The organism is Acidovorax sp. GW821-FHT11A03 (assembly GCF_058809075.1).
The window spans coordinates 224,078-279,991 of record NZ_JBXASG010000008.1 but is presented as its reverse complement, the minus strand read 5'-3'; the positions used below and the strand labels follow the sequence as shown (position 1 = coordinate 279,991).

Genomic DNA, 55,914 nt, shown 5'->3' with positions numbered 1-55,914 from the left:
CAGGGGTTTCGCGCGGAGCTTTCCACCTTCCGCTCGGTGCCGCTGCAGGGCGACGGCTCCAAGACCCGCGTGTTCGCGCTCGAAGCCACCTCCGGCCATGTGAACACGCCCGGTCCCGTGCAGCGCACCGGCCGCAATCTCGATGCCATGGCCGCAGGCAACGCCTGGTTTGCCGTGCAGGGCCTGGACGGCACCGAGGCCTACACCCGCGCGGGCACCTTCGAGCTGTCGGCTACGGGCCAGCTGCTCACGCCCACCGGGCTGCCGGTGCTCTCCGATGGCGGAGCGCCCATTGACGTCCCGCCGGGCGCCGAGGTCACGCTGGGCTCGGACGGCACGGTCACCGCCAAGGCCGCGGGCCAGCCCGCGCAGGCCATCGGCCGGCTCAAGCTCGCCACGCCCACGCTGGAAGACCCGCTCAAGCGCGGCGATGACGGCCTGTTTCGCACCACGTCCGGCGATCCCATCGCGAACGATGCCAACGCCCGCATGCTCGCGGGGGCCGTCGAAGGCTCCAACGTGAACCCGGTCGAGAGCATGGTCGGGATGATCGCCGCATCGCGCCAGTTCGAGCAGCAGATGCGCCTGCTGCAGACCGCCGAGACCAATGACAAGACCGCCAGCCAGCTGCTGGGCATGAACGGTTGACGCGGCACCACCCACGCCCGCATCGCCCAAGGAAGGAAGCACACCATGATCAACTCCCTCTGGATCGCCAAGACCGGCATGTCTGCCCAGCAGACCCAGCTTGACGTCATCTCGCACAACCTGGCCAACGTCTCCACCACCGGCTACAAGCGCAACAACGCGGTGTTCGAGGATCTGATCTACCAGAACCTGCGCCAGGTGGGCGCCAACACCACCGAACAGAACCAGCTGCCCACCGGCCTGCACCTGGGCCTGGGCGTGCGCACGGTGGCCACCAGCCGCAACTTCGTGCAGGGCAGCCTGCAGGAGTCCAAGAACAACCTGGACGTGGCCATCAACGGCAACGGCTTCTTTGAAGTGACCATGCCGGACGGCACCCTGGGCTACACGCGCGATGGCTCGTTCCAGGTGGATGCGCAGGGCCGCCTCGTCACCTCCAGCGGCCTGCCCGTGGCCAACGGCATCACCGTGCCCCCCAACGCCACGAGCGTGAGCATCAGCGCCGACGGCGTGGTGTCCGCCACGGTGCAGGGCAACACCCAACCCCAGCCGCTGGGGAACCTGGCCATGTCGGCCTTCGTGAACCCGGCCGGCCTGGAGCCCATCGGGCAGAACCTGTTCAAGGAATCGGCCGCCTCCGGCCAGCCGCAGCAGGGCACGCCGGGCACCAACGGGCTGGGCATTCTCAAGCAGGGCTTCCTGGAAGCCTCGAACGTCAACGTGGTGGAAGAGCTGGTCACCATGATCCAGACCCAGCGCGCCTACGAAATGAATTCCAAGGCCATCCAGACCTCGGACCAGATGCTGGCCAAGCTCAGCCAGCTGTGACGACGACAGGACCTTTCGCCATGCTGCACTCCACACGCCTCCCAGCCCTGGCCGCCGCCGCGGGCGCCCTGCTGCTCACGGGCTGCGCCACCATGTCGCCGCCCCCGCCGGTGGACATCCTTCCCACCACGCCCCCTCCGCTGGCCGCCGCCCCGCGCACGCCGCCACCGGTCACGGGCGGCCTGTTCCACCAGGCCAGCTACCGCCCCGCCTTCGAAGACCGCCGCGCGCGCATGGTGGGCGACAACGTGACGGTCATGATCGTCGAGAACGTGACGGCCAGCCAGAAATCCTCCTCCACGGTGGACCGCACCTCCGAGGCCTCGGCCGGCATCACCAACCTGCCCTTCGTGAAGAAATCGCTGGCCGACCGCACCACGCTGGGCGCGGCCTCGGAAAACACCTTCTCCGGCAAGGGCGGCACCGAAAGCGCCAATACCTTCACGGGGTCGATCACCACCACGGTGGTGGACGTGCTGCCCAACGGCCACCTGGTCGTGACGGGCGAGAAGCAGATCGGCGTCAACCAGAACGTGGACGTGCTGCGCTTCTCGGGCACCATCGATCCGCGCGCGCTGCAGCCGGGCAGCATCGTCAACTCGACCCAGGTGGCCAATGTGCGGGTGGAATCCCGTGGCCGTGGCGCGCAGGGCGAGGCCCAGGCCATGGGCTGGATGGGGCGGTTCTTCAATACCATCACGCCGTTCTAGAGGTTCTGGAGTTTCACCCCCTGAGGCGCTGCGCGCCTTCCCCCTCTCTCTACGCGCTGCGCGCTACGGGAGGGGGACGCCGCCAGCGCGGCGGGGCGGCCCTTGCGCGGCGGCCCTCGCCTGGGGCGCGCCAGTTTTTACGTGGAGCGGGTTCGGGATACGCCCGGGCTCCAATACCGGGAGGCATGGAGACTTTGTACGTTTGGGCACTGTAGTGTTCCCACACCATAATTGCTACACAATTTATAGCTACCAGCACTGTCTCATCAAGCGGTAGAGGCTGTTTTTAATCATATTTCCTCCTATAGCGCGGCACCAGCGCCTGCCTGGTTTTCCACGCACCACTGGCCGCTCCCCACCCGCCCGGGAACCCATGCAATAAGCCGGTGAACCCGTTTCTTTTTGGGTTTTAGTTCCTGGCGGGGCCGCCCACAATGGATGCCATGAAAGCCTTGTCCCATTCCCTCCTGCCACGCTCCGCGCGCGCGCTGTGGCTGCTGCTGGCCCTCGTGGCCGCCTGCCTGGCCATGCCCGTGCACGCGTTGCGCATCAAGGAAGTGGCGGCGGTGCAGGGCGTGCGCACCAACCAGCTCACGGGCTACGGCCTGGTGGTGGGCCTGGACGGGACGGGCGACCAGACCACGCAGATGCCCTACACCACGCAGGCCATGTCCAACTACCTGCAGCAGATGGGCATCAGCCTGCCACCCGGCTCGGCCAATCAGCTGCAGCTCAAGAACGTGGCGGCGGTGATCGTCACGGCGCAGTTGCCCGCGTTCGCCCAGCCCGGCCAGATGATCGACATCAACGTCTCTTCCATGGGCAACGCCAAGTCGCTCAAGGGCGGCACGCTGATCGTCACGCCGCTGCGCGGCGCCGATGGCGAGATCTATGCACTCGCCCAGGGCAACGTGGTGGTCGGCGGCGCGGGTGCCTCGGCCGGCGGCAGCAAGGTCCAGATCAACCACCTGAGCGCGGGCCGCATTCCCCAGGGCGCGCAGGTCGAGCGCGCCGTGCCCACGCCGCTCAACGAGGGCGACACCATCAACCTCGGGCTCAACGCCTCCGACTTCCAGACCGCGCGGCGCGTGGCGCAGGCCATCAACACCAAGCTGGGCAGCGGCCTGGCCACGGCGCTGGACGGCCGCACGGTACAGGTGCGCGCGCCGCTCGACCCCGGCGCCCGCGTGGGCTTCATCGCCGACCTGGAAGAGCTGGCGCTGGAGTCGTCCACGCCCTCGGCCAAGGTCGTCATCAATGCGCGCACCGGCTCGGTGGTGCTCAACCAGGCGGTCACGCTGGGCCCCTGCGCCATCGCGCACGGCAACCTCTCGATCACCATCAGCTCCACGCCCATCATCAGCCAGCCCGCCCCGCTCTCGCAAGGGCAGACCGTGGTGGCGCAGCAAAGCGACATCCGCATCAACCAGGAGCCGGGCAACATCATCCAGATGCCGCCCTCGCCCCAGCTCGCGGACGTGGTGAAGGCGCTCAACATGCTGGGCGCCACGCCGCAGGACCTGCTGGCCATCCTGCAGGCCATCAAGGCTGCCGGCGCGCTCAACGCCGAGCTGGAAGTGATCTAAATGCTCCCCCTGAGTCGCTTCGCGCCTTCCCCCAAAGGGGGACGCACCTGGTGGCCTGGCGAAGCCAGTTCCACGGGTGCACTGGCCTGGGCAGCGCCCAATTCACTGTCTGTGGGTAGCCCAGCGCAGGAGTCTTGACCATGGCCCTCACACTCCCTTCGTCCAGCACCACCAGCACATCCAATGCGCTGGCGGTGGACATCCGCTCGCTCAATTCCCTCAAGTACGACGCGGGCACGGCCAGTAGCGCCCAGACCACGCGCGAGGTGGCCAAGCAGTTCGAGTCGCTGTTCATGCGCGAGCTGATCAAGAGCATGCGCGACGCCACGATGAAATCCGGCCTCATGGAGGGAGAGCAGGCCAACCTGGGGCAGGACATGCTCGACCAGCAACTGTCCGTGAGCATGTCCGGCATGCAGGGCGGGCTGTCCGAGGCGATCGCCCGCCAGCTGTCGCGCCAGATGGGGGGCGCCGACGCCAACTTCTCCGTGCCCTCCACCCTGAGCCTGCAGCAGCAGGCGCTGCCCCGCGCCGCCGCGCCGGCCACGGCAGCCCCCGCGGAGGCCACCCTGCAGGCCCCCAAGGGCCGCGAGGGTTTCGTGCAGCACCTCTCGGGCACCGCCGAGCGCGTGGCCCAGGACAGCGGCATTCCCGCCAGCTTCATGCTGGGCCAGGCCGGCCATGAAACCGGCTGGGGCAAGAGCGAGATCCGGAACAAGGACGGCTCCAACTCGTTCAACCTGTTCGGCATCAAGGCCGGCAAGGGCTGGACCGGCAAGGTGGCCGAGATCACCACCACCGAGTACATCAACGGCAAGCCCCAGAAGGTGACGGCCAAATTCCGCGCCTACGACTCGTACGAGGATTCGTTCCGGGACTACGCCCGCCTGATCACGGACAACCCCCGCTACGAAAAGGCGCAGGCCACCGCCAAGAGCGGCTCCGCCGTGGCCTATGCGGCCGAACTGCAAAAGGCGGGCTACGCCACCGACCCCGAATACGCCCGAAAGCTCAGCGGCGCCATCAACAGCGCATTGCGCGTACAGCGCGCCCAGGCGTGATGAGAAAGCCGAGGTAAGCCATGAGTCTTCTCAACGTCGGCGCCCGCGCCCTGCTGGCCAACCAGGTGGCCCTGCAGACGGCGGGCCACAACATCGCCAACGTCAATACGCCTGGCTATTCGCGCCAGACGGTGGTGCTGCAGACCGTGCAGGGCCAGTTCACCGGCGGCGGCTACATCGGCCAGGGCGTGGACGTGCAGACCATCCTGCGCAACCAGAGCGAGCTGCTCACGCGCCAGTCGGCCACGGCGGGCTCGGTGCAGTCTTCCGACATCGTGCGGGCCGAGCGCCTGCGCCAGTTGCAGGAGGTCTTCAGCGGCGGCACGGCGGGGCTGGGCGCGGCCATCAACGACATGATGAATGCGTTCTCGGACGTGGTGAGCGCCCCCACCGACATCACGGCGCGCACCGTGGTGCTCACGCGCATGGACGAAACGGCCTCGCGCATGCGCTCGGCCGCCGACCGCATCAACGAGATCCAGTACACCGTCACCGAACAGCTGCAGAGCAGCGTGACGGCCGTCAACAGCCTGGCCCAGCAGATGGCCAGCGTGAACGAGCAGATCGCGCGCGCCAAGGGCAACGGCCAGACGCCCAACGACCTGCTGGACCAGCGCGACCAGATCATCCGCGACATCAACCAGTACGTGCAGACCACGCAGATCCCGGCCGACGACGGCACCGTGGGCCTGTTCGTGGCGGGCAGCCAGCCCCTGGTGCTGGGCACCACGGCGACCAGCCTGTCGGTCGGGGATGCGACGGCCTTTCCCGGCAGCGGTCAGCTCAAGCTGTTCTTCAACCGGCCCGGCGCACCGGCCGTGGAAATGGACGAGAACGTGCTGGGCGGCGGGTCGATGTCCGGCCTGCTGCGCTTCAACAACAACGACCTGAGCGAAGGCCGCAACCTGCTGGGCCGCATGGCGATGGCCATCGGCATGACCATGAACGACCAGCACAACCTGGGCCTCACGCTCGACGGCGCGCTGGGCAAGGACCTGTTCGCGGTACCCACCAGCATGCCGGGCCACACCAACGGCGCGGGCGTCGGCACGGTGTCGTTCACCGGCCCCACGCAGTTCGCGGCGTCGGACTACGAGATCCGCTTCACCACCGGCACGGCCGGGCAGGTGGTGCGGCTGTCGGACGGCAAGTCCACCCCCTTCACCGACGCGGCCAACCTCGCCACGCTGCAGATCGACGGCCTGAACTTCAACCTGACCACGCCCGGCAACCCCGGCGAGCGCATGCTGTTCAAACCGTTCAGCACGGCGGCGGCCAACATCCAGTCCCTGGTGTACTCGCCACGCGACCTGGCGGTGGCCAATCCGGTCAACGCGGCCATGGGCACGTCCAACGGCGGAACGCTGCAGCTGTCGGGGCTCAAGGCCACGGGCCTGCCCAACCCGCCGGGGCTGGTGCTGCCGGCCAATGCGAACCCGGCCGCGGTGCCGCCGATCCTGGGCGGGGTGCAGCTGCGCTTCACCGCCGGCCCGCCGACCACCTACGACGTGCTGGACCGCGGCACGGCGCCCCCCACGACGATCGCCGCCGCACAGCCCTACACGCCCGGCGCGGCCATCTCCATCAACGGCTGGGAGATCAAGCTGCAGGGCTCGCCGAACACCGGCGACACGGTCGTCATCGGCAATGCCGCCGACCCCCAGTACGGCGACACGTTCACCCGCAACTCGGGCAACGCCAGCGCCCTCATGGGCCTGCGCGACGTGAAGATGTTCGACGACTCCACGCTCAGCGACGGCTACGCGGGCGCCATCGCCCAGGTGGGCACCCGCACGCAGAGCGCGCTGTTCGCCGCCGAGCTGTCCACCACCATCGCGTCCAACCTGGAGCGGGACCGCACCGCGATCTCGGGGGTGAATCTGGACGAAGAGGCCGCAAGGCTGATCCAATACCAGCAGGCCTACCAGGCATCTTCCAAGATGATCCAGATCGCGCAAAACATCTTTGACTCGCTGCTGCAGGGCCTGGGCCGCTGAATGCGGACAGGAGTTAGGAGTTCGACATGAGCAATAGCATCTACCGCCTTGGCACCGCCAACATGTATGACAACGCCCTGCGCAATCTGGGCACGCGGCAGACCAGCCTGTCGAACCTGCAGGAAAACCTGACCTCGGGCAAGCGCGTGGTGCGGGCGAGCGACGACCCGGTGTCGGCCGCGCAGGCCGAGCGCGCCATCAACCGCCTGGCCCGCATCCAGACCGAGCAGCGCGCGCTGGAAACCCAGCGCAACGCCATCGCGCAGGCCGAATCGGCCCTGGGCGATGCCGTGAATCTGGTACAGAACTTCCGCGAACTGGTGGTGAGCGCCGGCAATGCCGCCCTCACCCCCAACGAGCGCACCACCATCGCCAACCAGCTGCAGGGCCTGCGCGAACAGCTGGTGGAAGTGGCCAACCGCAAGGACACCAACGGCATTCCGCTGCTGGGCGCGCTGGGCAGCGCGCTCGCGCCGTTCCTCGGCCCGCTGAGCAGCTCGCCGGACTACAGCTTCGACGGGCTGCCCGGGCAGGCGGCCAGCTCCGGCGTGACCATTCCCGGCGCGCTGGACGGCGAAGCCGCCTTCATGTTCGACCCGCAGCGCGACGGCGTCTACACCGCCGGCATCAGCGCCATTCCCACCGGGCGCATCCTCAACACCACGGCCATCACGCCCGTGGACCCGAGCCTGGTGACCGGCGACAACTACACCATCACGTTCAGCGCCGTCGGCCCCGGAGCCACGCCCGGCACCACGACCGCCACCTACACCCTCACCAACACCACCACCGGCGCCGTCTCCCCTGCCGTGGTGGTGCCCGACTTTCCATCGGACAAGCCGGTGACCATTGCCGTCACCGGCATTCCGGGGCTGACCTTCGACATCAAGGGCAATCCGGCCAACGGGGACACCATCACCCTGCAGCCCAGCCCCAGCATGTTCAGCACCATGGACAGCGCGATCAACGGCATCCGCAACGCACCCAACAGCAATGCGGCGGCGCAGGCCGTGGGGCAGGCGCTGGGCAACATGGACATCGGCCTGGAGCGCATGCACAACATGCGCGGCTATGCGGGTGAATTGCTCAACCGCGCGGACCGCATCACGGGCGACCAGGAAAAGCGCTCCATCCAGCTCGAAAGCGACCGCTCACGCGCCGAGGATCTCGATATGATCCAGGGAATTTCGGACTTCCAGAACCAGCAGGTGGGCTATGAGGCTGCGCTCAAGTCCTATGCCCAGGTCCAGAAGCTGTCTCTGTTCAACTTCATTAGCTAGGACCTGCTCACGCGGTGGAGGGGATGCCCCCACCCGGGAACAGGCCCCCGTACATTTGCCTGAGAGCACATGGTCCAATCTGTCCTTGGCAGCCTGATTCTGGGCTATCGCCCCTTGTGGAGCCGCGCCCGCAAACTCGCCGGCATCCAGCTCTACGTGCACAGCGAGGCAACGGCCCTGGTCGATGCCGCCCATCTGCTGCGCACGCTGCAGGAGCTCTGGTCGGCCAGTTCCCCGCCGATCCTGCTGTCGCCCCAGAGCCGCCAGCTGCTGTGCGACATGCTCGAGCACGCGCCGCGCGGCACCCCGTGGATCGAGGTGCGGGGCGGCTGGCTGGCCGATTCCGCCATCTACACGCGCGTCAGGTCCGCGCACCAGCGGGGCCTCAAGCTGGTGTGGCGGGGTGAACTGGGCAAGCTGCCAGAACCCGACATAGCCCAGTGCTTCGACAACAGCCTGCTCACCCTGCGCCCCGAAGACGCCGTGGCGGCGCTGCAGGCCGCGCCCGCCCGTCCCGGCGCGCCCCCGCAGCCGCTGCGCGCCGCCAGCCCGGTGCTGGCCGGGCAGATGTACGAAAACGTCGCCAGCCGCGCGCTCATGGAGCATTGCCTGGACCAGAACAACGCGCTGGCGCTGGCCGGCTGGCCGTCGGAGGACGTGCTCTACAGCCTGCGCCACCACCCCCAGCAGCCCTCGCACGCGGTGATCTTCAAGCTCATGAAGGCCATCGACGACGAGCAATCGCTCGAGACCTTCGAGGCCATCATGGGCGAGGACCCGCTGCTGGCCTACCGCTTCATGGTGTACACCAACTCGGCCGCGCTCGGCCTGCGCACCGGAATCGACTCGCTGCGCCGGGGCCTGGTGATGATGGGCTACGGCTCCATCAAGCGCTGGCTGTCCGACCAGCTGCCCCACGCGAGCACGGACCCCAACATGCACCCGGTGCGCGAGGCCATGGTGATGCGCGCCCGCCTGACCGCGCAGTTGCTGGACGCGGGCGTGGAAAACGATTTGCGCCGCGAGATCTACCTGTGCGGCCTGCTCTCGCAGATCGACGAGCTGCTGGGTGAATCCCTGGGCACGATCTTGCGGCGCCTGCCCCTGTCCGAGCGCATCTACGATGCCACGGTGCTGCGCACCGGCCCCTACACCGAAGGCCTGCAGATGGCCTGCGCGCTGGAGACGGACGACGCCAGCGCCATCCGCCAGCTGTGCGAGACCTATGAGCTCGACCTGGAAGAGGTCAACCGCGCCCTGCTGCGCGTGCTGTCAGACCTGGTGGTCGACAGGAAGTAAGCCTCCCACGGAAGCTCCCTGAGCCGCTGCGCGTCTTCCCTCCCAGGGGGACGCCACCCGCGGCCCGGCAAAGCCGGCTCCACGGTGGCGCTGGCGGGGCCGCGCACTGCGCAACGGCCAGCTGGGGTGAGGTGCGCGGGGGCCGCTGATGGCGCGATGAAGACGCGTCCAGTGGGAGCACCCCCGGTTTGGAGCCAACGGTAACTGCCTACCGCCCTTGCTCATCGCGCACGCGCGCGAAAGTCTTCCAGAACGCCGCCTCCTGCGTGGTGGCGAAGTTGATGCGCATGAGGGTGCTGGGCTTGCGCTCGGCGTGGAACAGCGCCCCGGGCGCCAGCAGATAGCCCTCGTCCAGCATGCGCTGCGCCAGCGCGTCGGTGTCCACGCCCGTCTCCACCCAGCCGAACAGTCCCACGGGCTCGGCCGCGAAGGTGCAGCCGGCCCCGAGCGCCAGCTTCACGCTGCGCGCGCGTGCCGCGTCGAGCCGCGTGCGGATGCGCTCGGCGTGGCGGCGCAGCTGGCCCTGCTCGATGCACAGCGCCAGCGCCTTCTCCAGCAGCGCGGGCGTGGTGAGGGTCGCGAGCAGCTTGGTGTCCAGCAGCTGCTCGATCAGCGAGGGGTGCGCTGCGAGGAAGCCGATGCGCCAGTTGGGAGCGAGGATCTTGGCGAAGCCGCTCACGTAGATGGTGCGCTGCAGCCCGTCCAGCGCCGTGAGCCGCGTGGCATGCTCGGGCGCGATGTGGCTGTAGGTGTCATCCTCCACCACGTGGAAGTTGTACTGGTTGGCCAGCTGCAGGATGCGGTGGGCGCTGCCGGGCGACAGGCAGTAGCCCGTGGGGTTGTGGAACACGCTCACGCTCACGTAGAGCTTGGGCTGGTGCACCTCGCAGTACTTCGCCATGACCTCCAGGTCGGGCCCGTCGGCGCGGCGCGGCACCGGCAGGATGTGCATGCCCAGGGCGGCCAGGCGCGCGAACTCCACGGCCCAGCCCGGCTCCTCCACCATCACCGGGTCCCCCGGGCGCAGCAGCGTGCGGCTCACGATGTCGAGCGCGTGCGTGGCGCCCACGGTGGTGATGATGTTCTCGGGCGCCGCGTGCACGCTGAGCGTGGCCAGCTTCTTGGACAGCACCCGGCGCAGCCCCGTGTCGCCCAGCGGCTCGCCGTATTGCAGCGAGAAGTCCTGCAGCGCGCGCGTGTTGGTCACCTTGCGCACGGCGGCGGGCATGAAGGTGGACTCCAGCCAGTCGGGCGGAAACACGCCCATGCCGGGCTGCGGCTTGTCGCTCACCTTGTGGAACATGCCGCGGATGAGCGCCGTGGCATTGATGGGCGGCGCCCCGCGCGGCGCCCCGCGCGCCGCGCCGCGCCCAGCGCCCCGGGCCGCGAACCAGTGCGCCGTGCTCCAGTTGCCCATGCCGCGCTCGACCTCTTGCGCGGCCGCGTCGTCCTCCGGCGCCCGCTCCAGCAGCGCGGTGGCCATCTCCCGCACGAAGAAACCCCGGTTCTTGCGCGCCTCCACCAGGCCCTGCGCCAGCAGCTGGTCATAGGCGGCCACCACGGTGGAGGGGCTCACGCCGTGCTGCTGCGCGCACTGCCGCACCGACGGCAGGCGCGCGCCCGGCGCCAGCAGCCGGTTGCGGATGCGCTCGCCAAAACGCGCCGACAGCTGCTCGGTCAGCGACTGGGTGGAGGTTTTCATCAGCATGGCGGTGTCCTTGTGTACTGTTATCGCGGCCAATACAGATCACGAACTGCGCTGCTGAACTGTATTGGTTGTGTACTGGGCTGGAAGATTACATTGAAGCCTCAGCGTTGACAAGTTCCCCCCACTGAGCCCCGCCTATCCCCGCACTATGAGCGCCCCCGAACTGACTGCCCTGCTGCTGTTCTGCACCGCGATGAGTTTCTCGCCGGGGCCCAACACCACCTTGTCCACTGCGCTGGCCGCCAACCTGGGCCTGCGGCGCGCCCTGCGCTTTTGCCTGGCGGTTCCGGCGGGCTGGACGCTGCTGATGCTCGGCAGCGGCCTGGGCCTGGGCGCGCTGATCACGGGCGTGCCGGCCCTGCGCTGGGCGGTGACCCTGCTGGGCGTGGCCTACATGCTCTGGCTGGCCTGGAAGCTCAGCCGCGCAGGCCAGCTGGCCGAATTGGACAGCACCCGCCTCTCCGTGACCTTCTGGCAGGGCGTGGGCCTGCAGTTCGTGAACATCAAGGCCTGGATGCTGGCGCTCACGCTCAGCGCGGGCTGGGTGGTGAATGCGGCCGGGCAGCCGGCGGCCAACCCCGGCGAGCGCCTGGCGATCATCTGCGCCGTGATGATGGTGTTCGCGTTCACGAGCAATTTCGTCTATGCGCTGGTCGGCTCGCTGCTGCGCCAGTGGCTGGCGCAGGGCAGCCGCCTGCTCTGGTTCAACCGCGCGCTGGCCCTGGTGCTGGTGGCCACGGCCGTGTGGATGCTCACCCTATGAACCGCGCACAGGAACGCGAAGCGCTGGTCTGGGGCCTGGTGGGCGTCACCTTGTTTGCCGCCACCCTGCCGATGACCCGCCTGGCGGTGGGCCCCGTGGACGCCCCCCAGCTTTCGCCCTGGTTCGTCACCTTCGGCCGCGCGGCGGTCGCCGGGCTCCTGTCCGTGGCCTACCTGGCGTGGCAGCACGGCCGCGGGCGGCTCAACGTGCCGCGCCGCGCGGAGTGGCCGCTGCTCGCCATCACGGCCTTTGGCGTGATCGTGGGGTTTCCGCTCTTCCTCGCGCTGGCGCTGCGCCATGTGCCCAGCACCCACGGCGCGGTGGTCACGGCGCTGCTGCCCCTGTCCACCGCCGTGCTCGGCGCGCTGTGGTTCCGCCAGCGGCCCTCCGCGGGGTTCTGGGCGTGCGCGGTACTGGGCAGCGGCCTGGTGCTGGGCTTCATGGTGTGGCGTGCAGGGGGGCTGTACCTGGGCGCGGCCAACATCTATCTCCTCATTGCAATGACCACGGGCGCTTTCGGCTACATCGGCGGGGCACGGCTCACGCCGCGCCTGGGCGCCGAGCAGGTGATCTGCTGGGTGCTCGTGTGCAGCCTTCCGCTGACCATCCCGGTGGCCTGGTGGTTCGCGCCCGCCGTGCCCTCTTCCATCGGCGGCATGAGCTGGCTGGGCTTCGTCTACGTGGCCCTGTTCTCGATGTGGATCGGCTTTTTTGCCTGGTACCGGGCCCTCGCGCTGGGTGCCGTGCGCGTGAGCCAGCTGCAGCTCATCCAGCCCTTCCTGAGCCTGCTCTTCGCCGTGCCGCTGCTGGGCGAGCGCCTGGACGCGACCACCCTGGGCTTCGGCCTGGCGGTGATCGCCACGGTGTTCATGGGCAAGAGGATGCCCGTCCGGCAAGGAGCCCCCGCATGAAGGCGGGCCCTGCGCAGCGCCTGCACCCCCGGGGCGCGGCCGAGATCAACGCCATGGCTTCCCTGAAGGACTGAGGAGAAAATGCAGCTACACGACATCCCGTTTGCCACCACCGACTGGTCTGGCATTCCCCGCGAGGAAAAAAGCGCGCAGGCCGGCCAGGCCTTCTGGCGCACGCAGCAGTTTGGCGATGTGCGCGTGCGCATGGTGGAGTACACGCCAGGGTATGTGTCGGACCACTGGTGTGTCAAAGGCCACGTGCTGCTGTGCCTGAGCGGAGAATTGCACACCGAGCTGGCCGACGGCCGCCAGTTCACCCTGGCGCCGGGCATGAGCTACCAGGTGGCCGACAATGCGGAACCCCATCGATCCACGTCGCCACAGGGCGCCACCCTGTTCATCGTGGACTGACGCAGTGCCCGGCCCGGCGCGCCGCATCCGATTTTTTGACGACTTTGCAACAGGGGCGGTCCTTGGGGACTGCCCGCAGGAGACGAGAGTGAAACTGAACGACCTTCCACAGACCAGCACCTGGACCCTGGCGCGCCGCGCCGAGCGCATGAACCCTTCGGTCATCCGCGAAATCCTCAAGGTCACCGAAAAGCCCGGCATCATCAGCCTGGCCGGCGGACTGCCCTCGCCCAGGACCTTCCCGGTCTCGGCCTTTGCCGAAGCCTCCGCCGCCGTGCTGGCCAACGACGGTCCGGCCGCGCTGCAGTACGCCGCCAGCGAAGGCTTCGCCCCGCTGCGCCAGGCCATCGCCGACTTCCTGCCCTGGGACGTGGACGCCGACCAGGTGCTGATCACCACCGGCTCGCAGCAGGCGCTGGACCTGATCGCCAAGGTGCTGATCGACACGGACAGCCGCGTGCTGGTGGAAACACCCACCTACCTGGGCGCGCTGCAGGCCTTCACGCCCATGGAGCCCGCCGTGGTGTCCGTGGCCAGCGACGATGAAGGCGTTCTGATTGACGACCTGAAGGCCAAGGTGGGCACGGGCGCCGGCAAGGCGCGCTTCCTGTACGTGCTGCCCAACTTCCAGAACCCCACGGGCCGCACCATGAGCGAAGCCCGCCGCGCCGCCCTGGTGCAGGCCGCCGCCGAACTGAACCTGCCGCTGGTGGAGGACAACCCCTACGGCGACCTGTGGTTCGACACGCCGCCACCCGCACCGCTCACGGCGCGCAACCCCGAGGGCTGCATCTACATGGGCTCGTTCTCCAAGGTGCTGGCCCCCGGCCTGCGCCTGGGTTTCGTCGTGGCGCCCAAGGCCGTGTACCCCAAGCTGCTGCAGGCCAAGCAGGCGGCCGACCTGCACACGCCCGGCTACAACCAGCGCCTGGTGGCCGAGGTGATGAAGGGCAACTTCCTGGACCGCCACGTGCCCACCATCCGCGCGCTGTACAAGCAGCAGTGCGAGGCCATGCTGGCCGCGCTCGACAAGGAGATGCAGGGCCTGTCCGTGCAATGGAACCGCCCCGACGGCGGCATGTTCCTGTGGGTGCGCCTGCCCGAGGGCATGAGCGCCATCGAGCTGCTGCCCAAGGCGGTGGAGCGCAATGTGGCCTTCGTGCCCGGCGCGGCCTTCTATGCCGACAACGCCGACCCGCGCACGCTGCGCCTGTCATTCGTCACGTCCACGGTGGAGCAGATCGCCACGGGCATCGCCGCGCTGGCCGCCGCGATCCGCGATAGCAAGTGAACACCCCCTGTGGCGCAGCGCGGCCACCTCGCCTGGGCCGCGCCCGCTTCCTGCGTCACGGGCCGCGCAACGCACCATGAAAGTTGATTCAACATGCTGAGGCTCTGGGGACGGCTCTCGTCCATCAACGTGCGTAAGGTGGTGTGGGCGGCGCAGGAGCTGGGCATCACGCTGCAGCGCACCGATGCGGGGGGGCAGTTCGGCATCGTGCGCGAGGCCCGCTACCTCGGGCTCAACCCCAACGGCCTCGTCCCATTGATCGAGGATGACGACACGGGCGCCGTGCTGTGGGAGTCCAACCCCATCGTGCGCTACCTGTGTGCCCGGCATTCCATGGGCGAGCTGTACCCCGATGCGTTGCGCGAGCGCTTCGTGGCCGAGCAGTGGATGGACTGGCAGCAGACCACGCTGAACCCGGCCGGGCGCGATGCCTTCATCCAGTGGATACGCACGCCGGCCGCGCAGCGCAGCGATGCGCTGATTGCCGCGTCGGTGGCGGCCACCGAGCCCCTGCTGGCGATGCTGGATGCGCACCTGGCACGCCAGCCCTTCATGGCGGGAGACCGGTTCACCATGGCCGACATTCCCGTGGGCTGCGAGATCCACCGCTGGTGGGGCCTGCCGCAGGACCGCATCGCGCGGCCGCACCTGGAGCGGTGGTACAACACGGTCAGCACCCGCCCCGGCGCTCGGGGCGTGTTGGACCAGCCTCTCTCCTGAACCTCACCATGCACCAGCGCCCCTTCAAGCAGATCGACGTCTTCAGCGACCGGCCCGGCTACGGCAACCCGGTCGCGGTGGTGCTGGATGCCGACGGCCTGGACGACAGCGACATGCGCCGCTTCGCGGCCTGGACCAACCTGTCGGAAACCACCTTCCTGCTGCCCCCCACCGAGGCCGGGCGCGCTGCGGGCGCCGACTACCGCCTGCGCATCTTCAGCCCCAATGGCGAGCTGCCCTTTGCCGGACACCCCACGCTGGGCACCTGCCACGCCTGGCTGCAGGCGGGCAACACGCCGCGCCAGAGCGGCCTGGCGATCCAGGAGTGCGCGCTGGGCCTGGTGCGCATCGCGCAGGCAAAGGACACCCTGGCCTTTGCCGCACCGCCCCTCCAGCGCAGCGCGCCCAGCCCCGCGCTGGTGCCGCTGATCGCCAGCGCGCTCGGCGTGCGCCCCCAGCAGATCCAGGGCGCGCAGCTGCTGGACAACGGCCCCGTGTGGCTGGGCCTGCTGCTCGACAGCGCGGACACCGTGCTGGGCCTCAAGCCCGACCATGCGCGCCTGAAGGACCTGGGCCAGGACGTGGGCGTGATCCATGTGGGCCCCGCCGCCAGCGACACCAGCCGGCCCGGCGTGGTGGTGCGCGCGTTTGCCGCGCCCATGGGCAACCCGGAAGACCCGGTCACCGGCACCCTCAACGCCAGCCTCGCCGAATGGCTGATCGCCGACGGCCTGGCCCCGCGCAGCTACCTGGTGGCCCAGGGCGAGTGCCTGGGCCGTGCGGGCCGCGTGCACATCCGCCAGGACGACGACCACCAGCTCTGGGTGGGCGGGCGCGCCGTCACCTGCATTGAAGGCACGGTGCTGCTATGACCTCGCCCAAGACCCCACGCCCCAGCGGCTGAACCCCGACCCCGTGGGCTCCCCCCGGCGCCCACCGAACACAGCTGAAAAACACCGAGCCACGTCCCCGGTCAGCCCCCGGCGTGCCCTCCCCCGATCGATCCGCCGCCCGTTTCACCACTTTTTTGTTCCAAGGACCACGACCACCATGCAACAGCGCCCCTTCAAGCAAGTCGACGTCTTCACTGACCAGCCCTACCGCGGCAACCCGCTGGCGGTGGTGCTCGATGGCACCGGCCTCAGCACCGAGGCCATGCAGGAGTTCACCAACTGGACCAACCTGTCCGAAGCCACCTTCCTGCTGCCCCCCACGCCCGAAGGCCGCGCCGCCGGTGCCGACTATCGCGTGCGCATCTTCTGCCCCGGGCGCGAACTGCCCTTTGCCGGCCACCCCACGCTGGGCAGCTGCCACGCCTGGCTGCAGGCCGGGGGCCAGCCCCGGGTGGCCGGCACCGTGGTGCAGGAGTGCGGCGTGGGCCTGGTCACGCTGCGCCAGGACGGCGAGCGCCTCGCGTTCGCGGCGCCCGCGCTCATCAAGAGCGGCCCGCTGCCCGAAGCCGATGTCGCCCTGATCGCGCGCGGCCTGGGCGTGGCGCGCGGCGACATCCTGCACCACGCCTGGTGCGACAACGGTCCCAACTGGCGCGGCGTGATGCTGCGCTCGGCCGAGCAGGTGCTGGCGCTCAGGCCGGACGCCAGCATCCTCGGCCATCTGGACGTGGGCGTGGTGGGCCCGCGTGGAAAAGTGGGCGTCATCGGCAGCACCGACGCCGAGGGCATTGCCTTCGAGGTGCGCGCCTTCTTCCCCGGCAACAACGGCCTGGCCGAAGACCCGGTGACCGGCAGCCTCAACGCCGCGCTGGCCCAGTGGCTCATCGGCGCCGGCCTGGCCCCCACCCGGTACGTGGCCAGCCAGGGCACCTGCCTGGCCCGCGCGGGCCGCGTGTTCGTGGAGCAGGACGGCGACACCATCTGGGTGGGTGGCAGCTCCGTCACCTGCGTGTCGGGCGAGGTGCTGCTGTGACGGCCGCCGCGCCCAGGCCGCCCTGCGTGGATCATCTGGTCGTGCTCGCGGCCGACCTGGCCTCGGGCGTGTCGTGGTGCGAACGCACGCTGGGCATCACGCCCACGGCAGGCGGCGAACACCCGCTGATGGGCACGCACAACCGCATCCTGAATGTGGGGAGCACCGCGCATCCACGCACCTACCTGGAGATCATTGCTATCAACCCAGGAGCTGCTCGCGCAATACCAGAAAGCGCCAGACGCTGGTTTGACATGGATGATGCCGCCTTGCAGCACCAGGTGGCGCAACACGGCCCACGGCTCATCCACTGGGTGGCTTCCGTGCCCGACGTGGCCGAAGGGTGCGCCGCGCTGTCGGCGCTCGGCATGGAGCGCGGCGCCATCGTCACCGCCAGCCGTCCCACGCCGCAAGGGCTGCTGCAGTGGCAGATCACCGTGCGCGGCGATGGGCTGCGCCTGATGGACGGCTGCCTGCCCACGCTCATCCAGTGGAGCGATGCGCACCCTTGCGACAGCCTGCCGGCATCTGGCGTGCAACTGCAGTCCCTGGCGCTGCAGCACCCGCAATCGGCCACGCTGCAGGCCGCCTGCGCAGCAGTCGGCGTGGCGGCCCACGTGGCCGTGGGCGCGGGGGATGTGCCCCGCCTCACCGCCCAGCTCTCCACGCCGCGCGGCCCGGTCACCCTTTCATCCTTCATTCCGGAGTAACCACCATGCTCTTTTCCGCACAGGAACTGCTGCTCTTCGCGCTCGCCGCCCTCGTGCTGGTGCTCACGCCCGGCCCCAACATGGTCTATTGCGTCTCGCGCAGCCTCACCCAGGGACCGCGCGCGGGGCTGATCTCGCTGGCGGGCGTGGTGCTGGGCTTTCTGGTGCACCTGCTGGCGGCGGCACTGGGCCTCACCGCGCTGCTGGCCGCCGTGCCCGTGGCGTTCGATGCCATCCGCTACGCCGGGGCCGCCTACCTGCTGTGGATGGCCTGGCAGGCCGTCAAGCCCGGCGGCGCGGCGCCCTTCGAGGCCCGCAACCTGCCGCACGACGGCCCGCGCACGCTGTTCCTCATGGGCTTCATGACCAACCTCCTGAACCCCAAGGTCGCCATGTTCTACCTGTCGTTCTTCCCGCAGTTCCTGCACCCCGAGCGCGGCCACCTGCTGCTGCAGAGCCTGACGCTGGGCGCGGTGCAGATCACCACCAGCGCGGCCGTCAACGCACTGCTGATCCTGTGCGCCGCCCGCGTGGCGCTGTTCCTCAACCGCAACGCCGCATGGATGCGGGCCCAGCGCTACTTCATGGGCACGGTGCTCGGCCTGCTCGCCCTCAGACTGCTCACCGAAAAGAAAGCCGCCGCATGAACGCCCGCCTCGACACCGCCCCCCTCCTGCCCACTCTGGCCGACATCGAGGCCGCCGCGCAGGTGGTGTACCGCGACTTTCCGCCCACGCCCCAGTACCGCTGGGGCCTGCTGAGCGAACGCCTGGGCACCGACTGCTGGCTCAAGCACGAGAACCACACGCCCGTGGGCGCCTTCAAGATCCGCGGCGGCCTGACCTACTTCGACCAGCTTGCCCGGCGCGGCGCCATGCCCCGGGAGGTGATCAGCGCCACGCGCGGCAACCACGGACAGAGCATGGGCTGGGCCGCGCGCAGCCACGGCGTGGCCTGCACCATCGTCGTGCCGGAGGGCAACTCGGTCGAGAAGAACGCCGCCATGCGCGCGCTGGGCGTCACGCTCATCGAGCACGGCAGCGACTTCCAGGAGGCGCGCGAGTTCGCCATGGGCCTCGCGGCCGAGCGCGGCGCCCACATGGTGCCCAGCTTCCACCCCGACCTGCTGCGCGGCGTGAGCACCTACTGGTGGGAGTTCCTGCGCGCCGTGCCCCAGCTCGACGTGGTGTACGTGCCCATCGGCCAGGGTTCGGGCGCGTGCTCGGCCATCGCGGCCAAGCTGGCGCTGGGCCACGGCGTGCGCGTGGTGGGCGTGGTCAGCAGCCATGCCACCACCTACGCCGACTCGCTGGCCGCAGGCCGCGTGGTCGAGGCGCCGGTCACCACGCGCCTGGCCGACGGCATGGCCTGCCGCGTGGCCGACCGGGAGGCGCTGGCCATCATCGCCCCGCACATCGACCACATCGTGCAGGTGAGCGACGACGAGGTGGCCGCCGCCATGCGTGCCCTTTTCACCGACACGCACAACGTGGCCGAGGGTGCGGGCGCGGCCGCGCTGGCGGCGGCGCTGCAGGAGCGCGCGCAGCTCCAGGGGCAGGCAGTGGGCCTGGCGTTGACGGGAGGCAACGTCGACGCGCCGGTGTTCGGCAGCGTCCTGGCGACCTGACCGCCTTGTCCATACAGGCTCAATTGCTACATCTTCAGTAGCATTGGTCGCTTGTGCGACAAGCGCCAGGGCCCGGATCTGGCCACAATCCGCCGCATGGGAACCCTCTACCTCGTGCGCCACGGCCAGGCCTCGTTTGGCGCGGATGACTACGACCAGCTGAGCGCGCGGGGCCGTGAGCAGGCCGTGCGCCTGGGCGAATACTGGCGCGCGCGCGGCCTGGCGTTCGACGCCGTGATCACCGGCACGCTGCGCCGCCACACACAAACGCTGGAAGGCATCGCCGAGGGCCTGCGGACCGCGCCCGAGGTACTGCGGCTGCCGGGGCTCAACGAGTACGACAGCCATGCGCTGATCGCCGCCATCCACCCCCAGCCCCTGGGCCCGGCCGACACGCCAGAGCGCTACCGCGCGCACTTTCGCATCCTGTGCGACGCGCTCGCGCAGTGGATGGCCGGCGTCATCAGCCCGCAGGGCATGCCCAGCTGGAACGAATTCTCCGCCGGCGTGCGCGCGGCACTGGACCATGTGCGCCATCACCACGTGGGCCACAACGTGCTGCTGGTGAGCAGCGGCGGCCCCATCTCGACCGCCGTGGGCGAGGTGCTGGGCACGGCGCCCGAGGTGACGATCGCCCTGAACATGCGCCTGCGCAACAGCGCGGTGACGGAGTTCTCCATCGCGCCCAAGCGGCTGATGATGCAGACCTTCAACACCCTGCCGCACCTGAACGAGGGGCCGCACCTGGACTGGATCACGCACGCATAGCCGCCAGCGGGCCCGCCTGTTCCCCTGCCTGACCATCCAGCGCGCCCGGAACCGGGTTCAGAGCACGGGGTTCGAGCTCACGGGCGCAGCCGTGGCAAAGCCCGGCGAAGCATGGCGCCGCCGGGCCACGACGGGCTCGGCCAGCACATCCGGGCCTATTCCCATTCCGTATCGGGGCGCACCGTCTGCGGCGCCAGGTCCGCAAGCTCCTGCAGCAACGCCACCAGTTGGCCCGCCGCGGCCTCCACCACCGCGCGCCCCTTGCCCGCCGTGGCGCCAGCGGCATTGCCCACGGCACCCGCGGGGTGGTAGTCCTGCATCTGCCAGCCCAGCTTGGCGCTCTTGCCGTTGCCCAGAATGGCGTAACGCTCCGCCCGGTCCTGCGACGTGGAGCGGAAATCCCGCGCGTGCTCCATGTGCACCGCGCCAGGCGCCAGGTGCAGCATCATCGAGGTCTCGATCTCGCCCGCGTGGATGCCAAAGCGGTGCTCCTCGCCGCTGAACTGGCCCGCCACCGCATCGGGCAGCGGCAGGCTGAACCAGCTGGCGCTGTAGACGATGAGGTCGCAGCGCGTGCGCAGTTCGCGCGCCACGATGTCCATCACGCTCACCTGGCCGCCGTGGCCGTTGAACAGCAGCAGCTTCTTGATGCCCGCACGGGCCACACATTCGCCGATCTCGGTCCACAGCGCGATCACCGTGGCTGGAGACAGCGTGAGCGTGCCCGGAAAGCGGATGTGCTCCGGGCTCAGGCCCACGTTCTGCGGCGGCAGGAAGAGCACGGGCAGGTCGGCGGGCAGCTGCGGCAGCGCCGCGTCGATCACGCCCTGCAGCAGGGTGGCATCCACCGACAGCGGCAGGTGCGGGCCATGCTGCTCGACGGCGGCCACGGGCAGCACGGCCACCACCTGGCCGGCCTGGCCCGTGCCCTGCAGCGCGGCAAAGTCGCGGGTGGACAGATCGGCCCAGAAGCGGGAGGGCAAGGCGGGGCGGGCGGAGGAGGTCGCGGCGGCAGCGGTCATGCCGCGATGTTAGGGCCTGTCCGGGGCCGCGTCACTTCGGCGCCGCCTTGCCCAGCCCATGGCAGCCGGCGGCCCGCGCCCGTGGTATCCCTGCAGCCACGGAGCGCCGCCCATGCCGCTACCATCACCGCATGACCCAAGACATCTTCCGACAAGACGCCTACCTGCGCGAATGCGATGCGCACGTCACCGCCATCACCGACACCGGCGCCATCGTGCTGGACCGCACGGTGTTCTATCCGCTGGGCGGGGGCCAGGCCGGCGACAGCGGCGTGCTCGTGCTCGCCGACGGCAGCAGCATCGCCATCGCCGACACCCGCAAGGGCAAGGACGCCGAAGGCCATGCCACCAGCGACATCGTGCATGTCCCCGCCCCGGGGCAGGAAGACCGCGTGGCCCAGCTCGCGGCAGGCACCGCCGTGACCGCCCGCATCGACTGGGAACGCCGCCACCGCATGATGCGCCTGCACACCACCTCGCACCTGCTGTGCCATGTGGTGCCGCAGCTGGTCAACGGCTGCTCCATCACCCCCGACTACGCGCGGCTGGACTTTGCGATGACCGACCCGCTGGACAAGGAAGCCCTCACCGCCGCCATCGCCGCCCTGGTGGCCGCCGCGCACCCGCTCACGGTGGCCTCGATCAGCGACGAAGAACTGGACGCCAACCCCGCCCTGGTCAAGAGCATGAGCGTGCAGCCCCCGCGCGGCACGGGGCGCATCCGCACCATCCGCATCGGGGGTGACAGCGGTGCACCGCTGATCGACCTGCAGCCCTGTGGCGGCACCCATGTGGCCAACACGTCCGAGATCGGCGCCATCGTGGTGACGAAGATTGAAAAGAAAAGCGCCACCACCCGCAGGGTGGTGCTGGGCTTTGCCCAGTGAGCGCAGCGAAGAGCGCTTTTCTTTGGGGAGCACTCATGGGTGCGCAGCGCAAATGAGTGCCCCCAAAAAGACGTGGCACTGCCCCACCACCCGCAGGGTGGTGCTGGGCTTTGCCCAGTGAGCGCAGCGAAGAGCGCTTTTCCTTGGGGTGCGCTCATGGGTGCGCAGCGCAAATGAGTGCGCACCAAAAGACGTGGCACGTGGCCACCACCCGCAGGGTGGCACCGGGCTTTGCCCAGTGAGCGCACGCCCTGGCCACCCCCTCAAATGTCAACAATCTTGAGCCAGGGCGGTACCCCCGTTGCATTGGTTTACGCGGCCTGACGTACAACAGGGACAATAGCGGCCCGCGCACGCGGTCTTGCACCAGGCCTCCTGGGACGGCGGCGCTCACTTCTGCCTGCCGCCATGCCGTTTTCCCTGCGCTCCGTCACCCCTGCCTCCGTCCGCCAGCACCGCTGGTTCCGCCCCATCGTGCGCGCCGCCCTGGCCCTGGCCGGGCTGTGGCTGTTGACCTGGCTGGCCGTGCCGCCGCTGCTCAAGGGCCCGCTGGAGCGCGCGGCCACCGCGCAGCTGGGCCGTGCCGTGACGGTGGGCGCGATCGATTTCAAGCCCTGGACGCTGGAGCTGGCCCTGCGCGACGTGGCGGTGGCCGGCGCCGACGAGGGCGCGCCACCCCAGCTCACCATCGGCCGCATCTACGCCGACGGCGAACTGCAGTCACTGCTGCGCCTGGCGCCCGTGGTGGATGCCTTCACCGTGGAAAACCCCGTGCTGCGCCTCACGCACCGCGGCGATGGCCATTACGACGTGGACGACATCATCGCCAAGGTCACCGCGCCCACGAACGAGCCCGACACGGGGCCGGCGCGCCTGGCGCTCTACAACCTGGCGCTGACCGGCGGCAGCATCGACTTCACCGACAGCAGCGTGGGCAAGACCCACGAGGTGCGCGAGCTGGCGCTGCAGGTGCCGTTCGTGAGCACCCTTTCCAGCCAGCGCGACGTGAAGGTCGAGCCCCACCTGGCGTTCGTGCTGGGCGGCAGCCGCTTCGACTCCTCCGCCCAGGGCACCCCCTTCGCCCAGACCACCCATGCCGACGCGAACATCCGCTGGCAGGGACTGAATCTCGCGCCCTATCTGGGGTACCTGCCCGCGAGCCTGCCGGTCAAGGTGCAGGGCGCCACGCTGGATGTGGATGTGAAAGTGGCGTTCGAGCAGGCGCCCCGCATGGCCGTGAAGCTCAGCGGGACCGTCCAGGCACGCGATGTGCGCATGACCGACCGGGGCGGCCAGGACCTGCTGGCCTACGACGGGCTGAAGATCGACATGGCCGATGTGCGGCCGCTGGAACAGATCGTGCGCCTGAGCCATGTGGAGCTGACCGCGCCCGTGGTGACCGCCACGCGCAACGCGTCGGGCGACATCAACTGGGCCCAGCTGGCCCAGGCGCCGTCGGCCCCCGCGCAGGTCGCACAGGCCGCGCCGGCCAGCGCCGCGCGCGGGCCCGCCAGCTCCGAGGCAGCGCCCCCAACACCCGCCAGCGGCGCTGCATCGGGCCCCGCGCGCGCCAGGGCCGCAGCCCCCCGCGCGCCCGCGCCGTGGGAGGTGTCCGTCGCCAGCGCCGCGGTGCGGGGCGGCACCGTGCGCTGGGCCGACCAGGGCACGCGCCCGGCCGCCGCGCTGCAGGCCACCGACTTCACGCTGGACGCCGCCGGCATCGCCCTGCCCTTCACTGAATCGTCGAAGCCCTTCACCTTCAAGGGGGGCCTCAACGTGCAAGGCAGCGCCCTGGCCTTCGTGGGCGAAGCCACCGACCGGCGGGCGCAGACCACTGTCTCGGTCAACGCGCTGGCCCTGCAGCTGGCGGCCCCCTATCTGGCGCAGGCGCTGGAGCCGCAGGTGTCCGGACAGCTGACGGGCGACGTGGCCGTGCTGTGGGAGGCGCCCAGCCCCAAGGCCGCGCAGGCCGGCGCCACCGGCGTCACCCTGACGGCCGGCCCCCTGGCCCTGGAGCAACTGTCGGTGAAGCAGGGCAAGACCACGCTGGCCAGCCTGGGCAGGCTGGAGGTGCAGGGCGCCCAGGTGCCGCTGGATGCCCGCACGGTCACGCTGGAGAAGCTGACCCTCAGCCAGCCGCAGGCCACGGTGGACCGGGGCGCGGACGGGCGCTGGATGTTCGAGCGCTGGGCCAAGGGCGCCAGCCCGTCGCCCGCCCCCGCCAGCCCGCCCCCGGGCACCGCCGCGGCCGCCCCCTGGAAGCTGCGCGTGGCCGATTTCGCCGTGCAGGGGGGCGTGGTCTCCTTCGCCGACAACGCCCAGGCACGGCCCGTGGCCCTGGAAGTTTCCGCCCTGAACCTGAGCGCCAGGAACCTTGCCAGCGACGGCGCCAGGCCCGAGGCCTTCCAGCTCTCGGCGCGCGTGGCCGCGCCCGGCAAGGGTGGCGCCAGGGGCGCGGGCAAGCCCGAGGCAGGCCGGATCGACTACCAGGGCACCCTGGCCCTGCAGCCCCTGGCCGCGCAGGGCAAGCTCGACATCGCGCGGCTGCCGCTGCATGCGCTGGACGGCTACCTGGCCAGCCAGCTGTCGGTGGAGCTGCTGCGCGCGGACGTGGGTTTCCGGGGCCAGGTCGCGCTGGCGCAGAACGACAAGGGCACCAGCCTGCGCCTGGCGGGCGACGCCGCCGTCGACGAACTCAAGGCCAACAGCACGGCCGCCTCCACGCCCAAGACCGAGGCGCAGGTGGGCGAGGAACTGCTGGCCTGGAAAAGCCTGAGCCTGCGCGGCCTGTCCGTGGCCACGGCGCCGGGCACGGCGCCGCGCGTGGAGGTCAAGGAGACCAGCCTGGTGGACTTCTTCGCGCGCATCACCGTGAACGAGGCCGGCCGCATCAACCTGAGCGACATCGCCAAGACCCCCGCCGAGGCGCAGGCCGCGAACGCCGCCAGCGCCGCAGCGAGCGGCCCCGCGGCCTCTGCCTCCGCCGCGGCCCCCGCCAGCGCCGCGGTGGCCCAGGCCGACCCGCTGGCCCCGGTGGTGCAGTTCGGGCCGGTGAGCCTGGTCAATGGCCGGGTGGCGTTCTCGGACTTCTTCATCCGGCCCAACTACTCGGCCGACCTCTCGGAGCTGACCGGCCGGCTCAGCGCGTTCTCTTCCGAGGCCCCGGGCGGCGAACCCATGCTGGCCGACCTGGAGCTGCGCGGCCGTGCCGAGGGCTCGGCGTCGCTGGAAGTCACGGGCAAGCTCAACCCGCTGGCCAAGCCCCTGGCGCTCGACATCGTGGGCAAGGTGCGCGACCTGGAGCTGCCGCCGCTCACGCCGTATGCCGTGAAGTACGCCGGACACGGCATCGAGCGCGGCAAGCTCAGCATGGATGTGAACTACAAGGTGCTGCCGAGCGGCCAGCTCACGGCCAGCAACCGGCTGGTGCTCAACCAGCTGACCTTTGGCGAGCCGGTGGAGGGTGCGCCCAACAGCCTGCCGGTGAAGCTGGCGGTGGCGCTGCTGGCCGACCGCGACGGCGTGATCGACCTGGACCTGCCCATCAGCGGCTCGCTGAACGACCCGCAGTTCCGCCTGGGCCCGGTGATCGGCCGGATCATCGTCAACCTCATCGGCAAGGCCCTCACCGCCCCCTTCAGCCTGCTGGCCAGCGCCTTTGGCGGCGGCAACGAGCTGAGCCATGTGGCCTTCGCGCCGGGCAGCGCCGCGCTCACGGCCGAGGCGAAACAGAATCTGGACAAGGTGGTGAAGGCGCTGACCGACCGGCCGGCCCTCAAGATCACCGTGACCGGCATGGCGAGCCTCAAGGACGAGCGCGAAGGCCTGCAGCGCGAACGCCTGCAGCAGCTGGTGGCCGCCGAAAAGCGCCGTGCGGGCGGGGGCGACACGGCAGCGCCCGTGTCGGCGGCCGAGTACCCCGCCCTGCTCAAGGAGGTGTATCGCCGCGCCGACATCCCCAAGCCGCGCAACCTGGTGGGCCTGGCCAAGGACCTCACGGTGCCCGAGATGGAAACCCTGCTGATCACCAGCCAGAGCGCCACCGACGCGATGGCCGCCGAACTCGCGCAGGAACGCGGCCAGGCGATCCGGGCCTATCTGGTGGCGCAGAAGCTGCCCGCCGAACGGCTGTTCGTGGCCGCGCCCAAGTCGGGCAGCCAGCCCGACAAATGGACACCGCGTGCGGAACTGAGCCTGAACACCCAGTAGCCCCCGTGCCGCCACGAGACGCGGCGGCTCTTCGGAGCGGTCCCCGGCGCCTCGTGCCGGAGCTGCTGCGCCCGTTTCCCCAGGGGGCCCGCGGGGGGCGCCCCGTTCCAGAGGGAGGGCGGTCCCGCGCACAATGGCGGATTCACTGAATGGACGGCCGGGCGCCGGAACCAACGGCGCCGCGCCTGCTCCCACACTGCAACCATGCCCCAACGCCTGCTCCACCGCCTTGCAGTCACTCTGCTTTTCATAGCTGCCAGCGCTGTATGGACAAGCGCCAGCGCCCAATTCAGCTCCAAAACCAGCGGCCAGGGCACGAGCGTGGTCACCACGCCGTATGTGCGGGCCGAGCTGATGGCCCATGCCCCCCAGGGCGTAGCGCCCGGCCAGCCGCTGTGGCTGGGCCTCTCGATCACCCACCAGCCCGAGTGGCATACCTACTGGAAGAACCCCGGCGACTCCGGCCTGCCCACAGACCTGGCCTGGACGCTGCCCGCCGGCCTGGACGCGGGCGAGATCGCCTGGCCCCTGCCCCGCAAGATCCCCATCGGCACCCTGGCCAACTACGGCTATGAAGGCACGGTGCTGCTGCCCGTGCCCGTCACGGTGGCCGGCAGCTTTGCCGCCGGGCCGCTCGCCAGGGACGCCACGATCAAGCTGCGCGCCTCCTGGCTGGTCTGTCGCAAGGAGTGCATCCCCGAAGAGGGCGAATTCACGCTGCAGCTGCCCCTGCGCAGCACCACGGCCCTGAACGGCGCCGCGTTCGAGGCGGCCGCCCAGGCGCAGCCCCGGCCCGTGCTGGCGGGCACCGGCGGCATCGTGCCGGACAGCCAGGCGCAGATTTCCGACGGCAATGCGCTGCAGGTCAGCGTGCAGGGCCTGCCCGTGGCGCTGCGGGGCAAGACGCTGGACCTGTTCCCCGAAACCGCCGAGGTCATCGACAACGCCGCCAGTTGGAAGCAGGCCTGGAACGGCACCGTCTGGACCGCGCAGATTCCCCTGTCTGCCCAGCGCAGCAACAGCCCCACGCTGATGCCAGTGGTGCTGGCCGAGCAGGTGGCCGCGCACGCCACCGGCCCCGACACCCGCACCGGCTACCGGGCCGAGCTGAAGGTGCTGGGCACCTGGCCTCCTGCTGCCTCGGTGGCCAGCGTGTCGCCTGCCTTGGAGGCCGCGCTCAAGGCCAATGCAGCGCAAGCGGGAGGAGCAGCGGCGTCGGCCGCAGGCTCCGGCGCATCGCCACTCACCCTCGCGGCGGCGCTGCTGGGTGCCTTGCTCGGCGGCCTCATCCTCAACCTCATGCCCTGCGTGTTCCCAGTACTGGCGATCAAGGTGGTGGGCTTCACCCGGCACGCGCAGGACCGCCGCGCGCACCGGCTCAGCGGCATGGCCTACGCGGCGGGCGTGGTGCTGTCGTTCATGCTGCTCGGCGCGCTCATGCTGGGCCTGCGCGCGGCGGGCGAGGCCATTGGCTGGGGCTTTCAGCTGCAGTCGCCGGCCGTGGTGGCCTCGCTGGCGGCGCTGTTCACGCTGATCGCGCTCAACCTGGCGGGGGTGTTCGAGTTCGGGCAGTTCCTGCCGTCCTCGGTGGCCAGCCTGCAGGCGCGCCACCCGGTGGCCGACAGCTTCCTGACCGGCGTGCTGGCCGTGGCCGTGGCATCACCCTGCACCGCACCATTCATGGGCGCATCGCTGGGCCTCACGGCCACCCTGCCCGCGCCGCAGGCGCTGGCCGTGTTCGCAGCGCTGGGCCTGGGCCTGGCGCTGCCGTTTCTGGCCGCGAGTTTCATCCCCGCCGTGGCCCGCGCGCTGCCGCGCCCCGGCGCGTGGATGGACACCTTCCGCAAGCTCATGGCCTTCCCCATGCTGGCCACCGTGGTCTGGCTGGTGTGGGTGCTGGGCCAGCAAAGCGGCATCGACGGCGCCGGTGCGCTGCTGATCCTGCTGGTGGGGCTGTCGCTGGTGGTGTGGGCGCTGTCGCTGGCGGGCCGCGCGCGCGTGTGGATGGCCAGTGTGTCCATCGCGGCGATGGCCTTGCTGGTCTGGGCCTTTGCGCCGCATATCACCACCATGCCCGCCACGCAGGCCGCCCCGCAGGTTTCCGCCAACGGCTGGCAGCCCTGGGCACCCGGCGCGGCCGAGCAGATCGTGGCCACGGGCCGCCCCGTGTTTGTGGACTTCACCGCCGCCTGGTGCGTGACCTGCCAGTACAACAAGAAGACCACGCTGGCCAACACCGACGTGATCGCCGACCTGCAGACCAAAAACGTGGCCCTGCTGCGCGCCGACTGGACGCGCCGCGACCCCGCCATCACCGCCGCGCTGGCGGCGCTGGGCCGCAGCGGCGTGCCCGTGTATGTGTTCCACCGGCCCGGCAAGCCGCCCGTGGTGCTGACCGAGGTGCTCAGCGTGGACGAGGTGCGCGCCACCATTGCCCAGTTGTAGAGGTTTTCACCCCGTTTCTTTTCCATCGACCGCCAACCCTTCAGGAGAGCCCGCCATGAAGATGCTTCGCCGTACATTGATTGCCACCGCTGCGCTGGTCGCGCTGGGTGCCCAGGCCGCCGCCACCGTGGGCCAGCCCGCCCCCGACTTCACGCTCAAGGACGCCACCGGCAAGACGGTGCGCCTGTCGGATTTCAAGGGCAAACACGTGGTGCTGGAATGGACCAACCCCGGTTGCCCCTTTGTGCGCAAGCACTACGACAGCGGCAACATGCCCGCCACGCAGAAGCACGCCACCGGCCAGGACGTGGTGTGGCTGGCGGTCAATTCCACCGAGAAGGCCAGCAGCGACTACCTGGAGCCCGCCAAACTCAAGGCCTGGCTCGCCGAGCGCAAGGCCGTGCCCACCGCCGTGCTCATGGACGAGGAGGGCACCGTGGGCAAAAGCTATGGTGCGCGCACCACGCCGCACCTGTACATCGTCAACCCGCAGGGCGTGCTGGTCTATGCGGGCGGCATCGACAGCATCCCCTCGGCCCGCCCGGCCGACATCGAGAAGGCCACCAACTATGTGAAGGTGGGGCTGGCCGAGGCGCTGGCGGGCAAGCCCATCACGGCCGCGACGACCGCGCCGTATGGCTGCAGCATCAAGTACAAGTAGGAAGCCCCCCTGAGGCGCTGCGCGCCTTCCCCCGGCGGGGGACGCCACCGGTGGCCTGGCGGAGCCAGTTCCACGGTGGCACTGGTGTGGGGAGCGCGCCAGTTTTTACGAGTGTGGCGGGCTCGGCTCAGCGCGCCACGCAGTTCACGCGCAGCACACGGGGCGCCTGGAAGAACATCGTGTTGCCCTGGCCACGGATGTAGGTGCCACCGTCGCCGTACCCAAAGCCGGTGACCACACGCTCAGGCTGCAGCGGCACGGTGCGGCCGTTGATCTCCAGCAGCGCCGGGCCATCGGGCTGGGCGGGCCAGTGCACCACCAGCATGGGGCCACGGTCACAGGCGTAGGTCGTGACACGCTGGACCTTGGGGACATCGGGCGCGCGGGGCGGCGTGCAGGCGCTCAGGGCAACGGTGGACAGGACAACGGCGGCGGCCACAAGGCCAGTGGCGCGGCGAGCGCGTGGGGGGTTCTGCACGGGATCTCCTCGGAATCTGGGGCGGGGCCACAGTGTGGATGGACAACGGTGCTCTGGCGCCGCAGCAGTCCGTCCCCATACACTGCCATGTATGACACGCACGCCCGACACCATCAGCACCCTGCGCGATATTCTGACGCACTGCCGCACCCTTGCGGTGGTGGGACTGTCGCCCCAATGGCACAGGCCCAGCTATTTCGCGGCCAAGTACATGCAGGCGCATGGCTACCGCATCGTGCCGGTGAATCCGCTCGTCGCGCGCGAGGGCGGGCAGATTCTGGGGGAGACGGCCTACGCCAGCGTGGCCGATGCCGCCCGGGCGCTCGCGGCCCGGGGCGAACGCATCGACATGGTGGACTGCTTTCGCAAGAGCGAGGACATCCCCCCGCTGGCCGAGGAGGCGATCGCCATCGGTGCGCGCTGCCTGTGGCTGCAGCTGGGCGTGTTCAACGAGGCCGCCCGCCTGCAGGCAGAGGCCGCCGGGCTGCAGGTGGTCGAAAACCGCTGCGTGAAGATCGAGCACGCGCGGCTGTTTGGCGGCCTGGGCTGGATGGGCGTGAACACGCGCGTCATCAGCGCCAAGCGCCTGCGGCAACTGCCTTACTAGCAAATTCATAGCATTCAGCGCTTGCCCATCAAGCGCTTGCGGCCAATTTCATTCAAGACCATGTCCTCATCAGACCACCCCTCCGGCGCCGACCGCGACTTCGGCTTCGGCACCCGCGCCATCCACGCCGGCGCCCAGCCCGACCCCGTGACCGGCGCACGCGCCACGCCGATCCACCAGACGACCAGCTTCGTGTTCGACAACGCCGAACACGCGAGCAGCCTGTTCAACCTGCAGACCTTCGGCAACGTCTACAGCCGCATCAGCAACCCTACGGTGGCCGTGTTCGAGGAGCGCATCGCCAGCCTGGAGAACGGCCGCGCGGCGCTGGCCTGCGCCAGCGGCATGGCCGCGCAGATGGCGGCGCTGCTGGCCATCCTGAAGACCGGCGACCACATCGTGGCGGCCAGCACGCTCTATGGCGGCACGGTGGGCCAGCTCGGCGTGGGCTTTGGCCGCCTCGGCATCGAGACCACGTTCGTGGACCCGGCCGACCCCGAGAACTTTGCCCGCGCCATGCGCCCCCACACCCGCGCCGTGTACGGCGAGACCATCGGCAACCCGCTGGTCAACGTGCTCGACATCGCGGCCGTGGCCGAGGTGGCGCATGCGCACGGCGTGCCGCTCATCATCGACAACACGGTGGCCAGCCCCTACCTGTGCAACCCGCTGGCCCTGGGCGCCGACATCGTGGTGCACAGCGCCACCAAGTACATCGGCGGCCACGGCACGACCATGGGCGGCGTGGTGGTGGAGGGCGGCAAGTTCCCGTGGGACAACGGCAAGTTCCCCGAGATGGTGGAGCCCAGCCGCGCCTACCACGGCGTGAAGTTCTACGAGACCTTCGGCGACTTCGGCTACACCATGAAGGCGCGCATGGAGGTCAACCGCACCTTCGGTGGCGTGCTCTCGCCCATGAACGCCTGGCAGCTGCTGCAGGGCGCCGAGACGCTGCACCTGCGCATGCGCGAGCACTGCCGCAATGCGCTGTCCGTGGCGAAGTTTCTGCAAGGCCATCCGCAGGTGGCGTGGGTCAACTACCCGGGTCTGGCGGATTCGCCGTACTTCGATCTGGCACAAAAGCAGTTCCGCGCCGTGGACGGAACGCCCGGAGCCTCGGGCATCCTCACGTTCGGCGTGAAGGGCGGCGCGGCGGCGGGCGAGAAGTTCATCGACGCCTGCGAATTCCTGAGCCACCTGGCCAACATCGGCGACGCCAAGACGCTGGTGATCCACCCCGCCTCCACCACCCACCGCCAGTTGAGCGAAGAAGAGCTGGCCCGCGCGGGCGTGAGCGCGGACATGGTGCGGCTGTCGGTGGGGATCGAGGATGTGGACGACATCCTGTGGGATATCGACCAGGCGCTGGGGCGCGCAACCGCCTGAACGCCCTGGCGCACTAGGCGGAGCTCACCGGCGCCCCCAGCCGTTGTGACAGGCTCCGCGCGGCCTCGCGCAGATGCCGCGCCGCCGGGCTGGCGGGACCCGTCCGCAGCGTGGCGCTGGGCCCGATCACCGCCAGGCACAGCACCAGCTGCCCGAACCCGTCAAACACCGGCGTGGCCAGCGCGCTGATGCCGGGCAGGAGCTGGTCGGTCACCTCGCTGATCTGGTGCGTGCGCACCGCCTCCAGTTCGGCCGCGAACGCGGGTTCATCCAGCGCGCCCGCGAACCCTTCGGCCGCCAAGGCTGCGGCGGCGCGTTCGCGCGGCCCGAAGGCCGCGAACACCTTGCCCGTGGCCGTGTGGCGCACCGAGGCCGTGGTGCCGTGGCGCATGGCCACGTACACGGCCGTGGGGCCTTCCTCGACGCGGATGATGGTCGGGCCGCTGTCGCCCCACACCGAGGCCGACACGGTGTAGCCGATGCGCTGGGCCAGCGCGGGCAGCTCGGCGATCGCCAGGCGCACCGGGTCCACCTGCTGCAGGCTGATCAGGCCCAGCTGCATGGCCAAGGGGCCCAGGCCGTAGTGGCCGCTCACGGCGTCCTGCTCGATCAGGCCCAGCTTGCCAAAACTCACCAGGTAGGGGTGGGCCTTGGCGGCCGTCATGTCCGCCGCGCGGGCCAGGTCCTTGAGCGCCATGCGCCGGCCGGTGCGCGCCAGCACCTTCAGCAACTGCCCACCCACCTCCACGCTCTGGATGCCGCGTGGGCTGCGGGGGGTGTCTTCGTCATCGGCAAGGGGCAGGTCGGGGGTCGTGATGGGCATGGGCCTGATTGTCCACGCCTGGCGGCAAGAAAAGCCTCTTCGGGTTTTCACCTAAACGAATGCATTAGACATGAACGAATTTCTTGCCTAACATCAACACATTCCGTTTAGATAAACGCATTCATCATTAACAAATCATCACCATGAGCACCGTCAAAACCTTTGCCTCCGCCGCCGACCTCGAAGTGAAGAAGGTGAGCTTCGACAGGCTCTCCGACCACGCCTATGCCTACACCGCCGAGGGCGACCCCAACACCGGCATCATCATTGGCGACGACGCCGTGATGGTCATCGACACGCAGGCCACGCCGGTGATGGCGCAGGACGTGATCCGCCGCATCCGCGAAGTCACCGACAAGCCCATCAAGTACGTGCTGCTCTCCCACTACCACGCCGTGCGCGTGCTGGGTGCCAGCGCCTACGGCGCCGAGCACATCATCGCCAGCGAAGACACGCGCGACCTGATCGTGGAGCGCGGCCAGTTCGACAAGGACAGCGAGATCGGCCGCTTTCCGCGCCTGTTCCAGAACGTGGAGAGCGTGCCCGAGGGCCTGACCTGGCCGACCATGACCTTCAACAAGAAGATGACCTTGTGGCTGGGCAGCGTGGAAGTGCAGATCCTGCAACTGGGCCGGGGCCACACCAAGGGCGACACGGTGGCCTGGCTGCCGCAGGAAAAAATCCTCTTTTCCGGAGACCTGGTGGAGTTCGACGCCACGCCGTATGCGGGCGATGCGTACTTCCAGGACTGGCCGCAGACCCTGGACAACCTGGCCGCCCTGAAGCCCGAGAAGCTGGTGCCCGGCCGGGGCGCCGCGCTGCAGACGCCCGAGCAGGTGCAGGCGGGCCTGGCCGGCACGCGGGCCTTCATCAGCGACCTGTACGACAGCGTCAAGGCCAGCGCCGCACAAGGCGAGGACCTGCGCAAGGTGTACGAGGCCACCTTCGCGAAACTGCAACCCAAATACGGCCACTGGGTGATCTTCAACCATTGCATGCCGTTCGACGTGACCCGCGCCTACGACGAGGCCACGCAGTACCCCGACCCGCGCATCTGGACGGCCGAGCGCGACATTCAGATGTGGAAATCGCTGGAAGGCTGAGCCACTGAGGCTGGAGGAGACAAAAGATGAACCCCAGAGACATTCCTGCCGAGGCGTTCCACGCGAGCGGCCCGGACGTGCAAGCCATCGATTTCGGCTACGTGCGCTCGCCCGACCAGGACAGCGCCGCGCCCGCGCCGCACCCCATCGTGGTCGTGGGCGCGGGCCCCGTGGGCCTGTCGCTCGCCATCGACCTGGCCCAGCGCGGCCAGCGTGTGGTGGTGCTGGACAACGACCACAAGCTCTCCATCGGCTCGCGCGCCATCTGCTTCGCCAAGCGCACGCTCGAAATCTGGGACCGCCTGGGCGTGGGCCAGCGCATGGTGGACAAGGGCGTGTCGTGGAACGTGGGCAAGGTGTTCCTCAAGGACGAGCAGCTCTACGAATTCAACCTGCTGCCCGACGAAGGCCACGAGCGCCCCGCGTTCATCAACCTGCAGCAGTACTACGCCGAGGCCTACCTGGTGGAGCGCGCGCTGCAGCTGCCCGGCATCGACATCCGCTGGCACAACAAGGTGACCGCCGTGGCCGCACGCAACGACGGCGCCCTGCTCAGCATCGACACGCCCGAAGGCCCCTACCAGGTGGATGCGCAATGGGTGGCCGCCTGCGACGGCTCGCGTTCGCCCCTGCGCCAGATGATGGGACTGGAAAGCAAGGGCCGCATCTTCCAGGACCGGTTCCTGATCGCCGACGTGAAGCTGGCGGGCGATGCGGACTTCCCGACCGAGCGCTGGTTCTGGTTCGACCCGCCCTTTCACCCCGGCCAGAGCGTGCTGCTGCACCGCCAGCCGGACAACGTGTGGCGCATCGACTTCCAGCTGGGCTGGGACGCCGACCCGGAAGAAGAAAAGAAGCCCGGGAACATCATCCCGCGCGTGCAGGCGCTGCTGGGCGCGGATGCGCAGTTCGAGCTGGACTGGGCGAGTGTCTACACCTTTGCCTGCCTGCGCATGGACCAGTTCGTGCACGGCCGCGTGGTCTTCGCGGGCGACAGCGCGCATGGCGTCTCGCCCTTTGGCGCACGCGGCGCCAACAGCGGCGTGCAGGATGCCGAGAACCTGGCCTGGAAGCTGGACTGGGTGCTCAAGGGCCGGGTGGGCCCTGCCCTGCTGGCCACCTACGGGCCCGAGCGCGAGTACGCGGCGGACGAGAACCTGTGCAATTCGACCCGCGCCACCGACTTCATCACGCCCAAGAGCGAGGTGAGCCGCCTGTTCCGCGACGCGGCGCTGCATCTGGCGCGCGAGCATGCGTTTGCGCGGCGCATCGTCAACAGCGGGCGCCTGTCGGTGCCGGCCACGCTGCACCAGTCGCCGCTGAACACGCCCGACGCCGACACCTTCGCGGGCACGCAGGTGCCCGGCGCGGTGCTGCTCGACGCTCCCCTGACAAAACAGGGCCGCCCCACGTGGCTGCTGCGCGAGCTGGGGCCGGACTTCACGCTGCTGGTGTTTGGCCCCGCCCCCACCTGGGCCCGGGACCTGGCCCATGTGCGGGTGCTGCAGATCGGCATCGACGTGATCGACCACCAGGCGCTGGCCGCGCAGCGGCTCGATGCCCAGCCACGCACCGTGTACCTCGTGCGCCCCGACCAGCATGTGTGCGCACGTTGGCGCACCCCCACCGAAGCGGCGGTGCGTGCCGCCCTGGTCCACGCCACGGCGCCGGCCCCCTGACAAGGAACACCTTCATCATGCTCAACACCCAGCCCCACCTGCAGGCCTGCGACGATTTTTACGAGGCGCTGATCGCTGCGCACCAGGGCCTGTCCACGCCCGAGAGCCACGCCATGAACGCCCGCCTCGTGCTGCTGCTGGCCAACCACATCGGCGACCAGGCCACGCTGCTGCATGCCCTGCAGCTGGCGCGCGGCGCCGCGATGCCACTGGCAGACCGGCGCGCCACCCAGGCCATCACGCCCGTGGTGCCCACGCACGCCCTGGCGGCCTAGCCGCGCCCCCGCACCCCATCCGCCCCCCGGGGCTTCGGCACCGCACGGACGGTGCAAGCCCCGGCTTTGCCCGATTCTTTTGACGACACCCCGGAGACGACACCATGCTGCGCAAACACTTCCTCGCCACCCTTGCCGGGCTGGCCTTGGCCACCACCCTCCCCCAGGCCCATGCCCAGGACACCAAGCCGCTGGAATGGGTGGTGGGCTATGCCGCCGGCGGCGGCTCGGACATCGTCGCGCGCACCATCGCCGAGTCGATGTCGGCCACGCTGGGCCGCCCCATCGTCATCAACAACAAGCCCGGCGCGGGCACCAACATCGCGGCCGAGTACAGCGCGCGCAACAAGGACTTCGGCAACCTGATCTTCTCGGCCGACTTCGCCACGCTGGCGGCCAACCCGTTCCTGTTCAGCAAGCTGAGCTACAACGCCGAGAAGGACTTCCAGCCCGTGGGCCTGCTGGTGCGCTTCCCCATGTTCCTCGTGGTGTCCAACAACGTGCCCGCCAGGAACCTCAAGGAGTTCATGGCCTGGGCCAAGGGCCTGCCCGACGGCGTGAACTGGGCCTCGGCCGGGCCCGGCAGCCCGCACCACCTGGTGGGCGAGCTGTTCCGCGAGCAAAGCGGCCTCAGGCTCACGCACGTGCCCTACCGAGGTGCAGCACCGGCCATCCAGGACGTGATCGGCGGCCAGGTCCCGGCCATGTGGATCGACAGCGCCACCGTGTACCCGTTCCTTGCCGCCGGCAAGGTCAAGGCCATCGGCGTGGCCAGCCCGCAGCGCGTGGGCACCATGCCCGACGTGGCCACCATTGCCGAACAGGGCCTGCAGGGCTTCGAGGGCTTTGCGTGGCAGGGGCTGGTCGCCCCCCATGGCACCTCGGCCGAGGCGGTGGCCCAGTTCAGCAAGGCCCTTCAAACCGCCCTTGCCGACACCCGCACGCGTGCGCGCCTGCAGGCCCTGGGTGTCGAACCCTTGCCCGGCACCGCCGCGCAGATGGGGAGCTTCGCGCGCGCCGAACGCGAGAAGTGGGGGCGTGTGATCACCAAGGTGGGCGTCAAGCTGGACTGAGCCCCCTGAGCGGCTGCGCCGCTTCCCCCTCAGGGGGACGCCACCCGCGGCCTGGCCAAGCCAGTCCCGCGGTGGCACTGGCGATAGCAGCGCGCCGGTTTCGCTGCCCGTGGACTCCAGGATCTGCGGGATTTCGCGCTTCGGAAAGCGAGCAGCGCCGATTCGTCCGCTACGCGGCGGCTGAGCGGCAGCGCGCCAGCCGGCGCTTGCGCTGCAGGGCGGGGGCCAGCCACAGCACCTGCACCACGGCGTAACCCAGCGCCGCGAGCAGCAATCCCAGCGTGGGCAGGCCGACCAGCAGTGGCGTGCCCAGGGCCTGGATCCAGGCCGCCATCGCCTGCACGGAGAAATCGCCGCCCGGCGCCACGCTGCTCCATGGCGGCAGGGTTTGCGTGCCGGGCATCACCAGCGCGCCCAGGTAGAAGGCCAGGGCATACAGCGGCACGGTGGTGAACGGGTTGGTATAGAAGGTGGCCACGCCGCCCGCCACCACGTTGCCGCGCAGCCACGCGCACACCAGCAGGGTGCCGGGGATCTGCAGCGGGCCGGGAATGAGCCCGCAGAACATGCCGGCCGCCACACCGCGCGCCAGCGGCTGGCGCTGAAAGCGGAACAGCTCGCGCCGCTCCAGCCAGGGCCGCAAGCGGGCGAGCCAGCCCCGGTCCAGGTGCACGCGGGCCCGGGGTTCCAGGCCGCGCAGCCAGCGGCGCAGGGTGCACAGCATCTGCATCACCACCCTGATCAGCCCCACGCCAGGGCCGCGGCCGTGCCGGCGCCCCACAGGGCGGCAAGGCCCGCCAGCAGGCGCACGTCCCGCCGCTCATTGCCGGCGCGGTACGCCGTCACCGTCGCCCCCACCAGGCCCACCAGCACACAGAGCATGATGGCATCGAGCAATTGCATGGTCTCCTACTCCCTTCAGTCCTTGGATGGCGATGCCAGGGGCTTGTGGGCGCCCGGGGCCGAGTTGCGCAGCGACAGGAAGATCGAACCCGCGATCAGCGATGCCGTGACCAGCAGCGCGTAGCCGATCGGAATCTTCACGAGGTCGATGAGCAGCATCTTGCCGCCGATGAACACCAGCACCAGGGCCAGGCCATAGGCCAGCAGGTGGAAGCGGTCGGCCAGGTCCGCCAGCAGGAAGTACAGCGCACGCAGGCCCAGGATGGCGAAGATGTTGGCCGTGAGCACGATGAACGGGTCGCTGGTGATGGCGAAGATGGCCGGGATGCTGTCCACCGCGAAGATGATGTCGGTGGTGCCGATGAGCACCAGCACCACGAACAGCGGGGTGTAGTGCTTGACGCCCTGGACCAGCGTGGAGAGCTTTTCGCCGTCGAACTGGTCGGTGATGCGGATGCGCTTCTTCAGCAACCTGAGCACGGGGTTGGTCGCGATGTCGGGCTCCTGCCCGGCCGCGAACCACATCTTGGCGCCCGTGACCACGAGGAACGCGCCGAACACGTACAGCAGCCAGTGGAAGGTGGCCAGCAGCCAGGCGCCTGCCAGGATGAGCAGCGTGCGCAGCACGATCGCGCCGATGATGCCGATGATGAGCGCGCGCTTCTGGTACTGCGGCGGCACCGCGAAATAGCTGAACAGCATCAGGAACACAAAGATGTTGTCCACCGAGAGGCTTTTTTCCACCAGGTAGCCGGTGATGAACTGCATCGACACCGTGTTGGCCACCTCGCGGCCCTGGCTGCCGTCCAGGTACCACCAGAGGATACCCACGAACACGAAGGCCAGCGAGAACCACAGCAGGCTCCAGCGCACGGCCTCCTTCATCGTGACCTTGTGCGCGCCCTGGCGCTCCATCACCAGCAGGTCGATGCCGATGGCCACCACCACGAAGACGGCAAAGCCCGCCCACATCCACCAGGTTCCGATCGTTTCCATGAAGTCTTGCTCCTTCGCGCGACGGCGTCAGCGCCGCGAACGCGGCAGGGGTGGCAGGCCCGGGGTCGGGGCGGACAGGGGAAGGGGTGCGGCGTGGCGCATGGGTTCTCTCCGGTGCAATGGGTTGGCATTCAGGACAAGCCCGCACTGTAGGGATGCTTTTGCATCTTAAAAACCTGCCTTCACGGTACTATTTGTTCGGTTTTTACGAACCAATCAGTTCCTGCACCGATACCCCTTCAACGCACTGGGATACGCAAGACCATGAGCCAGAGCTTCAACTACCGCCACCTGTACTACTTCTGGGTGGTCGCCAAGGAGGGCGGCATCGCGCGCGCCGCCGAGCGGCTGGACATGGCCGTGCAGACCATCAGCGCGCAGGTGCGCTCCCTTGAGCAGGCCCTGGGAACCAGCCTGCTGCGCACCGAGGGGCGCAGCCTGGTGCTCACCGAGGCCGGCGTGGCCGCGCTGCACGAGGCCGACCACATCTTTGCCCTGGGCGAGCAGCTGACCCACCGCGTGCGCGAGGCCGCCAGCGGCCAGACGCTGCGGCTGAACCTGGGCATCTCGGACGGCATCGCCAAGCTGGCCATGCACCGGCTGCTCACGCCCGTGCTCGACGAGCCCCACCTGCGCCTGCTGTGCCACGAGGGGGAGTTCCAGCCGCTGCTCGGCGAGCTCGCGCTGCACAAGCTCGACGCGGTGCTGGCCGACCGCGCCGCGCCGCCCAACCCGGCCCTCAAGACCACCAGCCAGCTGCTGGGCACGAGCGCCGTGGCCTGGTATGCCCCACCCGTGTGGGCCGAAGCGGCGGCGCGGCAGTTTCCGCAGAGCCTGGCGGTGGTGCCCGTGCTGCTGCCTACCGACCATGCCGCCATGCGCGCGCGCCTGGACCATTGGTTGGAGCGCGAACGCATTCGCCCGCGCATTGCCGGTGAATTCGAGGACAGTGCCCTGCTGAGCACCTTTGCCGCCACGGGCATGGGGGTGATGCCGGCCCCCGTGACCGTGGGCGCGCATCTGCTCAAGACCCATGGTCTGGTGCAGGTGGGCACGACGCCCGACGTGCAGGAGCAGTTCCACCTGATCTACAACGCGCGCAAGGTCATGCACCCGCTGCTCACGCGACTGCTGGAGGCCGCAGAGGGAGGTGCACTGCTCACCTCCTGAGCAGCGCGCCCCGCCTCGGAGCGGCTCACAAACTCAGCGAAGCGGTTCTGGCTAGGCGCTGCGTCGCAGGCAGTACGCTAGTACGACAAGACGCAGCAACGACGCCCAGAAGAGTTTTTGAGTCGCTCCTACTTCGTGAACCGGCCGTCGCGGCCCATCATGAGCAGATCCACGAACTTGCCCGAACTGTGCTGCGTGGCCGACAGCTCCACGGGGTAGCCGCCCAGGTTCACGCTCTTCATCGACTCCATGGCCTGCACCAGCCCTGCGCGCGTGGGCTTGGCACCGGCGCGCTGCAGCGCCTCGACCAGGAAGCGGGCGGAGATGAAGCCCTCCATCTGGCTGAAGGTGTACTCGGTGATGCCCTTGGCCTTGGCCAGGGTCTGGAACTCGCGAGAGATCGGCATGCTCTGGTTCCACGGCGAGGGCACGACCTGCGACACCACCACGCCCCGCGCGCGCTCGCCCAGCGCCTTGACCAGCTGGGCGTTGCTGATCACCGAGAGCATGTAGAAGGTGGAGCGGTGGCCGGCCGCCAGGTAGGCATCGACGAAATCCACGCTGGGCTTGCCCGCGCTGATGACGATGATGGCCTGGGGCGTGGCCTTGGCCACCGAGGCCACGGCGTCCGCCATCTTCGAGCCATCCACCTCCAGCGGGGCCTGGGCCACGAGTTCCACCTTGTGGTTCTTGACCGACTTCTCGACCGAGGCCAGCCCGCCCGTGCCGAAGGGGTTGTTGAGGTAGACCGCCGCGATGCGCGCGATGCCCACCGAGGCCAGTTGCTTCACGGTGGCGTCGAGCTCGGTCGCATAGCCTGCCTTGATGTTGAACACGTAGCGGCTGCTGGCCTGGCGCAGGCCGTCGGAGCCCGTGAACGGCGCGATGAAGGGCACGCCGCGCTCCTCGGCGATCGGCAGGGCGGCCAGCGCGGGCGGGGTGCCCGCGTACTGGAACAGCGCGAGCACCTTGTCCTCGTCGATCAGCTTCTTCGTGTTCTCGGCCGCCTTCTTGGGGTCGTAGGCATCGTCGAGGGCGACCACGCGGATCTTGCGGCCGCGCACGCCGCCCGAGGCATTCACATGGTCGAAATACAGGGCCGCGCCCTGGCGCACCTCGCTGGTCAGCGCCGCGAGCGGGCCGCTCAGCTGGCAGGACTGGCCGATCACGATCTCGCTGTCGGTCACGCCCGCGCTGTCCTGGGCCCAGGCCGTTCCCGCCAGACCCGCGGCCAATGCCCCACCCGAACGCAAAAACGCCCTGCGTGCCAACCCTGGCTGAACGCCTGTCTTCATGCTTTGTCTCCTGTCGTATTCATGGATCTTCACAACGCAAAAGCCCTTCCGCAGCCCCAAGGCCTGCGAAAGGGCGAAACAGGACGGTCGCTGCGCTGCGCGGCGGTCCTCGGGACTTTCAATGGGCTTCGGCCCGGGCGTGCGCCGCCCCTCCCATGCCCAGGTAGGTGTCGATGATGCGGCGGTCGTTGAGCAGGTCCTGCGCGGCGCCCGTGAGCGCCACGGCGCCCATCTCCAGCACATAGGCGCGGTCGGCCACGCGCAAGGCGGCGCGGGCGTTCTGCTCCACCAGCAGCACCGACACGCCATGCTGGCGCAGCGAGGACACCACCTGCAGCACCTCGCGCACGATCAGCGGCGCCAGACCCAGCGAGGGCTCGTCGAGCATCAACAGGCGCGGGCGGGCCATCAGCGCACGGCCGATGGCCAGCATCTGGCGCTCGCCGCCCGAGAGCGTGGAGGCCAGTTGCACGCGGCGCTCGCGCAGGCGCGGAAAGATCTCGAACACCTCTTCCATGCGCAGCGCCTGGTCGCGCTGGCCCTTGCGCCAGCGCGAAAAACCGCCCAGCAGCAGGTTGTCCTCCACCGACATTTCGCCAAACAGCTCGCGCTTTTCGGGCACCAGCGCCACGCCGCGCGCCACCATGGCTTCCACGCTGGGGCGGGCGATGCGCTCGCCGGCCAGGCTGATGGAGCCGGTGGCCGGCAGCAGGCCCATGGCCGCGCACAGCAGCGTGGTCTTGCCGGCGCCGTTGGGGCCGATCACGGTGACGATCTCACCCTCGTTCACATCGAGCCGGACCTGGTGGACGGCCTCCACCTGGCCATAAGAGACGCTCAGGTCCTGGAGTTGCAACAAGGCGGTCATGCGGCGGCTCCTTCAGCAGCGGTGGCGGGCAGGTCATCGTCAGCACCACCCAGATAGGCATCGAGCACGCGCTGGTTGCTCTGCACCTCTACGGGTGTGCCTTCGGCGATCACGGTGCCGAACTCCAGCACGGTGATGCGGTCGGCCAGGTTCATCACGAACTCCATGTCGTGCTCCACCACCAGGATGCCCAGGCCCTCGGCGCGCAGCTGGCGCAGTAGGTCGGCCAGGGCCTTCTTTTCCAGATGCCGCAGGCCTGCGGCGGGCTCGTCGAGCAGCAGGATGGCCGGCTGGCCGGCCAGGGCGCGCGCGATCTCGACGATGCGCTGCTGCCCCAGGGCCAGCGAGGCGGCGGGCGCGTCGGCATGGGCACCCAGGCCGCAGCGCTCGATCTGGCGGCGCGCCTCGGCCAGCAGGGCGGCTTCCTCGGCGCGGTCCAGGCGCAGCATCGAGGCGATCCAGCCGCGGTGGGCGCGCTGGTGCGCGCCCAGGGCGACGTTCTCGACCACGCTGCGCTGGCCCAAGAGGCGCACGTGCTGGAAGGTGCGCGCCATGCCCAGGCGCGCGAAGGCGCGCGAGGGGCGGCGCAGCATGGCCTGGTCCACCAGGCGCACCTCGCCCTCGGTGGCGTCGTCCACACCCGAGATCATGTTGAAGAAGGTGCTCTTGCCGGCGCCGTTGGGGCCGATCAGCGCGTGCACCTCGCCGGCCTTCACGTCCATGGAGACATTGTTGTTGGCGACCAGGCCGCCGAAGCGCTTGGTCACGTTGCGTGCCTGCAGCAGCACCGTGCCGGCCGTGGGCAGCGTGCGCTGCGCCAGTTCGGTGGCCTGACCCACCGTGCGCGGCGCCTCGCGGCGCAGCCAGCGCTCGCCCAGGCGGTTCAGCGTGGGCCACAGGCCGTCGGCAAAGCGCTGCAGCACGAAGACCATGAGCAGGCCGAAGACGATGACCTCGAAGTTGCCGCTGGTGCCCAGCAGCGAGGGCAGCACGTCCTGCAGCTTTTCCTTGAGCAGGGTGATGAGCGTGGCGCCCAGCACCGCACCCCAGAGGTGGCCGGCACCACCGACCACGGCCATGAACAGGTACTCGATGCCGATGTTGAGGTTGAACGGCGTGGGGCTGACAAAGCGCTGCAGGTGCGCATACAGCCAGCCCGAGATCGCCGCCAGCAGCGCCGCCAGCACGAAGAGTTTGATGCGGTAGCGCGCCGTGTCCACGCCCATGGACTCGGCCATCACCCGCCCGCCCTTGAGCGCGCGGATGGCGCGGCCCTCGCGCGAGTCGAGCAGGTTGTGCAGCAGCCACAGCGACACCAGCAGCACCGCCCAGATCAGCACGCCGATGGCGCGCGGCGAGGCCAGCGAGAAGCCCGCCACGACGAGCGGCGGCACGCCGGTGATGCCGGTCTGCCCCCCCAGGAATTCCATGTTGCCGAACAGGTAGTACAGCGACAGGCCCCAGGCGATGGTGCACAGCGGCAGGTAGTGGCCCGAGAGCTTGAGCGTGACCGAGCCCAGGCCCCAGGCCACCGCGAAGGTGATCACCAGGCCGAGCACCAGCCCCACCCAGGGCAGGCCGGCCATGCCGACCAGGCCCGAGAGCGCCTGCACCGACGCGGGCGCCGTGCAAATCCAGGCCGTGGCATAGGCACCGACGCCCACGAAGGCCGCCTGGCCGAAGGAGGTCATGCCGCCCACGCCGGTGAGCATGACCAGGCCCGCCGCCACGATGGCGTACAGGCCGATGTAGCAGAGCATGACCACGGTGAAGTCGGGCAGGAAGCCCCAGCACAGGGCCAGCAGCGCCACGGCAGCCAGCGTGAGCTGTGTGCGCGTGGCGATGCCGCGCGATGCACCGGCGGCGGTGGCCCCGGTGGCGATGTCGGTTTTCACGGGCGCGCTCATTCCTCATCCTCCACATGGCGGCTGTTGAGCGAGCGCCACCACAGCACGGGCACGATCAGCGTGAACACGAGAACCTCCTTGTAGGCACTGGCCCAGAACGATGCAAAGGCCTCCAGCTGGCCCACGATCAGCGCGCCGAGCAGCGCCATGGGGTAGCTGCCCAGGCCGCCCACGATGGCCGCGACGAAGCCCTTGAGGCCGATCAGGAAACCCGTGTCGTAGTACACGGTGGTGAGTGGGGCGATCAACAGGCCCGAGACGGCTCCGATCAGCGCGGCCAGGGCGAAGCTCACGTCGCCCGAGAGTTCGGTGGGAATGCCCATGAGGCGCGCACCCACGCGGTTGAGGGCCGTGGCGCGCAGCGCCTTGCCCACCATGGAGCGGCCGAAGAACAGGAACAGCAGCATCACCAGCGCCAGCGTGACGCCCAGCACCACCAGCGACTGGCCCGAGACGGGGATGCCCGCGAGGTCGAAGCGCGCCTCGGAGAACGGTGGCGTGCGCGAGCCCTCGGCACCGAAGAACAGCAGGCCCAGGCCCACCAGCACGCCATGCAGCGCCACCGAGACGATGAGCAGCATCAGCACCGTGGCATCGGCCAGCGGGCGATACGCCAGGCGGTACAGCAGCGGCCCCATGGGCGTGATCAGGATCAGCGTGGTGAGCGCCTGCATGCCCAGCGAGGTGGGGCGCAGCCCGATGATGAGTGCGCACGCCAGCAGCGGCAGCACCAGGCACCAGACCACGGTGGCGGGCCAGTTCACGGGGCTGCCGCGCTGAAAGCGCACCACCTCGACCAGCAGCACCACGGCGGCCATACCCACCAGCAGCCACAGCGTGGCGGGAATGCGCCCGCCCTGCATCATGGCCATGGTCAGCGCCCCGAAGGCCACGAACTCGCCCTGGGGGATGAAGATCACCCGGGTCACGGAAAAAACCAGCACCAGCGCCAGCGCCATCAGTCCATAGATGGCGCCATTGACAATGCCGTCCTGCCCCAGCAGCAGGGCAATCTGCAAATCCATATTCAGCTTTCTTTGAGAAGCAGGTCGACCAGCGCTTACTACCTATTTAATAGCTGCTAGCGCTTTACCAGTAAGCGCCAGAGGCCATTTTCATGGCATTTCCAGACAGCTCTTCGCCGAAGAGACGGACACCATGAAACCGGCGCGCCCCAGACCAGCGCCACCGTGGAACCGGCTTCGCCAGGCCACGGGTGGCGTCCCCTTGGAGGGGAAGGCGCGCAGCGCCTCAGGGGGTCAGGGAATGTATTTCCAGGTCCCGTTCTCGATCTTGACCATCACGCGGGCGCGCTGGTCCAGGCCCAGGTGGTCGTTCTCGGACATGTTGAAGATGCCGTGCGCGCCGGGCACTTCCTTGATCTGCTCGAGCGCATCGCGCAGGGCCGTGCGGAATTCCACGGTGCCGGGCTTGGCCTTCTTCAGGGCCACGGGCACGGCGGCGGCCATCAGCACGCCGGCATCCCAGCCATGGGCGCCGAAGGTGGAGACGCTGTCCTTGCCGTGGGCGGCCTCATAGGCGGCCACGTAGGCGCTGGCCGACTTCTTCACCGGGTGCGAGGCGGGTAGCTGCGAAGCCACGAGCACCGGGCCGGAGGGCAGGAAGGTGCCTTCCACGTCCTTGCCGCCCACGCGCAGGAAGTCGGCATTGGCCACGCCGTGGGTCTGGTAGACCTTGCCGGTGAAGCCGCGCTCCTTGAGCGCCTTCTGGGGCAATGCGGCCGGCGTGCCGGAGCCGGCGATGAGCACGGCGTCGGGCTTGGCCGAGATCATCTTCAGCGTCTGGCCCGTCACCGAGGTGTCGGTGCGCGCATAGCGCTCGTTGGCCACGATCTGGATCTTCTTGATGGCGGCGGCCTTGCCGAACTCCTGGTACCAGCCTTCGCCGTAGGCGTCGGCAAAGCCGATGAAGGCCACGGTCTTCACGCCGGCGTTGGCCATGTGGTCCACGATGGCCAGCGACATCATGATGTCGTTCTGCGGGGTCTTGAAGACCCACTTCTTCTTGGCGTCCATGGGCTCGACGATGCGCGCCGAGGCGGCCATGGAGATCATGGGCGTCTGCGCTTCGGCGACCACGTCGATCATGGCCAGCGAGTTGGGCGTGGTGCTCGACCCGAGGATGATGTCGACCTTGCTTTCGCTGATCAGCTTGCGCGTGTTGCCCACGGCGGTGGTCGTGTCCGACGCGTCGTCGAGCACGATGTAGTTGACCTTCTGGCCGCCGATGGTGCGCGGCATCAGGGCGATGGTGTTCTTCTCGGGGATGCCCAGCGAGGCGGCGGGGCCGGTGGCCGACACCGTGACGCCGACGGTGATGTCGGCCAGGGCGGCGCCGCAGGCCATGGCGGCGGCTGCGGCCACCAGCGCGAGTTGTGCGAAGCGGGTTTTTTTCATGCGTTTGTCTCCTGTGGAAAAGAAAGGATGGTGTTGTCAGCGCAGGCAAGCAAGGAAGATTCAGCGCTGTTCCGGCTCTTGTCGGCCGGTATCGGGTACGCGGTGGTGAACGTGCGTGGCCATTGTCATGGACGCGCGGGTCTTTGGGCCTGTTCAATGGGCATTCGGACGGCAGGAAATCCACCAAAGAACAGGTCCGCAACGATGGGCGCCATGGTCCCGTAGTCGAGTTCGCCGTCGGGCTTGAGCCAGGTGAACATCCAGTTGATCATGCCGAACAGCAGCATGGTCAGCGCCTTGGTCAGGCCGGCGGCATCGGTGTCGGGGCGCAGTTGCCCCAGCGCGGTGGCGAAGGCGGCCACCACGGCGCGCTCCTTGCCCAGGATGCGCTCGCTGTCCTCGGGCTGCAGGAAGCGCACGTCCTCGGTCAGCACGCGGTGGGCGTGCTGGGCCTCGGCGTATTCCTCGACGAAGCGGTGGATCAGTTCGCGCAGCCGCGCCTCGGGCGCGAGCTGCTGGGCCTCGACCTCCTCCACCAGCGCCTGCAGGCGCGAGACATGGCCGTCGGCGATGTGCACGAGCAGGTTGTACTTGTCGCGAAAGTAGTGGTACAGCGTGGGCTTGGACAGGCCGCAGGCCTCGGCCACCTCGTTCATCGAGGTGGCGGGATAGCCGCGGCGTGCGAACAGTTCGGCGGCATGGCGGAGGATCATTTCGCGCTGGTCGTCGTATCCGGGGGAGCGTCCTCGGGCCATGGGCAGTTTTCCTTTGCATCCTGGAGTGAAGGGGCGCCATCTTGCCGCATCCGGGGGCATCGCAGGCCCACGGCGGCCCATTCCTTGCCGATGCCAGGCACCGTGTGCAGCGGTGGATGCCGTCATAGCGACCATCAGCGTTCGTCGAACGACAGCACCACGCGGTCGGACAGCGGCCGGCACTGGCAGGTGAGCACGAAGCCGGCAGCCACCTCGTTCTTGTCGAGCGCGAAGTTGCGCTCCATGCGCACCTCGCCCTGCACGCACTTGGCGCGGCAGGTGCCGCACACGCCCGAGGTGCACGAGAACGGCACCTCCAGCCCGGCGGCCGAGGCCGCATCGAGGATGCTGGCCTGCTCGCCCGAGAACGGGAATTCGCGCCGCAGGCCGTCGCGCACGATGGCGATGCGGGAGGTCTTGGCGTCGCCGGGCAACGCCTCGTGCACCACCGCGCCGACCTGCCCTCCTGCGGGCAGGGCCACGCCGAAGCGCTCCACGTGGATGCGCTCGGCCGGCACGCCGCCGGCCAGCAGCGCGGCCTCGGCCTCGTCGTTCATCTGGAAGGGGCCGCAGATGAAGGCCTCGTCGATCTTCTGCGCGGGGATCAGGGCCTTCAGGAACTCGGCGAGCTTCTCGCGGTTCACAAAGCCCATGTTCAGCGGCGCGTCGGTCTGCTCGGCCGAGAACACATGGTGCAGCACCAGGCGCGTGAGGTAGCGGTTCTTGAGGTCCTCGATCTCCTCCTTGAACATGGTGGACTGCAGCGTGCGGTTGCCGTAGATCAGCGTGAAGCGGCTGCCGGGCTCGCGTGCGAGCACCGTCTTCATGATGGACAGGATGGGCGTGATGCCGCTGCCGCCCGCGATGCCCAGGTAGTGGCGACTCGCCTGGGCCTGGATGGGCACGAAGAAGCGGCCTTGCGGCGCCATGACCTGCAGCGTGTCACCCACCTGGAGCTGCGCGTTGATCCAGTTGGAGAACACGCCGCCGTTGACCTTGCGCACGCCCACGCGCAGCTCGGCGTCGTCCACGCCGGCGCAGATGGAGTACGAGCGGCGCAGGTCCTGGCCACCGATGTCGGTGCGCAGCGTGAGGTACTGGCCCTGGGTGAAGCCGAAGACCTCGCGCAGCTCGGGCGGCACGTCGAAGGAGACGATGACGGCCTCGGCCGTGTCGGGCTCGATGGCGCGCACGCGCAGGGGATGGAAGATGACGCTCATGTCGGTGTCTTGTGTGGGGGCGAAGGCGGGTGCTTCACAAGGGCTTGAAGTGTTCGAAGGGCTCGCGGCAGGCCATGCAGCGGTACAGCGCCTTGCAAGCCGTGGAGCCGAAGGCCGAGAGCCGCTCGGTCTGCAGGCTGCCGCAGCGCGGGCAGGCCAGCGCCGGCGCTGCAGCCCCGGTGCGCGGCATGAAGCGCAGCGGCACCTCGGTGCCCGGCGGCAGCGGGCCGGGCGGCGCGATGCCGTAGGCCAGCAGGCGGGCGCGGCCGCGTTCGGTGATCCAGTCGGTGGTCCAGGCCGGGGCGCGCTGCAGCGTGGCATGGGCCGGGCCGAGGCCGGCCGCCTCGATGGCGGCGAGCACGTCGCGCTCGATGGCCTCGGTGGCGGGGCAGCCCGAATAGGTGGGGGTGAGCACGATCTCCAGGCCATCGCCCGCCAGGCGCACGGCGCGCACGATGCCCAGGTCGCACACGGAGACCGCGGGCACCTCGGGGTCGGGCACGCCGTCGAGCACCTGCCAAGCGCGGGCAATGCGCGCGTCGGCGGTCTCAAAAGGCGCCACGGCTTCGGCCATCATCACCACACGCCTCCGGGAAAGCTGCGCTGCAGGTACTGCATCTCGGCCAGGATGTAGCCCATGTGCTCGCTGTGCACGCCCTGCTTTCCGGTGCTGCGGAACGCTGACTCCTGGGGCGTGGCCAGGCTGGCAGCGGCCAGGATCTGCGCCATCTCGCCGGTCCAGGCGTCCTGCAGGTCGGCCCAGCGCGGGCCCAGACCGGTGGCGTGGGCGGATTCGTCCACCGCATCGACCACGAAGAGCTCGGGCGTGTAGCGCCACAGGGCCTTCAAGGCCGCTTCGGTGCGGCGGCGCGATTCGGCCGTGCCGTCGCCCAGGCGCACCACCCAGTCGGCGGCGTGCTGCTGGTGGTAGCGCGCCTCCTTGACCGCCTTGCCGGCAATGGCGGCCAGCTCCGTGTCGCTGGAGGTGGCCAGGCGCTCCCACAGCAGCTTGAAGAGGGTGGCCACCATGGCGTTGCGCACCATGGTGAAGGCGAAGTCACCGCGCGGCAGCTCCACCAGGGTCACGTTGACATAGTCGCGCTCGTCGCGCAAAAAGGCCAGCTGGTCCTCGTCGTGGCCGCGGCCTTCGATCTGCCCGGCGCGGGTGAGCACGGCGCGCGCCTGGCCCACGAGGTCCAGCGCCATGTTGGACAGGGCGATGTCCTCTTCGAGGACGGGGCCGTGGCCGCACCATTCCGAGAGGCGCTGGGCCAGGATGAGGCAGGTGTCGCCGATGCGCAGCAGGTACTGCACGGCCGGGTCCTGGCTGGTGTGGATGCTGGTGGCTTGCATGGCGGGCGCGCTCACATGTGGTCCACGGACTCGGGCAGCACGTAGAAGGTGGGGTGGCGGTAGACCTTGTCCTGCGCGGGATCGAAGTACATGGACTTCTCGCCCGGGTCGCTGGCCACGATCTGGTCGGAGCGCACGACCCAGACGCTGGTGCCTTCCTGGCGCCGGGTGTAGACGTCGCGCGCCAGCTGGATGGCCATGCGCGGGTCGGCCGCATGCAGGCTGCCGCAGTGCTTGTGGTCCAGGCCGGCCTTGCTGCGCACGAAGACTTCCCACAGCGGCCATTCGGTGGCCATGGCGGGGTCGGCGGCGGGGGTGGAGGGGGTGGTGGGGTTCGTCATGGGTTGTCTCGAAACAGGGAATCTCAGGCCGCAGCCCGCACCGGGGCGTGCTTGGCGGCATGGGCCAGGGCGGCTTCGCGCACCCAGGCACCGTCGTCCCAGGCCTTGACGCGCGCGCCCAGGCGTTCTTCGTTGCAGGGGCCGTCGCCGCCGATCACGCGCCAGAACTCGCTCCAGTCGATGGCGCCGTAGTCGTGCGCCTGGCGCTCCTCGTTCCATTGCAGGTCGGGGTCGGGCAGAGTCACGCCGAGCACGCGGGCCTGCTCCACCGTGGCGTCGATGAACTTCTGGCGCAGCGTGTCGTTGGAGACGCGCTTGATGCCCCAGCGCATGGACTGCGCGGAGTTGGGCGACTGGTCGTCGGGCGGGCCGAACATCATGATGGAGGGCCACCACCAGCGGTTGACTGCGTCCTGCACCATGGCGCGCTGGGCGTCGGTGCCCTGCTGCATCATGGTGAGCAGCGCGTCGTAGCCCTGGCGCTGGTGGAAGCTTTCTTCGCGGCAGATGCGCACCATGGCGCGCGCATACGGCGCGTACGAGCAGCGGCAGATCGGCACCTGGTTCATGATGGCGGCGCCATCGACCAGCCAGCCGATGGTGCCCATGTCGGCCCAGGTCAGCGTGGGGTAGTTGAAGATGGAGCTGTACTTGGCGCGCCCGGTGTGCAGCGCATCCAGCATCTGGTCGCGCGAGCTGCCCAGCGTCTCGGCCGCGGCGTACAGGTACAAGCCGTGGCCGCCTTCGTCCTGCACCTTGGCCAGCAGGATGGCCTTGCGCTTGAGCGTGGGGGCGCGCGATATCCAGTTGCCCTCGGGCAGCATGCCGACGATCTCCGAGTGCGCATGCTGGCTGATCTGGCGCAGCAGGGTCTTGCGGTAGTGGTCGGGCATCCAGTCCTTGGCCTCGATGAATTCGCCCGCGTCGATGCGCGCGTCGAAGGCCTCCTGGCGCTGCATCTCCTCGGCGCTGCGCAGGGCCTTGTTGCCGGCGTCGCCGCCTTCCTTGCCCATGGTGTCCATGGCCTGGGTGTACATGGTGTCGTCCTTTCGTGAAGGGTTAGCGTGGGCGCTGGTCGATCACGCGGCGGGCCTTGCCCACCAGCGTGCGTTCGATGGAATCGGTGGCCAGCACCTCGACCTGGCAGGTGATGCCCACCAGGGTCTTGATGCGGTGCTGCACCCAGCCGGTGAGGTCGGGGCGCTCGCCGTCGGCCACGCCGGGCTGCAGCTCGCAGCGCACGGTGACCTGGTCGAGGTTGCCGTCGCGCGCCACCAGGATCTGGTACTGGCCCGACAGCTTCTCGTTCTGCAGCACGATCTCTTCGATCTGCGTGGGGAACACGTTCACGCCGCGGATGATGAGCATGTCGTCCGAGCGGCCCACGATCTTGCCCATGCGGCGGAACGCGCGCGAAGTGGGCGGCAAGAGGCGCGTGAGGTCGCGCGTGCGGTAGCGGATCATGGGCAGCGCCTCCTTGCTCAGCGAGGTGAAGACGAGTTCGCCCTCCTCGCCGTCGGGCAGCACCTCGCCCGTCTCGGGGTCGATGATCTCGGGGTAGAAGTGGTCTTCCCAGACCACGGGGCCGTCCTTGCTCTCGATGCACTCGCTGGCCACGCCCGGGCCCATCACTTCGGACAGGCCGTAGATGTCCACCGCGTCGATGCCGGCCTTGGTCTCGATCTCGCGGCGCATGGCCTCGGTCCAGGGCTCGGCGCCGAAGATGCCCACCTTGAGCGAGCTCTCGCGCGGGTCCAGCCCCTGGCGCACGAACTCCTCGTTGATGACCTGCATGTACGAGGGCGTGACCATGATGATGCTGGGCCCGAAATCGCGGATCAGCTGCACCTGCTTTTCGGTCTGGCCGCCCGACATGGGGATCACCGTGCAGCCCGCGCGCTCGGCGCCGTAGTGCGCGCCCAGGCCGCCCGTGAACAGGCCGTAGCCATAGGCCACATGGATCAGGTCGCCAGCGCGCCCACCCGCTGCGCGGATGGAACGCGCCACCAGGTCGGCCCAGGTGTCGATGTCCTTCAAGGTGTAGCCCACCACCGTGGGCTTGCCCGTGGTGCCCGAGGAGGCATGGATGCGCGCCACCTTTTCGCGCGGCACGGCGAACATGCCGAAGGGGTAGTTGTCGCGCAGGTCCTTCTTGACGGTGAAGGGGAACCTGGAGAGGTCGGACAGCTGCGTCAGGTCCGACGGGTGCACGCCCTTGGCATCGAAGGCGCGCCGGTAGTGCGGCACGTTGTCGTAGGCGTGCTGCAGCGTCCAGCGCAGGCGCTGCAGCTGCAGCGCCTGGACCTCGTCGCGGCTGGCGGTTTCGATGGGCTCCAGGTCGCCTGGAGCGGGGTGGCGCACGGCCATGGATGTCTCCTGTAATGGTGTATGGGGTCAGCAGCCGGCGGCATCGGCAAGCGGCACGGTGTGCTTGCCCTTCATGCAGTACGAGCGGCCGCGGAACACCGCGATGGCCTCGCCGCGCTGGTTGTGCACGTTCACGTCGTAGACGCCGGTGCGGCCGGCCAGCGAGACCTCGGTGGCCACGGCGGTGAGGCGGTCGCCCTCGCGCGCGGGCGCCAGGAAGTCGATGGACAGGCCCGAGGCCACGGTCATGTCGTTGCGCGCATTGCACGAGAAGGCGAACGCCGAGTCGGCCAGCGTGGTGACGAAGCCGCCGTGGCAGATGTCGAAGCCGTTGAGCATGTCGGCGCGCACGGTCATCTCGAGCGTGGCCCGCCCTGGCGCGATGGCCGTGATGGCGATGCCCAGGCCCTGCGTGGCGCGGTCGTTGGCGAGCATGCCGGTGCGCACGTGCTCGGCGATGGCCTGGGGGTCCATGGGGGAGGTGGTGGAGTCCATGGGTCGCTCAGCGGTCTTTGAACACGGGAGCGCGCTTGCCGATGAAGGCCTCGACGCCCTCGCGGTAGTCGGCCGAGGCGCCCAGCGTGCGCTGCACGGCCGCCTCACGGGCCAGGGCCTGGCCGTAGTCCATCAGTGCCGCCGCATCCATCGCGTTGCGCGTGGCGACCAGTGCTTTCACGGGCATGGACGCCAGGCGCTGGGCCAGGGCCTGTGCTTCTTCCTGCAGGGCCGCATCGTCCACGCAGCGCCAGATCAGGCCCAGGCGCTCGGCATCGGCGGCGGGCAGCTTGTCGCCCAGCAGCGCCAGGCCCAGGGCCTGCGCACGGCCCACCAGGCGCGGCAGCAGCCAGGTGCCGCCGGTGTCGGGCACCAGGCCGATCTTGGTGAAGGCCTGGATGAAGCTGGCCGAACGCGCGGCCAGCACCAGGTCGCACGAGAGCGCCAGGTTGGCGCCCGCGCCGGCGGCCACACCGTTGACGGCGGCCACCACGGGGATGGGCATGCTGCGGATGCGCAGGCACAGCGGGCCGTAGAGTTTCTCGATCACTTCACCCAGGTCCTTGGGCGCGGCGCCGGGCGTGAGGTCGGGCGCCACGGCCGGGTCGGCCAGGTCCTGCCCCGCGCAGAAGGCCCGGCCCGTGCCCGTGAGCACCACGCAGCGCACCTCGGCGTTGGCCGCAGCGGCCTCCAGGGCGTCCAGCAGTTGCGCATGCAACTCGGCGGTAAAGCTGTTGAGCGCGGCGGGCCGGTGGAGCGCCAGTGTTTGCACGGCGCCCGACTGCGTTACAAGAACAAGGGGTTCAGACATGGATGCTCCTGCCTACCAAAGTGGGGAAATGTTGTATTGATCGGCCGCAAACATTATTGACCGACCGTTCGGTAGAGAATAAACTTTCCACAACCCTGACACAAGTCAAACCCCTCAGGGCAAACCCTTAACGGAGACAAATACATGCCCCTGTTCGATACGCACCGTGCCCTGCTCGATGGCGCCCTGGACGCCCTGGCCACGCGCGGCCACTGGACGCCCTTCCCCGAATCGCCCTCGCCCAAGGTCTATGGCGAGACCGGCCAGGCCGACGGCCAGGCGGCCGTGGCCGCCCTGCTGGGCAAGGATTTCCCGCTGCAGCAGCCCGGTGAACAGGGCCGGCTGGCGACAGAACGCTCGCCCTATGGCGTGGCGCTGGATGTGCGCTACCCCGACTGCGACGTGCACGCGCTGGTGGCAGCGGCCCAGGCGGCCGAACCCGCGTGGCAGGCACTGGGCGCGCAAGGCCGCGTGGGCGTGCTGCTGGAGGCGCTCATGCGCATCCACCGCCGCAGCCATGAGATCGCCCACGCCGTGATGCTGACCACCGGCCAGGGCCCGATGATGGCCTTCCAGGCCGGCGGCCCGCACGCCCAGGACCGCGCGCTCGAAGCCATCGCCTACGCCTGGAAGGCCATGGCCGACGTGCCCGGCCAGGCGCTGTGGGACAAGCCCCAGGGCAAGAACCCGCCGCTGGTGATGCAAAAGCACTACGAGATCGTGGGCCGCGGCGTCGCGCTGGTGGTCGGCTGCGCCACCTTCCCCACCTGGAACACCTACCCCGGCCTGTTCGCCGCGCTGGCCACGGGCAACCCGGTCATCGTCAAGCCGCATCCCCATGCCGTGCTGCCGGCCGCGATCTCGGTGAACATCCTGCGCGAGGTGCTGGCCGAGCAGGGGCTGGACCCGAACACCGTGACCCTGGCGCTGAGCCCCCGCGCCGAAGACACCCAGGCCCTGGCCACGCACAGCGCGGTGGCCAGCATCGACTTCACGGGCAGCAACCAGTTCGGCCGCTGGCTGATCGACAACGCCCGCCAGGCGCGCGTGTATGCCGAGATGGCCGGCGTGAACACGGTGATCATCGAATCCACCGACCAGTACGCGGCCCTGCTGCGCAACCTGGCGTTCACGCTGTCGCTGTACAGCGGCCAGATGTGCACCACCACGCAGAACATTTTGGTGCCGCGCGGCGGCATCGCCACCGACGAAGGGCACAAGAGCTTCGAGCAGGTGGGCGCGGACCTCGCCGCCGCCGTGACCGAGCTGGCCTCGAACCCGCGCGTGGCCACCTCGGTGCTGGGCGCCGTGGGCTCGCCCGAGACCGTGGCGCGCATGCAGCGGGCCAGCGGCCAGGGCCGCCTGGTGCTGGCCTCGCGCGCCCTCCCCCACCCCGAGTTCGCGAACGCGCAGATCCACACGCCAGTGATCGTGGCGCTGGAGCAGGCCGACAGCGCCATCTACGGCCAGGAATGCTTCGGCCCCGTGTCCTACCTGGTGGCCACCGATTCGGGCGCCGCCAGCCTGCAGGTGGCCGAGGCCACACTGCGCGAGCATGGCGCACTGACCCTGGGCGTGTACTCCACCGACCGCGCCTACATCGACGCCGCCATCGCCCTGGGCCGGCGCACGCGCGTGGCGCTGTCCATCAACCTCACGCAAGGGGTGTTCGTGAACCAGTCGGCGTCGTTCTCGGACTACCACGCCACGGGCGGCAACCCGGCCGCCAACGCCAGCTACACCAACCTGGCCTTCGTGGCCGACCGCTTCGTGATCGTGCAGCGGCGCGAGCATGTGCAGGCGGGGTCCGCTGCGGCAGCGTGATCGGGCGGGCGGCAGGTGGCGGGGCGCCGCGGCCCCTGCCCGCTCCGCCGGGACGTGTTTGCGGTCTCAGGCCGGGTGCTGCCGGCGCCCCCACCACGACAGCCCCAGGCCCACCACCGAAGCCACGCCGGTGACCGCCCAGGTGAAATGCCAGCCGCCCGCCAGGCCCGCCACCCAGGCCACCAGCGGCGGGCCCAGGAACTGGCCACAGGCCGAGCACTGCTGCACCCAGCCCATCGTGGTGGACACCGTGTGCTCGCTGGGCGCCACCCGGACCGCCAGGGCAAACAAGGTGGCCGG

At 69.4% G+C, this 55,914-nt stretch carries 53 protein-coding genes (2 of these 53 only partly in view); 31 read left to right on the top strand and 22 right to left on the bottom strand.

Going from position 1 to position 55,914, the window contains the following annotated elements:
• From flgF to AC1RVY_RS21035, 8 genes are all read left to right on the top strand, one after another.
• Positions 1-648 carry the 3' portion of a flagellar basal-body rod protein FlgF gene (flgF, locus tag AC1RVY_RS21070; protein WP_218296949.1) on the top strand. It extends 93 nt beyond the left edge of the window, so 648 of the gene's 741 nt are visible here — the last part of the coding sequence; its start codon lies beyond the left edge, outside the window; it ends in the stop codon at positions 646-648.
• Between the two features lie 45 nt (positions 649-693).
• On the top strand, positions 694-1,476 hold the full coding sequence (flgG, locus tag AC1RVY_RS21065; protein WP_218296948.1) for a flagellar basal-body rod protein FlgG: 783 nt from the start codon (positions 694-696) through the stop codon (positions 1,474-1,476).
• A 20-nt stretch (positions 1,477-1,496) separates the two neighbouring features.
• On the top strand, positions 1,497-2,186 hold the full coding sequence (locus tag AC1RVY_RS21060) for a flagellar basal body L-ring protein FlgH (protein WP_218296947.1): 690 nt from the start codon (positions 1,497-1,499) through the stop codon (positions 2,184-2,186).
• Between the two features lie 443 nt (positions 2,187-2,629).
• Positions 2,630-3,772: a flagellar basal body P-ring protein FlgI gene (locus AC1RVY_RS21055; protein WP_492808030.1), complete on the top strand. Its 1,143-nt coding sequence runs from the start codon at positions 2,630-2,632 to the stop codon at positions 3,770-3,772.
• A 140-nt stretch (positions 3,773-3,912) separates the two neighbouring features.
• Entirely contained in the window at positions 3,913-4,833 is a 921-nt protein-coding gene (flgJ, locus tag AC1RVY_RS21050; protein WP_218296945.1) for a flagellar assembly peptidoglycan hydrolase FlgJ, read from the top strand.
• Between the two features lie 20 nt (positions 4,834-4,853).
• Positions 4,854-6,830, top strand: a complete 1,977-nt coding sequence (gene flgK, locus AC1RVY_RS21045) for a flagellar hook-associated protein FlgK (protein WP_218296944.1) — start codon at positions 4,854-4,856, stop codon at positions 6,828-6,830.
• A gap of 26 nt (positions 6,831-6,856) precedes the next feature.
• Positions 6,857-8,110 carry a flagellar hook-associated protein FlgL gene (gene flgL, locus AC1RVY_RS21040; protein WP_218296943.1) on the top strand — a complete coding sequence of 418 codons (1,254 nt, stop codon included), beginning with the start codon at positions 6,857-6,859 and terminating at the stop codon, positions 8,108-8,110.
• Positions 8,111-8,179: 69 nt separating this feature from the next.
• Positions 8,180-9,409 carry an HDOD domain-containing protein gene (locus AC1RVY_RS21035; RefSeq protein ID WP_492808027.1) on the top strand — a complete coding sequence of 410 codons (1,230 nt, stop codon included), beginning with the start codon at positions 8,180-8,182 and terminating at the stop codon, positions 9,407-9,409.
• A 208-nt stretch (positions 9,410-9,617) separates the two neighbouring features.
• Here AC1RVY_RS21035 and AC1RVY_RS21030 read toward each other — a convergent pair whose 3' ends face one another.
• A complete protein-coding gene (locus AC1RVY_RS21030; protein WP_492808026.1) occupies positions 9,618-11,117 on the bottom strand; it encodes an aminotransferase-like domain-containing protein in 1,500 nt (499 codons plus the stop codon).
• Between the two features lie 148 nt (positions 11,118-11,265).
• Between AC1RVY_RS21030 and AC1RVY_RS21025 the strand changes: the two genes are divergently transcribed.
• From AC1RVY_RS21025 to AC1RVY_RS20975, 11 genes are all read left to right on the top strand, one after another.
• Positions 11,266-11,880, top strand: a complete 615-nt coding sequence (locus tag AC1RVY_RS21025; protein WP_218296940.1) for a LysE family translocator — start codon at positions 11,266-11,268, stop codon at positions 11,878-11,880.
• Positions 11,877-12,791 carry a DMT family transporter gene (locus tag AC1RVY_RS21020; protein ID WP_492808024.1) on the top strand — a complete coding sequence of 305 codons (915 nt, stop codon included), beginning with the start codon at positions 11,877-11,879 and terminating at the stop codon, positions 12,789-12,791. Before AC1RVY_RS21025 ends, AC1RVY_RS21020 begins: the two co-directional genes overlap by 4 nt.
• An 81-nt stretch (positions 12,792-12,872) precedes the next feature.
• A complete protein-coding gene (locus AC1RVY_RS21015) occupies positions 12,873-13,202 on the top strand; it encodes a DHCW motif cupin fold protein (protein ID WP_218341815.1) in 330 nt (109 codons plus the stop codon).
• 88 nt (positions 13,203-13,290) lie between these two features.
• Positions 13,291-14,493: an aminotransferase-like domain-containing protein gene (locus AC1RVY_RS21010; RefSeq protein WP_218296937.1), complete on the top strand. Its 1,203-nt coding sequence runs from the start codon at positions 13,291-13,293 to the stop codon at positions 14,491-14,493.
• A gap of 93 nt (positions 14,494-14,586) precedes the next feature.
• Complete coding sequence (locus AC1RVY_RS21005) at positions 14,587-15,213, top strand: glutathione S-transferase (protein ID WP_492254010.1); 627 nt, start codon at positions 14,587-14,589, stop codon at positions 15,211-15,213.
• A gap of 8 nt (positions 15,214-15,221) precedes the next feature.
• Positions 15,222-16,085, top strand: a complete 864-nt coding sequence (locus AC1RVY_RS21000; RefSeq protein ID WP_218341813.1) for a PhzF family phenazine biosynthesis protein — start codon at positions 15,222-15,224, stop codon at positions 16,083-16,085.
• Between the two features lie 178 nt (positions 16,086-16,263).
• On the top strand, positions 16,264-17,139 hold the full coding sequence (locus tag AC1RVY_RS20995; protein ID WP_492245114.1) for a PhzF family phenazine biosynthesis protein: 876 nt from the start codon (positions 16,264-16,266) through the stop codon (positions 17,137-17,139).
• Positions 17,140-17,165: 26 nt separating this feature from the next.
• On the top strand, positions 17,166-17,849 hold the full coding sequence (locus AC1RVY_RS20990; RefSeq protein ID WP_492254013.1) for a VOC family protein: 684 nt from the start codon (positions 17,166-17,168) through the stop codon (positions 17,847-17,849).
• Between the two features lie 5 nt (positions 17,850-17,854).
• Positions 17,855-18,496, top strand: a complete 642-nt coding sequence (locus AC1RVY_RS20985) for a LysE family translocator (protein ID WP_218341811.1) — start codon at positions 17,855-17,857, stop codon at positions 18,494-18,496.
• A complete protein-coding gene (locus AC1RVY_RS20980) occupies positions 18,493-19,476 on the top strand; it encodes a threonine dehydratase (protein ID WP_492808021.1) in 984 nt (327 codons plus the stop codon). The genes AC1RVY_RS20985 and AC1RVY_RS20980 overlap by 4 nt, the downstream gene beginning before the upstream one ends.
• A gap of 96 nt (positions 19,477-19,572) precedes the next feature.
• Positions 19,573-20,244: a histidine phosphatase family protein gene (locus AC1RVY_RS20975; RefSeq protein ID WP_218296930.1), complete on the top strand. Its 672-nt coding sequence runs from the start codon at positions 19,573-19,575 to the stop codon at positions 20,242-20,244.
• A gap of 155 nt (positions 20,245-20,399) precedes the next feature.
• Here AC1RVY_RS20975 and AC1RVY_RS20970 read toward each other — a convergent pair whose 3' ends face one another.
• Positions 20,400-21,266: a creatininase family protein gene (locus AC1RVY_RS20970; RefSeq protein WP_218296929.1), complete on the bottom strand. Its 867-nt coding sequence runs from the start codon at positions 21,264-21,266 to the stop codon at positions 20,400-20,402.
• 131 nt (positions 21,267-21,397) lie between these two features.
• Here AC1RVY_RS20970 and AC1RVY_RS20965 point away from each other — a divergent pair, with 131 nt between their 5' ends.
• The 4 genes from AC1RVY_RS20965 (at position 21,398) to AC1RVY_RS20950 (ending at position 29,468) form a co-directional block, all read left to right on the top strand.
• On the top strand, positions 21,398-22,153 hold the full coding sequence (locus AC1RVY_RS20965) for an alanyl-tRNA editing protein (protein WP_492808019.1): 756 nt from the start codon (positions 21,398-21,400) through the stop codon (positions 22,151-22,153).
• 408 nt (positions 22,154-22,561) lie between these two features.
• Positions 22,562-26,362, top strand: a complete 3,801-nt coding sequence (locus AC1RVY_RS20960) for a DUF748 domain-containing protein (protein WP_492808017.1) — start codon at positions 22,562-22,564, stop codon at positions 26,360-26,362.
• A gap of 204 nt (positions 26,363-26,566) precedes the next feature.
• On the top strand, positions 26,567-28,807 hold the full coding sequence (locus AC1RVY_RS20955; protein ID WP_492808016.1) for a protein-disulfide reductase DsbD family protein: 2,241 nt from the start codon (positions 26,567-26,569) through the stop codon (positions 28,805-28,807).
• Between the two features lie 55 nt (positions 28,808-28,862).
• A complete protein-coding gene (locus AC1RVY_RS20950; protein ID WP_492808014.1) occupies positions 28,863-29,468 on the top strand; it encodes a thioredoxin family protein in 606 nt (201 codons plus the stop codon).
• A 127-nt stretch (positions 29,469-29,595) separates the two neighbouring features.
• On the opposite strand, the gene AC1RVY_RS20945 is transcribed toward AC1RVY_RS20950, so the two are convergent.
• Positions 29,596-29,946 (bottom strand): hypothetical protein, encoded by a 351-nt coding sequence (locus AC1RVY_RS20945; protein WP_218296924.1) that lies wholly within the window; start codon positions 29,944-29,946, stop codon positions 29,596-29,598.
• A 91-nt stretch (positions 29,947-30,037) separates the two neighbouring features.
• On the opposite strand from AC1RVY_RS20945, the gene AC1RVY_RS20940 reads away from it, so the two are divergent.
• Both AC1RVY_RS20940 and AC1RVY_RS20935 read left to right on the top strand, forming a co-directional pair.
• Entirely contained in the window at positions 30,038-30,553 is a 516-nt protein-coding gene (locus AC1RVY_RS20940) for a CoA-binding protein (protein WP_218341301.1), read from the top strand.
• Between the two features lie 60 nt (positions 30,554-30,613).
• On the top strand, positions 30,614-31,939 hold the full coding sequence (locus tag AC1RVY_RS20935; protein ID WP_218341300.1) for an O-acetylhomoserine aminocarboxypropyltransferase/cysteine synthase family protein: 1,326 nt from the start codon (positions 30,614-30,616) through the stop codon (positions 31,937-31,939).
• 13 nt (positions 31,940-31,952) lie between these two features.
• Here AC1RVY_RS20935 and AC1RVY_RS20930 read toward each other — a convergent pair whose 3' ends face one another.
• A complete protein-coding gene (locus AC1RVY_RS20930; RefSeq protein WP_369643518.1) occupies positions 31,953-32,762 on the bottom strand; it encodes an IclR family transcriptional regulator in 810 nt (269 codons plus the stop codon).
• A 143-nt stretch (positions 32,763-32,905) separates the two neighbouring features.
• Here AC1RVY_RS20930 and AC1RVY_RS20925 point away from each other — a divergent pair, with 143 nt between their 5' ends.
• The 4 genes from AC1RVY_RS20925 (at position 32,906) to AC1RVY_RS20910 (ending at position 36,892) form a co-directional block, all read left to right on the top strand.
• Positions 32,906-33,865 (top strand): MBL fold metallo-hydrolase, encoded by a 960-nt coding sequence (locus tag AC1RVY_RS20925; protein WP_492808012.1) that lies wholly within the window; start codon positions 32,906-32,908, stop codon positions 33,863-33,865.
• A 26-nt stretch (positions 33,866-33,891) separates the two neighbouring features.
• Positions 33,892-35,544 (top strand): FAD-dependent oxidoreductase, encoded by a 1,653-nt coding sequence (locus AC1RVY_RS20920; protein ID WP_492808011.1) that lies wholly within the window; start codon positions 33,892-33,894, stop codon positions 35,542-35,544.
• A gap of 14 nt (positions 35,545-35,558) precedes the next feature.
• Positions 35,559-35,819, top strand: a complete 261-nt coding sequence (locus tag AC1RVY_RS20915; protein WP_218297010.1) for a DUF2783 domain-containing protein — start codon at positions 35,559-35,561, stop codon at positions 35,817-35,819.
• A 104-nt stretch (positions 35,820-35,923) separates the two neighbouring features.
• Positions 35,924-36,892, top strand: coding sequence for a Bug family tripartite tricarboxylate transporter substrate binding protein (locus AC1RVY_RS20910; protein WP_218296917.1), 969 nt, complete (start codon positions 35,924-35,926; stop codon positions 36,890-36,892).
• A gap of 169 nt (positions 36,893-37,061) precedes the next feature.
• On the opposite strand, the gene AC1RVY_RS20905 is transcribed toward AC1RVY_RS20910, so the two are convergent.
• From AC1RVY_RS20905 to AC1RVY_RS20895, 3 genes are read right to left on the bottom strand one after another with little or no spacing between them, the layout of a single operon-like run.
• The gene (locus AC1RVY_RS20905; protein ID WP_492808009.1) at positions 37,062-37,622 is read right to left on the bottom strand and encodes a DUF2062 domain-containing protein; all 561 of its coding nucleotides are present in this window, start codon (positions 37,620-37,622) and stop codon (positions 37,062-37,064) included.
• Between the two features lie 11 nt (positions 37,623-37,633).
• Positions 37,634-37,795 (bottom strand): hypothetical protein, encoded by a 162-nt coding sequence (locus AC1RVY_RS20900; protein ID WP_492808008.1) that lies wholly within the window; start codon positions 37,793-37,795, stop codon positions 37,634-37,636.
• Between the two features lie 15 nt (positions 37,796-37,810).
• Positions 37,811-38,791 (bottom strand): TerC family protein, encoded by a 981-nt coding sequence (locus tag AC1RVY_RS20895; protein WP_218296915.1) that lies wholly within the window; start codon positions 38,789-38,791, stop codon positions 37,811-37,813.
• A 264-nt stretch (positions 38,792-39,055) separates the two neighbouring features.
• On the opposite strand from AC1RVY_RS20895, the gene AC1RVY_RS20890 reads away from it, so the two are divergent.
• Complete coding sequence (locus tag AC1RVY_RS20890) at positions 39,056-39,961, top strand: LysR substrate-binding domain-containing protein (RefSeq protein ID WP_492808006.1); 906 nt, start codon at positions 39,056-39,058, stop codon at positions 39,959-39,961.
• 128 nt (positions 39,962-40,089) lie between these two features.
• Here AC1RVY_RS20890 and AC1RVY_RS20885 read toward each other — a convergent pair whose 3' ends face one another.
• The 14 genes from AC1RVY_RS20885 to AC1RVY_RS20820 all read right to left on the bottom strand — a co-directional run bounded on the left by AC1RVY_RS20885 (position 40,090) and on the right by AC1RVY_RS20820 (position 53,790).
• Complete coding sequence (locus AC1RVY_RS20885) at positions 40,090-41,256, bottom strand: ABC transporter substrate-binding protein (protein ID WP_492808004.1); 1,167 nt, start codon at positions 41,254-41,256, stop codon at positions 40,090-40,092.
• A gap of 118 nt (positions 41,257-41,374) precedes the next feature.
• Positions 41,375-42,124, bottom strand: a complete 750-nt coding sequence (locus AC1RVY_RS20880; protein ID WP_492808002.1) for an ABC transporter ATP-binding protein — start codon at positions 42,122-42,124, stop codon at positions 41,375-41,377.
• The gene (locus AC1RVY_RS20875; protein WP_492808000.1) at positions 42,121-44,031 is read right to left on the bottom strand and encodes a branched-chain amino acid ABC transporter ATP-binding protein/permease; all 1,911 of its coding nucleotides are present in this window, start codon (positions 44,029-44,031) and stop codon (positions 42,121-42,123) included. The genes AC1RVY_RS20880 and AC1RVY_RS20875 overlap by 4 nt, the downstream gene beginning before the upstream one ends.
• Positions 44,028-45,056 (bottom strand): branched-chain amino acid ABC transporter permease, encoded by a 1,029-nt coding sequence (locus AC1RVY_RS20870; protein ID WP_492807998.1) that lies wholly within the window; start codon positions 45,054-45,056, stop codon positions 44,028-44,030. The genes AC1RVY_RS20875 and AC1RVY_RS20870 overlap by 4 nt, the downstream gene beginning before the upstream one ends.
• Before the next feature lie 234 nt (positions 45,057-45,290).
• Complete coding sequence (locus AC1RVY_RS20865) at positions 45,291-46,448, bottom strand: ABC transporter substrate-binding protein (protein ID WP_370627858.1); 1,158 nt, start codon at positions 46,446-46,448, stop codon at positions 45,291-45,293.
• A 125-nt stretch (positions 46,449-46,573) separates the two neighbouring features.
• Complete coding sequence (locus AC1RVY_RS20860; protein WP_492254029.1) at positions 46,574-47,203, bottom strand: TetR/AcrR family transcriptional regulator; 630 nt, start codon at positions 47,201-47,203, stop codon at positions 46,574-46,576.
• Positions 47,204-47,337: 134 nt separating this feature from the next.
• A complete protein-coding gene (paaE, locus tag AC1RVY_RS20855; protein WP_492807997.1) occupies positions 47,338-48,423 on the bottom strand; it encodes a 1,2-phenylacetyl-CoA epoxidase subunit PaaE in 1,086 nt (361 codons plus the stop codon).
• Between the two features lie 34 nt (positions 48,424-48,457).
• A complete protein-coding gene (gene paaD, locus AC1RVY_RS20850) occupies positions 48,458-49,000 on the bottom strand; it encodes a 1,2-phenylacetyl-CoA epoxidase subunit PaaD (RefSeq protein ID WP_492807996.1) in 543 nt (180 codons plus the stop codon).
• A complete protein-coding gene (gene paaC, locus AC1RVY_RS20845) occupies positions 49,000-49,776 on the bottom strand; it encodes a 1,2-phenylacetyl-CoA epoxidase subunit PaaC (RefSeq protein WP_492807994.1) in 777 nt (258 codons plus the stop codon). Before paaC ends, paaD begins: the two co-directional genes overlap by 1 nt.
• Positions 49,777-49,787: 11 nt before the next feature.
• Complete coding sequence (paaB, locus tag AC1RVY_RS20840; RefSeq protein WP_255591631.1) at positions 49,788-50,117, bottom strand: 1,2-phenylacetyl-CoA epoxidase subunit PaaB; 330 nt, start codon at positions 50,115-50,117, stop codon at positions 49,788-49,790.
• A gap of 23 nt (positions 50,118-50,140) precedes the next feature.
• Positions 50,141-51,154 carry a 1,2-phenylacetyl-CoA epoxidase subunit PaaA gene (paaA, locus tag AC1RVY_RS20835; protein WP_492245097.1) on the bottom strand — a complete coding sequence of 338 codons (1,014 nt, stop codon included), beginning with the start codon at positions 51,152-51,154 and terminating at the stop codon, positions 50,141-50,143.
• A gap of 22 nt (positions 51,155-51,176) precedes the next feature.
• Positions 51,177-52,484, bottom strand: a complete 1,308-nt coding sequence (gene paaK / locus AC1RVY_RS20830) for a phenylacetate--CoA ligase PaaK (RefSeq protein ID WP_492807991.1) — start codon at positions 52,482-52,484, stop codon at positions 51,177-51,179.
• A 27-nt stretch (positions 52,485-52,511) separates the two neighbouring features.
• Entirely contained in the window at positions 52,512-52,979 is a 468-nt protein-coding gene (gene paaI / locus AC1RVY_RS20825) for a hydroxyphenylacetyl-CoA thioesterase PaaI (protein WP_492807990.1), read from the bottom strand.
• Between the two features lie 7 nt (positions 52,980-52,986).
• A complete protein-coding gene (locus tag AC1RVY_RS20820) occupies positions 52,987-53,790 on the bottom strand; it encodes an enoyl-CoA hydratase-related protein (protein WP_492807989.1) in 804 nt (267 codons plus the stop codon).
• Positions 53,791-53,934: 144 nt separating this feature from the next.
• Between AC1RVY_RS20820 and paaN the strand changes: the two genes are divergently transcribed.
• Positions 53,935-55,614 (top strand): phenylacetic acid degradation protein PaaN, encoded by a 1,680-nt coding sequence (gene paaN / locus AC1RVY_RS20815; RefSeq protein ID WP_492807987.1) that lies wholly within the window; start codon positions 53,935-53,937, stop codon positions 55,612-55,614.
• A 66-nt stretch (positions 55,615-55,680) separates the two neighbouring features.
• On the opposite strand, the gene AC1RVY_RS20810 is transcribed toward paaN, so the two are convergent.
• Positions 55,681-55,914 carry the 3' portion of an MFS transporter gene (locus AC1RVY_RS20810; protein ID WP_492808062.1) on the bottom strand. The gene runs 987 nt beyond the window's last position, so 234 of the gene's 1,221 nt are visible here — the last part of the coding sequence; its start codon lies off the right edge, out of view — the gene reads right to left on this strand; its stop codon occupies positions 55,681-55,683.

Bases quoted from the DNA above. Each gene is read 5' to 3' on its own strand.
- flgG (WP_218296948.1), top strand. From the start codon at position 694: ATGATCAACTCCCTCTGGATCGCCAAGACCGGCATGTCTGCCCAGCAG.
- AC1RVY_RS21060 (WP_218296947.1), top strand. From the start codon at position 1,497: ATGCTGCACTCCACACGCCTCCCAGCCCTGGCCGCCGCCGCGGGCGCC.
- AC1RVY_RS21055 (WP_492808030.1), top strand. From the start codon at position 2,630: ATGAAAGCCTTGTCCCATTCCCTCCTGCCACGCTCCGCGCGCGCGCTG.
- flgJ (WP_218296945.1), top strand. From the start codon at position 3,913: ATGGCCCTCACACTCCCTTCGTCCAGCACCACCAGCACATCCAATGCG.
- flgK (WP_218296944.1), top strand. From the start codon at position 4,854: ATGAGTCTTCTCAACGTCGGCGCCCGCGCCCTGCTGGCCAACCAGGTG.
- flgL (WP_218296943.1), top strand. From the start codon at position 6,857: ATGAGCAATAGCATCTACCGCCTTGGCACCGCCAACATGTATGACAAC.
- AC1RVY_RS21035 (WP_492808027.1), top strand. From the start codon at position 8,180: ATGGTCCAATCTGTCCTTGGCAGCCTGATTCTGGGCTATCGCCCCTTG.
- AC1RVY_RS21030 (WP_492808026.1), bottom strand. From the start codon at position 11,117: ATGCTGATGAAAACCTCCACCCAGTCGCTGACCGAGCAGCTGTCGGCG.
- AC1RVY_RS21025 (WP_218296940.1), top strand. From the start codon at position 11,266: ATGAGCGCCCCCGAACTGACTGCCCTGCTGCTGTTCTGCACCGCGATG.
- AC1RVY_RS21020 (WP_492808024.1), top strand. From the start codon at position 11,877: ATGAACCGCGCACAGGAACGCGAAGCGCTGGTCTGGGGCCTGGTGGGC.
- AC1RVY_RS21015 (WP_218341815.1), top strand. From the start codon at position 12,873: ATGCAGCTACACGACATCCCGTTTGCCACCACCGACTGGTCTGGCATT.
- AC1RVY_RS21005 (WP_492254010.1), top strand. From the start codon at position 14,587: ATGCTGAGGCTCTGGGGACGGCTCTCGTCCATCAACGTGCGTAAGGTG.
- AC1RVY_RS21000 (WP_218341813.1), top strand. From the start codon at position 15,222: ATGCACCAGCGCCCCTTCAAGCAGATCGACGTCTTCAGCGACCGGCCC.
- AC1RVY_RS20995 (WP_492245114.1), top strand. From the start codon at position 16,264: ATGCAACAGCGCCCCTTCAAGCAAGTCGACGTCTTCACTGACCAGCCC.
- AC1RVY_RS20985 (WP_218341811.1), top strand. From the start codon at position 17,855: ATGCTCTTTTCCGCACAGGAACTGCTGCTCTTCGCGCTCGCCGCCCTC.
- AC1RVY_RS20980 (WP_492808021.1), top strand. From the start codon at position 18,493: ATGAACGCCCGCCTCGACACCGCCCCCCTCCTGCCCACTCTGGCCGAC.
- AC1RVY_RS20975 (WP_218296930.1), top strand. From the start codon at position 19,573: ATGGGAACCCTCTACCTCGTGCGCCACGGCCAGGCCTCGTTTGGCGCG.
- AC1RVY_RS20970 (WP_218296929.1), bottom strand. From the start codon at position 21,266: ATGACCGCTGCCGCCGCGACCTCCTCCGCCCGCCCCGCCTTGCCCTCC.
- AC1RVY_RS20965 (WP_492808019.1), top strand. From the start codon at position 21,398: ATGACCCAAGACATCTTCCGACAAGACGCCTACCTGCGCGAATGCGAT.
- AC1RVY_RS20960 (WP_492808017.1), top strand. From the start codon at position 22,562: ATGCCGTTTTCCCTGCGCTCCGTCACCCCTGCCTCCGTCCGCCAGCAC.
- AC1RVY_RS20955 (WP_492808016.1), top strand. From the start codon at position 26,567: ATGCCCCAACGCCTGCTCCACCGCCTTGCAGTCACTCTGCTTTTCATA.
- AC1RVY_RS20950 (WP_492808014.1), top strand. From the start codon at position 28,863: ATGAAGATGCTTCGCCGTACATTGATTGCCACCGCTGCGCTGGTCGCG.
- AC1RVY_RS20940 (WP_218341301.1), top strand. From the start codon at position 30,038: ATGACACGCACGCCCGACACCATCAGCACCCTGCGCGATATTCTGACG.
- AC1RVY_RS20935 (WP_218341300.1), top strand. From the start codon at position 30,614: ATGTCCTCATCAGACCACCCCTCCGGCGCCGACCGCGACTTCGGCTTC.
- AC1RVY_RS20930 (WP_369643518.1), bottom strand. From the start codon at position 32,762: ATGCCCATCACGACCCCCGACCTGCCCCTTGCCGATGACGAAGACACC.
- AC1RVY_RS20925 (WP_492808012.1), top strand. From the start codon at position 32,906: ATGAGCACCGTCAAAACCTTTGCCTCCGCCGCCGACCTCGAAGTGAAG.
- AC1RVY_RS20920 (WP_492808011.1), top strand. From the start codon at position 33,892: ATGAACCCCAGAGACATTCCTGCCGAGGCGTTCCACGCGAGCGGCCCG.
- AC1RVY_RS20910 (WP_218296917.1), top strand. From the start codon at position 35,924: ATGCTGCGCAAACACTTCCTCGCCACCCTTGCCGGGCTGGCCTTGGCC.
- AC1RVY_RS20905 (WP_492808009.1), bottom strand. From the start codon at position 37,622: ATGCAGATGCTGTGCACCCTGCGCCGCTGGCTGCGCGGCCTGGAACCC.
- AC1RVY_RS20900 (WP_492808008.1), bottom strand. From the start codon at position 37,795: ATGCAATTGCTCGATGCCATCATGCTCTGTGTGCTGGTGGGCCTGGTG.
- AC1RVY_RS20895 (WP_218296915.1), bottom strand. From the start codon at position 38,791: ATGGAAACGATCGGAACCTGGTGGATGTGGGCGGGCTTTGCCGTCTTC.
- AC1RVY_RS20890 (WP_492808006.1), top strand. From the start codon at position 39,056: ATGAGCCAGAGCTTCAACTACCGCCACCTGTACTACTTCTGGGTGGTC.
- AC1RVY_RS20885 (WP_492808004.1), bottom strand. From the start codon at position 41,256: ATGAAGACAGGCGTTCAGCCAGGGTTGGCACGCAGGGCGTTTTTGCGT.
- AC1RVY_RS20880 (WP_492808002.1), bottom strand. From the start codon at position 42,124: ATGACCGCCTTGTTGCAACTCCAGGACCTGAGCGTCTCTTATGGCCAG.
- AC1RVY_RS20875 (WP_492808000.1), bottom strand. From the start codon at position 44,031: ATGAGCGCGCCCGTGAAAACCGACATCGCCACCGGGGCCACCGCCGCC.
- AC1RVY_RS20870 (WP_492807998.1), bottom strand. From the start codon at position 45,056: ATGGATTTGCAGATTGCCCTGCTGCTGGGGCAGGACGGCATTGTCAAT.
- AC1RVY_RS20865 (WP_370627858.1), bottom strand. From the start codon at position 46,448: ATGAAAAAAACCCGCTTCGCACAACTCGCGCTGGTGGCCGCAGCCGCC.
- AC1RVY_RS20860 (WP_492254029.1), bottom strand. From the start codon at position 47,203: ATGGCCCGAGGACGCTCCCCCGGATACGACGACCAGCGCGAAATGATC.
- paaE (WP_492807997.1), bottom strand. From the start codon at position 48,423: ATGAGCGTCATCTTCCATCCCCTGCGCGTGCGCGCCATCGAGCCCGAC.
- paaD (WP_492807996.1), bottom strand. From the start codon at position 49,000: ATGATGGCCGAAGCCGTGGCGCCTTTTGAGACCGCCGACGCGCGCATT.
- paaC (WP_492807994.1), bottom strand. From the start codon at position 49,776: ATGCAAGCCACCAGCATCCACACCAGCCAGGACCCGGCCGTGCAGTAC.
- paaB (WP_255591631.1), bottom strand. From the start codon at position 50,117: ATGACGAACCCCACCACCCCCTCCACCCCCGCCGCCGACCCCGCCATG.
- paaA (WP_492245097.1), bottom strand. From the start codon at position 51,154: ATGTACACCCAGGCCATGGACACCATGGGCAAGGAAGGCGGCGACGCC.
- paaK (WP_492807991.1), bottom strand. From the start codon at position 52,484: ATGGCCGTGCGCCACCCCGCTCCAGGCGACCTGGAGCCCATCGAAACC.
- paaI (WP_492807990.1), bottom strand. From the start codon at position 52,979: ATGGACTCCACCACCTCCCCCATGGACCCCCAGGCCATCGCCGAGCAC.
- AC1RVY_RS20820 (WP_492807989.1), bottom strand. From the start codon at position 53,790: ATGTCTGAACCCCTTGTTCTTGTAACGCAGTCGGGCGCCGTGCAAACA.
- paaN (WP_492807987.1), top strand. From the start codon at position 53,935: ATGCCCCTGTTCGATACGCACCGTGCCCTGCTCGATGGCGCCCTGGAC.